The 56623-nt window shown below is 71.9% G+C and carries 45 protein-coding genes (2 of these 45 cut by a window edge); 20 read left to right on the forward strand and 25 right to left on the reverse strand.

Features of this window, described 5'->3' with window-relative positions:
• Positions 1-834 carry the 5' end (the start) of an NAD-binding lipoprotein gene (locus ACGFT2_RS07905; protein WP_393274628.1) on the reverse strand. 1356 nt of this gene lie to the left of the window's left edge, so only the first 834 of its 2190 coding nucleotides appear in the window; the start codon lies at positions 832-834; the stop codon falls past the left edge of the window.
• Positions 835-1183: 349 nt separating this feature from the next.
• Between ACGFT2_RS07905 and ACGFT2_RS07910 the strand changes: the two genes are divergently transcribed.
• The gene (locus ACGFT2_RS07910; RefSeq protein WP_393274629.1) at positions 1184-1720 is read left to right on the forward strand and encodes a cysteine hydrolase family protein; all 537 of its coding nucleotides are present in this window, start codon (positions 1184-1186) and stop codon (positions 1718-1720) included.
• A gap of 43 nt (positions 1721-1763) precedes the next feature.
• Here ACGFT2_RS07910 and ACGFT2_RS07915 read toward each other — a convergent pair whose 3' ends face one another.
• From ACGFT2_RS07915 to ACGFT2_RS07930, 4 genes are all read right to left on the reverse strand, one after another.
• Complete coding sequence (locus tag ACGFT2_RS07915) at positions 1764-4268, reverse strand: FUSC family protein (protein ID WP_393274631.1); 2505 nt, start codon at positions 4266-4268, stop codon at positions 1764-1766.
• 62 nt (positions 4269-4330) lie between these two features.
• A complete protein-coding gene (locus ACGFT2_RS07920) occupies positions 4331-5782 on the reverse strand; it encodes a purine-cytosine permease family protein (RefSeq protein ID WP_393274633.1) in 1452 nt (483 codons plus the stop codon).
• Positions 5783-5913: 131 nt separating this feature from the next.
• The gene (locus ACGFT2_RS07925; protein ID WP_393274634.1) at positions 5914-6207 is read right to left on the reverse strand and encodes a hypothetical protein; all 294 of its coding nucleotides are present in this window, start codon (positions 6205-6207) and stop codon (positions 5914-5916) included.
• A gap of 109 nt (positions 6208-6316) precedes the next feature.
• Positions 6317-11500 carry a hypothetical protein gene (locus tag ACGFT2_RS07930; protein ID WP_393274635.1) on the reverse strand — a complete coding sequence of 1728 codons (5184 nt, stop codon included), beginning with the start codon at positions 11498-11500 and terminating at the stop codon, positions 6317-6319.
• 480 nt (positions 11501-11980) lie between these two features.
• On the opposite strand from ACGFT2_RS07930, the gene ACGFT2_RS07935 reads away from it, so the two are divergent.
• Positions 11981-12634: a maleylpyruvate isomerase N-terminal domain-containing protein gene (locus ACGFT2_RS07935; RefSeq protein WP_393274637.1), complete on the forward strand. Its 654-nt coding sequence runs from the start codon at positions 11981-11983 to the stop codon at positions 12632-12634.
• A gap of 156 nt (positions 12635-12790) precedes the next feature.
• Here the strand turns inward: ACGFT2_RS07935 and ACGFT2_RS07940 are convergent, their stop codons facing one another.
• Entirely contained in the window at positions 12791-13741 is a 951-nt protein-coding gene (locus ACGFT2_RS07940; RefSeq protein ID WP_393274639.1) for an urea transporter, read from the reverse strand.
• A gap of 392 nt (positions 13742-14133) precedes the next feature.
• On the opposite strand from ACGFT2_RS07940, the gene ACGFT2_RS07945 reads away from it, so the two are divergent.
• The gene (locus tag ACGFT2_RS07945; RefSeq protein WP_393274943.1) at positions 14134-14970 is read left to right on the forward strand and encodes a class I SAM-dependent methyltransferase; all 837 of its coding nucleotides are present in this window, start codon (positions 14134-14136) and stop codon (positions 14968-14970) included.
• A 574-nt stretch (positions 14971-15544) separates the two neighbouring features.
• Here the strand turns inward: ACGFT2_RS07945 and ACGFT2_RS07950 are convergent.
• From ACGFT2_RS07950 to ACGFT2_RS07960, 3 genes are all read right to left on the reverse strand, one after another.
• The gene (locus tag ACGFT2_RS07950; RefSeq protein ID WP_393274641.1) at positions 15545-15700 is read right to left on the reverse strand and encodes a DUF6131 family protein; all 156 of its coding nucleotides are present in this window, start codon (positions 15698-15700) and stop codon (positions 15545-15547) included.
• 162 nt (positions 15701-15862) lie between these two features.
• Complete coding sequence (locus ACGFT2_RS07955; RefSeq protein WP_393274643.1) at positions 15863-16309, reverse strand: DNA-binding protein; 447 nt, start codon at positions 16307-16309, stop codon at positions 15863-15865.
• Positions 16310-16382: 73 nt separating this feature from the next.
• Complete coding sequence (locus ACGFT2_RS07960; protein ID WP_393274945.1) at positions 16383-17876, reverse strand: long-chain fatty acid--CoA ligase; 1494 nt, start codon at positions 17874-17876, stop codon at positions 16383-16385.
• A gap of 159 nt (positions 17877-18035) precedes the next feature.
• On the opposite strand from ACGFT2_RS07960, the gene ACGFT2_RS07965 reads away from it, so the two are divergent.
• The gene (locus ACGFT2_RS07965; protein ID WP_393274645.1) at positions 18036-19202 is read left to right on the forward strand and encodes a PucR family transcriptional regulator; all 1167 of its coding nucleotides are present in this window, start codon (positions 18036-18038) and stop codon (positions 19200-19202) included.
• A 420-nt stretch (positions 19203-19622) separates the two neighbouring features.
• Here ACGFT2_RS07965 and ACGFT2_RS07970 read toward each other — a convergent pair whose 3' ends face one another.
• Positions 19623-21821, reverse strand: a complete 2199-nt coding sequence (locus tag ACGFT2_RS07970; RefSeq protein WP_393274646.1) for an MMPL family transporter — start codon at positions 21819-21821, stop codon at positions 19623-19625.
• Positions 21822-22009: 188 nt separating this feature from the next.
• Here ACGFT2_RS07970 and ACGFT2_RS07975 point away from each other — a divergent pair, with 188 nt between their 5' ends.
• Positions 22010-22414, forward strand: a complete 405-nt coding sequence (locus tag ACGFT2_RS07975; protein WP_393274648.1) for an FMN-binding negative transcriptional regulator — start codon at positions 22010-22012, stop codon at positions 22412-22414.
• Here ACGFT2_RS07975 and ACGFT2_RS07980 read toward each other — a convergent pair.
• Entirely contained in the window at positions 22312-22935 is a 624-nt protein-coding gene (locus tag ACGFT2_RS07980) for a histidine phosphatase family protein (protein ID WP_393274649.1), read from the reverse strand. The genes ACGFT2_RS07975 and ACGFT2_RS07980 overlap by 103 nt on opposite strands.
• 406 nt (positions 22936-23341) lie before the next feature.
• Here ACGFT2_RS07980 and ACGFT2_RS07985 point away from each other — a divergent pair, with 406 nt between their 5' ends.
• Positions 23342-24079 (forward strand): hypothetical protein, encoded by a 738-nt coding sequence (locus ACGFT2_RS07985; RefSeq protein ID WP_393274650.1) that lies wholly within the window; start codon positions 23342-23344, stop codon positions 24077-24079.
• Between the two features lie 290 nt (positions 24080-24369).
• Here ACGFT2_RS07985 and ACGFT2_RS07990 read toward each other — a convergent pair whose 3' ends face one another.
• The gene (locus ACGFT2_RS07990) at positions 24370-25344 is read right to left on the reverse strand and encodes a tyrosine-protein phosphatase (protein ID WP_393274652.1); all 975 of its coding nucleotides are present in this window, start codon (positions 25342-25344) and stop codon (positions 24370-24372) included.
• Between ACGFT2_RS07990 and ACGFT2_RS07995 the strand changes: the two genes are divergently transcribed.
• Positions 25316-26299 carry a trypsin-like serine peptidase gene (locus ACGFT2_RS07995; RefSeq protein WP_393274654.1) on the forward strand — a complete coding sequence of 328 codons (984 nt, stop codon included), beginning with the start codon at positions 25316-25318 and terminating at the stop codon, positions 26297-26299. The two genes, ACGFT2_RS07990 and ACGFT2_RS07995, sit on opposite strands and share 29 nt — an antisense overlap.
• Positions 26300-26624: 325 nt before the next feature.
• Here the strand turns inward: ACGFT2_RS07995 and ACGFT2_RS08000 are convergent, their stop codons facing one another.
• Positions 26625-27584 carry a GlxA family transcriptional regulator gene (locus ACGFT2_RS08000; protein ID WP_393274656.1) on the reverse strand — a complete coding sequence of 320 codons (960 nt, stop codon included), beginning with the start codon at positions 27582-27584 and terminating at the stop codon, positions 26625-26627.
• A 141-nt stretch (positions 27585-27725) separates the two neighbouring features.
• Between ACGFT2_RS08000 and ACGFT2_RS08005 the strand changes: the two genes are divergently transcribed.
• The gene (locus ACGFT2_RS08005; RefSeq protein ID WP_393274657.1) at positions 27726-28025 is read left to right on the forward strand and encodes a putative quinol monooxygenase; all 300 of its coding nucleotides are present in this window, start codon (positions 27726-27728) and stop codon (positions 28023-28025) included.
• 100 nt (positions 28026-28125) lie between these two features.
• Positions 28126-28692 carry a PaaI family thioesterase gene (locus tag ACGFT2_RS08010; protein ID WP_393274659.1) on the forward strand — a complete coding sequence of 189 codons (567 nt, stop codon included), beginning with the start codon at positions 28126-28128 and terminating at the stop codon, positions 28690-28692.
• Between the two features lie 294 nt (positions 28693-28986).
• Here the strand turns inward: ACGFT2_RS08010 and ACGFT2_RS08015 are convergent, their stop codons facing one another.
• The gene (locus tag ACGFT2_RS08015; RefSeq protein ID WP_393274661.1) at positions 28987-29709 is read right to left on the reverse strand and encodes an FAD binding domain-containing protein; all 723 of its coding nucleotides are present in this window, start codon (positions 29707-29709) and stop codon (positions 28987-28989) included.
• A 212-nt stretch (positions 29710-29921) separates the two neighbouring features.
• On the opposite strand from ACGFT2_RS08015, the gene ACGFT2_RS08020 reads away from it, so the two are divergent.
• Entirely contained in the window at positions 29922-30671 is a 750-nt protein-coding gene (locus ACGFT2_RS08020) for an SDR family oxidoreductase (RefSeq protein WP_393274663.1), read from the forward strand.
• 235 nt (positions 30672-30906) lie between these two features.
• Here ACGFT2_RS08020 and ACGFT2_RS08025 read toward each other — a convergent pair whose 3' ends face one another.
• Positions 30907-31971 carry a YihY/virulence factor BrkB family protein gene (locus ACGFT2_RS08025; RefSeq protein ID WP_393274665.1) on the reverse strand — a complete coding sequence of 355 codons (1065 nt, stop codon included), beginning with the start codon at positions 31969-31971 and terminating at the stop codon, positions 30907-30909.
• Between the two features lie 84 nt (positions 31972-32055).
• On the opposite strand from ACGFT2_RS08025, the gene ACGFT2_RS08030 reads away from it, so the two are divergent.
• Positions 32056-32646, forward strand: a complete 591-nt coding sequence (locus ACGFT2_RS08030; RefSeq protein ID WP_393274667.1) for a YdeI family protein — start codon at positions 32056-32058, stop codon at positions 32644-32646.
• Positions 32647-33081: 435 nt separating this feature from the next.
• Entirely contained in the window at positions 33082-33558 is a 477-nt protein-coding gene (locus ACGFT2_RS08035) for a GreA/GreB family elongation factor (protein WP_393274668.1), read from the forward strand.
• A 51-nt stretch (positions 33559-33609) separates the two neighbouring features.
• On the opposite strand, the gene ACGFT2_RS08040 is transcribed toward ACGFT2_RS08035, so the two are convergent.
• The 5 genes from ACGFT2_RS08040 to ACGFT2_RS08060 form a co-directional block, all read right to left on the reverse strand.
• On the reverse strand, positions 33610-36153 hold the full coding sequence (locus ACGFT2_RS08040; protein ID WP_393274669.1) for an ATP-dependent Clp protease ATP-binding subunit: 2544 nt from the start codon (positions 36151-36153) through the stop codon (positions 33610-33612).
• Between the two features lie 106 nt (positions 36154-36259).
• Positions 36260-37195, reverse strand: coding sequence for a Dyp-type peroxidase (locus ACGFT2_RS08045; protein WP_393274671.1), 936 nt, complete (start codon positions 37193-37195; stop codon positions 36260-36262).
• Between the two features lie 224 nt (positions 37196-37419).
• The gene (locus ACGFT2_RS08050) at positions 37420-37797 is read right to left on the reverse strand and encodes an NUDIX hydrolase (protein WP_393274672.1); all 378 of its coding nucleotides are present in this window, start codon (positions 37795-37797) and stop codon (positions 37420-37422) included.
• 97 nt (positions 37798-37894) lie between these two features.
• Positions 37895-38776, reverse strand: coding sequence for a YegS/Rv2252/BmrU family lipid kinase (locus tag ACGFT2_RS08055; protein ID WP_393274674.1), 882 nt, complete (start codon positions 38774-38776; stop codon positions 37895-37897).
• Between the two features lie 33 nt (positions 38777-38809).
• Positions 38810-40402: an FAD-binding oxidoreductase gene (locus ACGFT2_RS08060; protein ID WP_393274676.1), complete on the reverse strand. Its 1593-nt coding sequence runs from the start codon at positions 40400-40402 to the stop codon at positions 38810-38812.
• Between the two features lie 119 nt (positions 40403-40521).
• Here ACGFT2_RS08060 and ACGFT2_RS08065 point away from each other — a divergent pair, with 119 nt between their 5' ends.
• Positions 40522-41121 (forward strand): TetR/AcrR family transcriptional regulator, encoded by a 600-nt coding sequence (locus ACGFT2_RS08065; RefSeq protein ID WP_393274677.1) that lies wholly within the window; start codon positions 40522-40524, stop codon positions 41119-41121.
• Complete coding sequence (locus tag ACGFT2_RS08070) at positions 41118-42701, forward strand: glycerol-3-phosphate dehydrogenase/oxidase (RefSeq protein ID WP_393274679.1); 1584 nt, start codon at positions 41118-41120, stop codon at positions 42699-42701. The genes ACGFT2_RS08065 and ACGFT2_RS08070 overlap by 4 nt, the downstream gene beginning before the upstream one ends.
• Before the next feature lie 31 nt (positions 42702-42732).
• Here ACGFT2_RS08070 and ACGFT2_RS08075 read toward each other — a convergent pair whose 3' ends face one another.
• From ACGFT2_RS08075 to ACGFT2_RS08090, 4 genes are all read right to left on the reverse strand, one after another.
• Positions 42733-44187: a WGR domain-containing protein gene (locus ACGFT2_RS08075; RefSeq protein ID WP_393274681.1), complete on the reverse strand. Its 1455-nt coding sequence runs from the start codon at positions 44185-44187 to the stop codon at positions 42733-42735.
• 127 nt (positions 44188-44314) lie between these two features.
• Positions 44315-45280: a pyridoxal-phosphate dependent enzyme gene (locus ACGFT2_RS08080; RefSeq protein ID WP_393274682.1), complete on the reverse strand. Its 966-nt coding sequence runs from the start codon at positions 45278-45280 to the stop codon at positions 44315-44317.
• Between the two features lie 82 nt (positions 45281-45362).
• A complete protein-coding gene (locus ACGFT2_RS08085; RefSeq protein WP_393274684.1) occupies positions 45363-46097 on the reverse strand; it encodes a transcriptional regulator in 735 nt (244 codons plus the stop codon).
• 216 nt (positions 46098-46313) lie between these two features.
• The gene (locus ACGFT2_RS08090) at positions 46314-47024 is read right to left on the reverse strand and encodes an SDR family oxidoreductase (RefSeq protein WP_393274947.1); all 711 of its coding nucleotides are present in this window, start codon (positions 47022-47024) and stop codon (positions 46314-46316) included.
• 890 nt (positions 47025-47914) lie between these two features.
• Here ACGFT2_RS08090 and ACGFT2_RS08095 point away from each other — a divergent pair.
• From ACGFT2_RS08095 to ACGFT2_RS08110, 4 genes are all read left to right on the forward strand, one after another.
• Positions 47915-48718, forward strand: a complete 804-nt coding sequence (locus ACGFT2_RS08095) for an SAM-dependent methyltransferase (RefSeq protein ID WP_393274686.1) — start codon at positions 47915-47917, stop codon at positions 48716-48718.
• Between the two features lie 414 nt (positions 48719-49132).
• Positions 49133-50464, forward strand: a complete 1332-nt coding sequence (locus tag ACGFT2_RS08100; protein ID WP_393274688.1) for a uracil-xanthine permease family protein — start codon at positions 49133-49135, stop codon at positions 50462-50464.
• A 40-nt stretch (positions 50465-50504) separates the two neighbouring features.
• Positions 50505-52247: an amidohydrolase family protein gene (locus ACGFT2_RS08105; RefSeq protein ID WP_393274690.1), complete on the forward strand. Its 1743-nt coding sequence runs from the start codon at positions 50505-50507 to the stop codon at positions 52245-52247.
• Positions 52244-52954 (forward strand): sulfite exporter TauE/SafE family protein, encoded by a 711-nt coding sequence (locus ACGFT2_RS08110; protein WP_393274692.1) that lies wholly within the window; start codon positions 52244-52246, stop codon positions 52952-52954. Before ACGFT2_RS08105 ends, ACGFT2_RS08110 begins: the two co-directional genes overlap by 4 nt.
• A 58-nt stretch (positions 52955-53012) precedes the next feature.
• Here ACGFT2_RS08110 and ACGFT2_RS08115 read toward each other — a convergent pair whose 3' ends face one another.
• Complete coding sequence (locus ACGFT2_RS08115) at positions 53013-54134, reverse strand: substrate-binding domain-containing protein (RefSeq protein WP_393274694.1); 1122 nt, start codon at positions 54132-54134, stop codon at positions 53013-53015.
• A gap of 359 nt (positions 54135-54493) precedes the next feature.
• Between ACGFT2_RS08115 and ACGFT2_RS08120 the strand changes: the two genes are divergently transcribed.
• A complete protein-coding gene (locus ACGFT2_RS08120) occupies positions 54494-55972 on the forward strand; it encodes a glutamate--cysteine ligase (protein WP_393274695.1) in 1479 nt (492 codons plus the stop codon).
• Between the two features lie 286 nt (positions 55973-56258).
• Positions 56259-56623 carry the 5' portion of a maleylpyruvate isomerase N-terminal domain-containing protein gene (locus ACGFT2_RS08125; RefSeq protein WP_393274696.1) on the forward strand. Its footprint extends 313 nt past the window's final position, so the window shows 365 of its 678 coding nt (coding positions 1-365); the start codon lies at positions 56259-56261; the stop codon falls past the right edge of the window.

Raw genomic sequence — 56623 nt, forward strand, 5'->3', positions numbered from 1 at the left:
CTGCACCAGCAGCTGTGCCGTCGTCAGGTCGGTCTCCAGCACCGTGCCCCGCTCGCCCACCGCCGGTTCGGCGACCGGCAGATAGCGCCCGTCCCGTACCGCGGCCACCACCGGCGGCCCGGCCTCCGCGCCGAACAGCGCCCTGAGGGCCAGCAGGGTACGCACGACCTCCAGGTCGGCTCCGGTGTCCTCGGCCGGCAGCACCAGGACCGAGCAGGCCTCGGCAGGAGTGACCAGCGCCAGGGCCCCTGGATCCGCCGGGGATCCGCTACGGCAGACCAGCCGGACCTTCCCCGTGGGGCCCAGCGCGGCCCGGAGCGCCTCCTCCATCTCGGTGGTGTCCCGGTCGGCGAGCACGGCGACCGCCCCCCGCCCACGCCCGCTTCGGGCGGTGACCAGTTCACCGACCACCGTGAACACCTGGTCCGACCAGCCGAGCACGACCGCGTGCCCCCGCTCCAGCACCGTCGAACGCCCCCGCCGCAGTTCCGCCAGCCGGTCGCCGAGCCCCGTGGTGATCACTCCGACCAGGGTCGACACACACAACAGGGCGATCAGGCCGAGAAGCACGGCCAGCAGCATCCGCAGCGGCGCCCCGGTCACCGCGCCCAGGCGCAGGGTCTCCGCACTGGTGCGCCAGACCGCCGTGAGCCGGCCGGACAGGGAGCGGGGCGCGGTGGGGTCCATCCACACCAGCAAGGTGCTGACGGGCACCACGATCGCGAGGCAGCACAGGGCCAGCCAGCCGAGCAGCGTGCCCGTGCTGCGGGCCAGTGTTCTGTCGAACAGATAGCGCGCCCGGTCCCGTAACGAAGCCTGCCGCCGCTCGGCCACATCCGCCCCCGATCTTCACCGCACGGGTCGTCGGAGACGTAGAGTGCTGGTTCGGCGGCCGCGACATGCCGTGCCCACCGGGTCATTCATCCTTTCGGGAGAATGCCTGACCGGTCGTCATACGGCGGGGCGGGAGCGGGTGACGTCCGCGGCGGGTGGCGGGCCGTCCGCGAGTCGGGCGTTCACCGGCGCGTCCGCGCGGGAGCTGCCGAAGAGGCCGTGGACCGCGTGCGGCCCGGGCCCCAGACGGTGTCGTGCGCGGCCCGGTCGGCCCGGTCGGCCGGGGCGGTCGTGCCGAAACCCCCTGGCAGGAGTTGCCCTCCCCCCGTTCGGTGGAACCCTGAACGGTATGGGCAAGACCGCGCTGATCGTCATCGACATGATCAATACGTACGACCACAAGGACGCCGATCTGCTGCTCCCGTCGGTGAGAGAGGTCGTACCGGTGGTGACCGGGCTCCTGCGGCGGGCGCGGGAGCACGACGTACCCGTCGTCTACGTCAACGACAATTTCGGCGAGTGGCGCTCGCATCACGGAGAGCTGCTGGAGCACGCTCTGGCGGGGCCTCACGCGGACCTCGTCGAACCTCTCCGGCCCGATGAGGGCTCGCTCTTCGTCCTCAAGGCCCGGCACTCGATCTTCTTCGAGACACCGCTGGCGTATCTGCTCCAGCAACAAGGCATCCAGCAGGTGGTGCTGTGCGGTCAGGTGACCGAGCAGTGCGTGCTCTACTCGGCCCTCGACGCCCACATCCGCCACCTCGACGTGATCGTCCCCAGAGACGCCGTGGCCCACATCCACGAGGACCTCGCTCAGGCGGCGCTGCGGATGATGGAGCGGAACATGGGTGCCCGGGTGTGTGCGAGCGACGACCTGTGGACGTGACCGTTCGCCGCGGACCCGCGCAGGCCGATCACTCGCCCACCGGTCACCCTCCGCCTCCGGGGCCGCGCTGCGGCTCCGGGCTCCCCTCCGGCTCCGGGCTCGCCTGTACCGCGGGGCTGCCGCGCGCGATCCGGGCCAGGTCGGACAGCAGAGCGTCCAGCCACGACATGGTCGCGTAGTACAGCCGCGGTGCGCCGGGCGGCTCGGCGGCGAATTCCGTGGGGGAGACATCGATCAGCGGCAACGACGCGGCCGGAGTGTCGTCCCCGGGGTCGAGTGCCGCGGATATCAGCAGCATCCGGGCGGCCACCCGCGCCCCCAGCGCGTCGAGGGACTCGGCCGCGGCGGCCCCGAGCCGTGACTGCGGCGGCGTCAGCAGCCGGTCGGCCCCCCACAGGGTGTGGTGCCCGGTGATCAGCGTCGCCTGCCAGTCGACGGCGGACGGTGCGGGTCCGCGTGCCGTGCCTCCGAACGGAACCGGCTCGCTCTGGAACTGCGCGTACGCGGACTCCGCGAGGACGACGACGTGCTGCAGGGACCGATGGCCGGCGACACCCGACAGTCCGGGCCCCGCACGGCCGACCACTTCAGCCCATACGGCCGCTCCGACACGGCCGGCCGCTCCCGCACGACCGCCCGCCGATGCGCCACCGCCCGCATCCGCACGGCCGGCCGCCGGTGCGCCGCCGCCCGCCACCGAGGCGCTGGTGGCCACCACGATCTCGGCGGCCCTGCGAAGGAGTTCCGCCGCCGTGCGGCGCAGTTCGTCGTGGGCCCCCCGGGGCCAGGCCAGCAGCCCGAAGACGACCCCGATGGCACTGCCGATCAGCACGTTCAGCACCCTGACCTCCGCCAGCTGCCACGTCGGAGGCGCGAGCTGGGCGAAGACCAGCGCCACGAGCACGGTGAACAGGCCCTGCGCCCAACCGACCCCCCGGACCGGCCCCACCGTGAAGGCGAACAGCATCCACACCGGCAGCACGGCGGCGTAGACCGCGGTGTGCGGGCCGGCCAGGATCAGTATCCCGGCGGTCAGCAGGGCGCCGGCGAGTGTGCCCGCAAGCGCCCGGCGGATGGTGCTCCACGTGTCGTCCATCGTGGTCCTGGTGAGGGTCAGGGTGGCGAGCGTGGCCCAGAAACCGTGCGGCAGCGTGTCCACCCCGGCCACGAGCCGGGCCGCCGTCAGGGCCAGCGCGAGGCGCACCGCGTTCTGGAAGAACACCGAGCGGCGCCCGGCGTGACCGCGCAGCCGGTGCCACCACAGGACCGGGGCACGGGCCGTGGCGTACCAGAAGCGGCCCGGCGCCACCTCCATCGGGGCGTGCCGGCCCCGTGCCGCCAGATCGGCTGCCGTGCCCATCGCCAGCGCGGCGTCGGCGATCTCCAGTACGGCGGCGTGGCGGCGCAGGACGGCGGGTGAGAAGCAGGCGGCCGGAGCGCTCCCGTCGGAGGCGCAGTGGACCGCCGGAGCGCCCCCGTGGGCCGAGCGGTGGGCGGCCGGAGCGCCCCCGTGGGCGGCCGGGGTGGTTTCTTCGGCCGCGCGGTGGGCGGCCGGGACGGTGCCGGCGGCGGGGTGGGCGGCCGGAGCGGTGCCGTCGGCCGCGGAGGTGGCGGTGGGGCCGGCGGACAGGGCTGACAGGTGCGCGCGCGCCGCGACGAGGTTCTCGTACGGCGTGACGGGGGACGGCCCCCCTCGCAGACAGGCCGCGGTGGCCTCGGCCAGCCGCGCGACCGCGCCCAGCACGGCGCTCACTTCGGGCCCGGGTCGCACCCCGGGCACGGCCGGCAGCAGCGCCAGCCGGGTGAGCAGGGTGCGGGTCGCGAGTCCGGTGTGGGCCAGGGCGCGCTCGCGCACCCCGGGCCCCGCCGGGCGATCGGCCTCGGGCACGGTCAGGGCCCGCAGCGCCTGGCCGGCCTGACCGGCGGCGCTCACGTCCGCGCCGGTCAGGGCGTACGGGGGTGCGGCGAGGAGCGTCGCGCAGTGGGCGGCGGTCCGCGCGGCGTCGGCGCCTCGCGCCCGGTACGACGGCGGGCAGGGCTCGGGGAAGATCAGGGCTTCGGCGGCCACGAACAGGGCCAGCCCGACCGTCGTCCCGATCAGCCGGTCGCCGAGCGAGCCGGGATCGTATGGCGGGAAGGACGGCAGCATGTAGAGCAGTTGCAGGCCCGGCGCCGTTCCCGCCGGACGCGGGCCGCCGACGGCGGAGAAGGCCAGCGCGAAGCCGACCAGCAGCATGCCGAGGACCGCGCTCCACGTCGCCACCGAGAGGTAGGTGCCGACGATCACCAGCAACCAGCAGACCGGCAGCGCGCGGGCCACCGTCGCGGCGCGCTGCCGTCCGGTGCCGGGGATCCTGGAGAGCCCGCCCAGCGCCACGACGGCGAACAGGGCGTAGGTCGCCGCGACGGGTCTGCCGAGGCCGTAACGGAAGAAGTAGAAACCGGCTGCGGCGACCAGCGTCACGCGTACCGCCCGGCGGCCCGCGGCGGCGTAGGCCGCCGGTATCCGGCGGGCTGGGGCACCCCACACCCCTACAGAATCACCCACCGCAGGGCACCCGGCACCTTACCGCCGCGAGCGGCACCTTCGGTGTGCCCGGCGGGCCCCCGTCACGGCTCCTGGTGCCGGTGTGCGGCGCTCTCCAGCTCCTGCTCCTCCGCCCGGGCCAGGCGTGCCTCGGCCTCCACGTCGATCGAACGGGTCAGCCACCAGTAGAGCGCCGCGGACACCGGCAGCCCGATGAACAGTGAGATGTCGGCTCCGCCGAGCGCCTCGGCGGCGGGGCCGACGTACAGGGTGCCGACGGAGAAGAACGGGATCATGACGACGAAGCCGACCAGGTAGGCGATGATGCCGTGCCAGCCCCAGCGGCCGTAGATGCCGTGCGGTTTGAAGATCTCGGCGATGGCGTAGTGCCCCTGGCGCACCACGTAGTAGTCCATGAGGTTCACCGCGGTCCACGGGATGAACAGATAGAGCACCAGCAACAGGAAGTTGTTGAAGTTCGTCAGGAAGTTCGAGGTGGCGGACAGGGCGCCGGCCAGCGAGAGCGCCGCGGTCAGGCCGATGGTCAGCAGCCGTACGCCCAGCGTCGGCCGTACCCGCCTGAACGAGTCGATGCCGCTGATGAGCGTCAGCGAACCGCCGTACATGTTGAGGGCGGTGACGGACACGAGGCCGAGGGCGGCGAAGAGCAGCACGATCGCGCCGAAGCCGCTGAACACCTTGTCGCCTGCGGCGTTGATCGACGGGATGGTGTCGAAGTCCTTGCCCGCCCAGCCGGCCAGCAGCGTGCCGAGCACCATCAGCCAGATGCCGCCGAGGGCGGAGCCGAAGTAGGTCCAGTAGAAGGTCTTGCGCACGGTGACATCGGGCGGGAGGTAGCGCGAGTAGTCCGAGACGTAGATGGCCCAGCTGATCTGGTAGCCGGCGACCACGCCGAACTGGGCGAGGAACGGCGTCCACTTGAAGCCGCCCAGGTCGAAGGAGCCGGCGTGATAGTGCAGGGTGACGAGGACACCGACGGTGAAGATCCCGAAGACGATCAGGAAGGTGTAGGTCAGCAGCCGCTCGGCCTTGTGGATGACGTCGTATCCCACCAGCGCGATGACGAGCGCGACGGCGGTGACGACGACCACCCACAGTTTGACGCTGCCGTGCAGCGTGGTGTGCAGGGATTCGGCGGCCAGGACGCTGTTGAAGACGTTGAACCCCGCGTACTGCACGTAGGCGAAGAGCCACACCAGCAGGGCGCCGACGTAGCCGAACTGCGGCCGCGACTGGATCATCTGCGGCAGACCCAGCTGGGGGCCCTGGGCCGAGTGGAAGGCCATGAAGAAGGTGCCGACGACCGTGCCGGAGACGATGGCCAGCAGCGACCAGACGAGGTTGCCGCCCTCGGTGATGCTGATCAGCCCCACCGCCAGGGTCGCGATCTGGGCGTTCGACATGAACCACAGAGGACCCAGGTGCCAGAGCTTGCCGTGCCGCTCGTCCAGGGGGACGTAGTCGATCGACCGGACCTCGAGGCGTGACACCCGTGATTCCGCTGAAGTGCTCATGACGCCTCCCGACGCCGAAGGACCACCGCTCGGAGACATTCTTCTCCCAGGCGGACGCGGTGACGAGTGCAGAGATCCGATGACGCGTGCGGCAGGCCGAGCGCGGTTCCTCTCGGACCGGCCCGGCCCGGTCAGGCGCTGGCGTGGCGCCGCCAGGCCGGCCTGCGCGGAGCGGCATGGTGCCGGGGCTCGCTCCGGCGAGCAGCCGGCCGGCGCCGCAGCCACAGGGACGTCATGGACAGCAGGGCGACGAAGACCGCCAGGAACACCACCGACACCCACATCTGCCGGCTTCCCGCGTCGTCCAGGGCGGCCAGGGAGGCCGAAGCGGACCACAGGACGGCTCCTCCGGCGTAGAACTTGCGCATCCTGCGCATCTGCCGCAGGGCTCGTACGGACTCAGCGTGCTCGGTTTCCGATGCCATGCCGACGCAGGTACCCCGAAACGCGTCCGTCATCATGCCTGAATCCGCCGGTCCGGCCGCCGGGGCCGGGGCCCCGGCGGCCGGACGTCGCCTGGTCTGGTCGCCTGGTCTACTTCACGGTGATCTGAACGGTTGTCTCCGCGTACATGGGTGGTGTGAAGCGGTCGCGCGTCTGCACCTTCACCGTGTAGTCGTGGTCGGCGTCGTTCGGGAACGTGCCGGATATGTGGCCGTTCTCGACGTTGACGCCTGCGGGGAGGACCGGGTCCACCAGGGTGGTGACGAGCGAGCCCTGGAAGATCGAGTCTCCGCCGGAGAACACGGCGACATCGAACTTCTCTCCGCGCGTCACCGATATGTTCCTGGCCGTCTCGACGGGCTGCGGCCGGTGGACGTGCGCGTCGCTTGCCGCGGCTCCCTGGAGGATCAGCGAGGCTCCCGCCATGACTCCGTCGCAGACCGACACCAGAGCCCATACGCCTTTCGGTACCGCCTTGTGCAGGGTGATGTTGCGGATGACCTGACACGCCCTGGGCGCGGCGTCGAGCACGGATTCGGCCATGGCCATCGCGTAGAGCGCGGGCGGCAGTTCGGGATCGGTGTTCCTGGCAGTCTCGGTGCCGCCGACGTTGCAGGTGAGAACCCCCAGGCCGAAGGCCAGCTGGATGATCGAGCCGGGTACGAGGCTCGCCGCCGCCTTCTCCCTCGCCTTCACCGGGTCTTCGTCGGCGTCGTACCCGAGGTTCTTGAGCAGGGACGAAACCTTGCCCGTGTTGTCCCAGAGCAGGGACACCACCGCCGTGACGATATCGAGGACGAAGGCGACCGACTTGACCGTGCACCCGGCGATCCCCCAGCCGTCCCAGGGCTTCCTCGGAGCGGTGACGGAGGGAATGCTCAGGGCGTAGGCCCAGGCCGTACCGACGATCTCACAGACGTTCAGGATCTCCTCGGCTATGGCCTTCTTGTTCCAGGAGGGAATCCAGTTCGTCGGACCTTTGAGGAGATCGGTGAGTCCCACGACGACGGCGAGCATGACGCCGGCCGGGATGGCACTGCACTGGAATTCCACCAGCCGCATGTTCTCGGCCGGGTCCTGCGGGTCCGGCTCGCCCGTGGTGGCCTCGTCGAAGGAGGGGATGGGGATCGTCACGAACCTTCCCCCCGGGAAGGGCGGGTTGTCGACGCCGTTGACGAGCTTGTACAGCGTGGTGACGAAGAACGCCATGATGAGGCTGGCGAGACCGAGGATGCTGGGCTTCTCGCGCTCCTCCGGCTTGACGCCGGCAGCCGTCTGCACCCAGGTGTAGAGCGTCTCGACGAATCCCATGTCCTCCAGCGGCTGGACGAGGAGCGCGACGACTTCCTCGACGACCTTGACCGTGAAGTCGACGAACTTCTTGACGAGCTTCCCCGCCGCCACGAGGAAGTCGTCCACGAACTCCTGCACGGCCCGCAGGAGGTTCACCACCTTGGCGCTGCTCGTGGTGCCCGCGTCACCGGGGTCGAGGAAGTCGGTGAGGGCGTCCCAGATGGTGCCCAGGTCGCTCAGCAGGTCCGTCCAGGCCTGGTCCCCGGCGAGATCGCTCACGAACTTCTTGAAGTCGCCGAGGAGCGGACCGTCGCCGATGTCGAGTACGTCCGCGAAGGAGGACGGGAGGTCGTTCGCGCCCAGCGCCTTGTTCTGCATCCAGTTGGCCTGGGGTGTGCTCAGATCGCCCTTCGCGACCGATCCCCCGGATTCCGTGGGAATGTCACCTGATTTGTTCGGGAAGTCGCCGACCCGGGTGTCGGAGTACTGGGCGCAGATGAGGTCGAAGTACTGCTTGACCACCGGCCGTTGGTCCTGGAACCACTGTTCGGAGCGCATGCCGAAGTTGGAGATCATGGTTTTGGACAGGGGCAGGACCGTGTCCGTCACGCACGACTGGATGGCCTTCTTCGTGTCCCAGATGTCCGTCATGTCGAAGAGCGACTTGAGCCAGTCGATCACCCGCATGATGGCGTCGGCGATCATCTGGAAGACGGCCTCGACTGCCTGGATCGCCTGCTCGATGGCCTCGATGATCATTTCGCCGAGGGAGACGACGGCATCGCCGATCCAGACCGCGATCTCGACGATGGCGGAGACGAGGACCTCGGCGACCTTGGTGGCACCGGTCTTGATTCCCTCCCACACGTCGGACGCCCAGCTGGTGAAGTCGTCCCACCAGCCGCCGTAGGCGGGGTGGCCGTTGCGGTAGCCGCGGTAGGCGTCGATCTCGTCCTGGTTCCGGAAGGCCTGGAAGGCGGGCCGGTCCGGGTCCCAGAGCTGGATGACGTACCCGACGACGGGCTCGGCGGATTCGCCGTCGAAGGTGAGTCTGAGCTCCTCGTTTCCGGCGGCCTGTGCGTACATGTTGGTGCAGTGGTCCACCACCACCTGCGGAGTCAGTCCGCGCTCTTCCAGAGCCGGCCAGTCGGCGAGGTCGCCGGCCCCCAGCTTCATGTCGTTCGGGGTGACCTTCGCGTCCTTGAGGAGGCCGGCCGAGAACTTCCCCTTCTGGGAGGGCAGTGTGCTTTCGCCGGCGAGGAAGGAGTTCGCCTGGGCGGCGAAGTCGATGGCAGCGCCCTGTTGCAGGTTGTCGGCGTTCAGGTGCACGACGGGCGGGTTGAGGCCTCGTGCGGCGATGGAGACCACGAGCTTGCCGGAGGGGTTGGTGGTGACGGCGATGGACCGGCCCGGACCCACCTGGTAGGACACCTCGTCGATCTGCACTTCCACCAGCGAGTCCGCGGACACGCTCACGCGATGCCCGTTCATGGGTTTGCCTTCGGTGGACAGCAGTGTCGCTTCGGCGACGTAGTGCGAGACGACGAAGGGGTCCTGGTTCGTGCGGGGCGGGATGCGCACCTTGTCGGTCTGCCACTGCGACGTGGTGACGTCCTGGGTGCACACGCAGTAGGCCTCGGCAGGGCTCATACCGCTCATCTTGATCAGCTCGGACGGCTTGAAGTCGGGATACGGGTCCAACTGGAAGTCGATGATGTCGGCGTGCAGTCCGACCGTGACGAACGTCGAGGGTCCGGGCGGCGCTTGGTAGACGGGAGCCATGTGTCCGCCTCGCTGCCCCATGACGGAGACCTTGCCGGCGCCGGGGCGGTAGGCGATCAGATATGCCAGGCTTCCGGTGCCGCCGTAGTCGTAGGGGGTCACCGTGTCCGCCGGCGAGGCGAAGTCGTATCCGCCGATGCCGTAGCGGTTCCAGATGCCGCGGGTGTATTCCGTGGGGGCCGTCCTGTCCCGCTTGAGGATCCAGACGGTCTGATCGCCGTACTTGTGCACGTCGCCCGGGCGGTAGGCCAAGATGTGGTCGTTCTTTCCCAGGCCCGAGAAGTCGAACGGCACGAGCCGGTCGTTGGGACGGATGAGGTCGTAGCCGCCGAGGCCATGGGTGTCGCTCTCGACTTCGGCGACGAACACGCCGTTCTTGTCGGCGGTGAGGATGTAGGCCATCCCCGCGCCGGGGCGGTAGGCCAGCAGGTGCGTGTTGCTGCCGGAACTGTTGTAGTCGAGGCCGACGACGATGTCCGCGGGGTTGTTCAGGCTGAAACCGCCCAGTCCCGTGGCCGACGTCACCGCGGGGTGGAAGGTGCCGTCCTTCCGGGGTGCCAGCACCCAGGCCGTGCCGGTGCCGGGCCGGTAGGCCAGGAGGTGGTCGTTCTTCCCGGAGCCGGTGTAGTCGAACGGCACGAGCCGGTCGGCGGCGTCGGCCAGGTCGTACTTGCGCCCCGGTTCACCGATGCCTCCCGAGGCCGCGGAGACCACCGACGTGAACCCGCCTGCCCCGGCCTGCTTCCTGAAGATGGCGAACTTCCCCGCCCCCGGCCGGTAGGCGAGAAGACAGTGGGCGCTTCCCGTCCCGGTGTAGTCGTACGCCACCACCTGGTCCCGGGGGGAGGAGAAGTCGTATCCCGGGAGTCCCGATTCCGAATGGTAGACACGGTCGAACCCGCCGGGTGACGACGTGCGGCCCACGACCCACACCACCCGCGCACCTGGACGGTAGGCCAGCAGGCAGTCGGCCTTGCCGTGACCCGTGTAGTCGAAGGCCACCAGGCGGTCCTGCGGGGCCATGAGGTCGTAGCCGCCGATCCCCGACGGCGCGGAGGCCACCTTCGCCGACGTCCACGCCGGCTGCACCACGCGTGCTCTGTCCGGGCCCACCCCCCGGTCGATGGTCTGCCACGTGGACTGGTGGAGAACCTGGAGGTTTCCCGCTGCACCCCCCTGGTCCGAGGACGTGCCGAACACGTGGAGCAGGCCGTCGGCGTCCTGCCACACGCGCGCCCGTGCCGCGGTGTCGAATCCCGTCCCCACGACCGGGTCCAGCATGAGGTGATGGCCGGGGGCCATGAACGACCCGGTCACCAGATAGAGGCCGTCGAGATAGGCGAACCCGACATCCCCTTGCGGATTGTCCTGGTTCAGATTCGGGACGTAGTAGGTTCCGCAGAACTGGTCGACGGTTCTGCTGACTTCGAAAGGACCTCGGAACTGTCCGGCCGATTCCTCGTACCGCAACAGCTGCTTCCCGTTCAGGAAGTAGTAGACGTACACATTCCTTTGGCCGGTAGCCGGATAGTAGGGGAGGAATCCGCCGCCGACGATCGGGAATCCGGGAGCGAACATGGTGGTGGCGTGCAGGGCCCAGGCGGTACCATTGCCGCTGAACGCCGGCAACTGCGGGAGCAGGACGAAGAACGAGGCGCCGCCCGATATGTCGAGCGTCGATCCGAGAACCAGCGGCCCGCTGTCCGGAGAGTACGACACGCACAGTGAACGGGCATAGTAGCCTTCTATGTTGAACTCGACCCTGTTCGCCCACGAGCACTGAGCCGTGCCGGCCGTCTCGCCGTCGAGTGTCAGCACCATTCCGAAGGGGGTCGCGGCGCCGTCCCGGGGAGAGCAGATGGCCCACACCTCGCCGGACGGATGGACGACGGCCAGCACTTCGGCGACCAGCGGCGTTCCCTCGACGTCCTGTTGCGCCCAGCCGGTGTCGGACGACTCCGTCCGCTGCAGATAGGTCAGCCTGCCCGCCGGGGTGATGACCAGTGCTTCCTCCCGCCCCTGCTTGAAGGGATTGGCGAACAGGGCTTCCTGGTTGATGCCGTCACCGGCCGACACGCCGATGGCGCGGACCGCGTCCTGCATCATCTGCGTCGTCACCGAGAACGATCCCGGTGTGATCGGAGCGGCGGTGTCTTCATCCGCGGCACTCGGGTGACGGCGGAAAGTCTCGATGCTCATGGCGAACTCCAGGGAAACGCACGCGATGACTCACGGAATGGGCCCGGAAAAGGGCAGTGTCGCGCCAGGGCGACAACTCACGGGAAAGCTCGCTCAATTGACGAGCTGACAGGCGCTGCCGGTGATGCACCAGGCGGCCATACGGTCACATTACGCCGACTGGACGAACTGTCAACTGCGTCCGTGGGCTTACTTATCGTGAAGCTGAACGGAGCGCTTTTGAAATCGTTCATTCCGCATCTCCGGGCAGTTCGGTGCGGACGTCACCACGACCCCGCTGAGACAATGGCATGCACATGCAGGCTGTGTCACAACGGATCCGTATTACGTGCGAGTTGACGTGGCGTGATTGCCGACGACCATGAGGCGCCCAAGGGGGGCGGGTGGGAGTGGACGCGTAGCGGCAGGCGGGTGGGCGCGCGGGCGCGGGTGCCGGTAGGTACTTGTGGGCCGTTCCGGTCCGGCATTACGGTGCCGCAAGTGGACCTCTTCTCACACTCGTGGTCGGCGTTGCTCGGAGCGGTCGCCGCGACCCCGGACGAGGACTTCGAACGACCGTCCGGGTGCAGCGGCTGGCTCGTGCGGGACCTGGTGTGTCACCTCGTGGTCGACGCCCAGGACGTCCTGATCACCTTGGTCACGCCGGCCGAGGGCCGCCCGACGGTCGACGCGGTCACCTACTGGCGACTCGTCGGTCCCCCGGCCGGCGAGGACCCGCTCGACGCGTTGATCCCCCGGCTCGCCGCCGCGTACGGCGAGCCGCGGTTGCTCAAGTTCCATCTGGACGACGTCGGTTCCGCCGCGGGCCGTGCCGCCGAACTCGCCGACCGCACCCGATGTGTGCGCACCCGCGACGAGGTGCTGACCGCCGGCGACTATCTGTCCGCGTACGTCCTCGAATGGACGTTGCACCACTTGGACCTGGTCGCGCACCTGCCGTCGGCGGCCGGGCCGCCCGCCGAGACCCTCGGGGCGGCCCGCGCCGCGCTGGAGGAGATCGCCGGGACGCCCTTCCCCGCCGTGTTCTCCGACGGCGACGCGCTGCTGATCGGCACCGGGCGTCGCGCACCGACCGACGCGCAGCGAGCCGCCCTGGGCGATCTCGCGGCGAAGCTCCCGCTCGTCCTCGGCTGAGCGGTCCCGCCGGGAGGGACATGCCCGCTCCCGGACAGGCCGAGCCACCCCCTCAAGCGGCCGGACCGCGCCTTTCACGGTCAGGGGCCGGGCTGATCAGGCGGACCCCGGGCCGGTCATGCGGGGAGCGGGGCTATCACGCCTACCCCGAGCCGGTCACGCGGGGGGCGGGCCGATGACGCCGGGCTTCGGGCCGATGACGCCGGGCTTCGGGCCGGTCATGCGGGGGAAGGAGCGGGCGGCCGTCAGGAAGCCGAGCGTCGTCAGCACGAACGGCCAGGTGAACGCGTGACCGCCGGACGGGGCGAGCAGGGCGGCGACGGCCGGCGTGAGGAGGGTCGCCGTCGCGGCGCCGAGGAGTGCGTACAGCAGCGTCGCCGGAGTGGCGGCGAGGAAGACACCGCACAACGCCATCGCCACGAGCACCGCGTTGCAGCCCATCGTGCCGTCGGCGATCCGCGCGGCCGGCGCTCCGAGCGCCCAGGCCGTCAGGACGCCCGTCGCGCTCCCGGCGCAGGCCACTAGACCGGCCGCCCGGCCGGCCAGGAATACACCGGCGAGCAGCAGGGCCCCCGCGTACCACTCGTCCAGGAAGAAGACCTGGGACACATTGCGGAAGAACGCGCCGCACACGTCGCCCAGGCGGAGGGTGGTGGGGCCGCCGGCCGCGCGGGGCAGCGCGGCGATGCCGCCTCCGTGCGGCCACAGCCGCCGTAAGGCCGGCGCGGCGACGGTGACCGCGCTCGCCAGCAAGCAGTACGGCATGGTCAGCGGCGGCAGGCTCCATGTACCCAGCAGCCGGACCACCGCTGCGGTGACGACGGTGACCACGACGCAGACCGCGGCGGCGAGCAGCGCCGTGGCCGGTCTGCCCGCCTCCAGGAAGACCGCGAGACCGATGGCGGCCAGACAGGAGTTGAAGCCCTCCAGTCCACCCTCCACCCGGTCACGGGACACGCCCAGCAGCCACGCGGTGCCGGTACCGAGGACGGCGCCGCCCAGGCCGTAGGCGCCGTACCGCCAGTCCGCCGTCAGCAGCGCGAGGGCGAAGACGGCGCCCGTCCAGGTGCTGTCGAGGAACATCACCTGGGCGAGCCCACGCAGCACGGGCGGACCGGACCTGAGATCACGTCCGGGTGTCCAGCGCCGAACCCCGAACGCCTGCCGCCGCCGGGGCCCCTCCCCCGGCCGCCCGGCACTCCGCGGCACTCTCACTTTCGTCGGACGTCTCACCCTCGAACCCCCACCGACGTATTCCGCTTGGCGGCATTGTTTTTCCGTCATACGATATCGAATTGCGGGGGTCCACTTCGCGTGGTCGCGCGGACAGGGTGACCGTTGGTCTTCGCCCGGGGTGGTTCCCCGTGATCGCAGGCGGTCGGTGCGTGCGTGACCGGCCGGCCGGCCGGGTAGGCCTGCTCCCCTCGCCGGACGCCTCGGAATCGATCATCTAGGCTGGCGCGGTGGCTGGTGAGCAGGAGCGGGTGCGGCCGTCGGGGGTGTGGGCCACGGCGGTGGGGGTGGCCAGGGTGCGGGCGCTGGAGACCGAGCGGGAGGACGCGCTGTTCCGCGACCCACTGGCACAGGCCTTCGCCGCCGCCGGCGGCCTGTGGCCCTCCTCGCCACCGCCCGACGACGAGGCCGCGCGACGCCGCCGGCTGGCCGTGTCGTTCTCCATCGTCATCAGGACGAGGTTCCTCGACGAGCTGTTGCGGCAGGCCTCCGCTTCGGGGGTCCGGCAGGTCGTGCTGCTCGGCGCGGGCATGGACAGCCGGGCCTTCCGGATGGACTGGCCCGGCGGCACCCGGCTTTTCGAGGTCGACACCGCCGCGCCACTGGACTTCAAGGCTTCGGTGCTGCGCCGGGAGCGGGCCGTCGCACGCTGCGAGCGGATCACCGTCGCGGTGGATCTGCGTGAGGACTGGCCAGGCGCGCTGGCCGCCGCAGGGCACGATTCGGCGGTGCCGACCGTGTGGATCGCCGAAGGGCTGCTGATCTATCTGCCCGAGGAGGCGGTGGAGTTGCTGCTGGACCGGATCGGCGCGCGGTCGGCGGCAGGCAGTCGGATGGGGCTGACGCTGGGTTCGCGCGGCGTGATCGAGCGCCTCGGCACGGACGTCGCGCCGGGATCGGCGGCGTCCATGTGGGTCTCGGAGATGCCCGAGGACCCGGTGGGCTGGCTGGCCGGGCACGGCTGGGAGGCCGTCAGCCACACCCTGCGCGAGCGTGCGGCCGCCTACGGCCGCCCGATCAGCACCCCGCCGCGGCGCGAGGAGCGGCCCGGCGGACTGATCTCGGCGGTCCGCCGGCAGCACGCCTCCCGGTTCCCCGGATGATCGATTCCGTCGGGGCCTGACGAGTGGAGCCGTTCGTCCGCGCAGGATTCGAGCTCCTGCACACACGGTTCGTGCCGGCGTAACCGAGAGTCAGGCCACCGTCGGCCGGCGAGCCGCAGCCGGTCCTCGTCAAAAGGGTGGGCCAGCCAGGAGTCCGGACAAGGTCGAGCAGTTCCCGGCCGGCCTGTCGCACGCGGCTCGTATGCACTCCTGCCGGCGCCTCGACGCGCACATCCTCTACGGCCGCACCGTCAGGACCGGGGACCGCAGGCGTGGGGGGGGGGGGGGGGGGGGGGGGGGGGGGGGGGGGGGGGGGGGGGGGGGGGGGGGGGCCGGGCGCGCGCGCCCGCCCCCCCCCCCCCCGCCCCCCCCCCCCCCCGCGCGGGGGCGGGGCGCGCGGGGCGGCCCCCCCCCCCCCCCCCCCCCCCCCCCCCCCCCACTGGTCCACGCCTGAGGGCCGCGCCCGAGCCGTCGCATCACCGTCCGCCGGAACGAAGAAGGGCGGGCGCCGGACGCTCCCTTCTCCATCGTGTACCCGGGCGGTGCCGGATCTCCGCCGAAGCGGTGGGTCCGCTCACCAATAGTGCCGCCGGCCGGCGACCGCGTGCCCCATGGAACCCATGATCCACAGGACAGCACCTACCACCAGCAGAATGATGCCGATGGTCCACAGGATCGATATACCTGTGAGGAAACCGATGACGAGCAGGATGATGCCGAGGGCGATCATGACGTGCCTCCTGCGGAGTGACAGTTCTTCTTCCCTCCGTGTGCCCCGAACCGGTGGTTACGTGCATCCGAAGCGGCAAAAGCTTTTCGGCGGCGGCTCCGGCCCCCCGCCAAGACGCCGGCACCCGGCGTGCCGAGGCGGGCGGCGTGCCGAGGCGGGCGGCTACTCCTCTGCCTGTTCCCTGTCTGCGGCACGGCCGGCCAGGCGTTCGTAGCGCTGCCGCGCGGCCTGCGGGGTGCCGAGGCCGAGCCCGAAGGCGATCTCCTGCCACGTCATGCCGCGGCCGCGCGCCATCCGCAGCAGGGTGGTCTCCAGCTCGTCCATCTCCCCGCGGACCAGCGGCACGAGACTCAGGGCGGCCGTGACGTCCGCCTGGTCCACCTCCGCCTCGCCGTCCTCGAGTCGGGCCGCCCCGCTCAGCAGGAACGCCACGAGCCGTACCGCCTCGTGGGGCCCGAGCACCGAGGGGTGGACCTGCCGGCGTCGCTGGTCGTCCGTGGCCGCGTGCCGCTCGGCGATGCGGAACAGGGAGGCGTACACCCGGTGGGCTCGCGCCTCCTCCGGCCGCGGCGGCGTGAAGGGGTCCGTCCGGTCAGGCTTCGATGACATGCCTCGAGGATGCCGGAACACACGAATCAGCGTCAATGAAATGTTGTGAACAACTTGTTCAACAACTCGGCACTCAGGACATCGGCGCGGTGATCTCGCGTTTGAGGATCTTGCCGCTCGGACCGATCGGCAGGGTGTCCGTCAGCCAGATCCGCCGCGGGTACTTGTACGCGGCCACCCGGTCCCGGACGAACCGCCGGAGTTCCTCGGTGTCCGCGTGGGCGTCCGGCCGCAGGACGACCGCGGCCGCCACCTCCTCGCCGAGCCGCTCGTCCGGCAGGCCCAGGACCGCCGCGAGGGCGACGGCCGGGTGCTCGTGCAGTACCTCCTCGACCTCGCGCGGGTACACGTTGTAGCCGCCGCGGATGATCAGGTCCTTCTTCCGGTCGACGATGTACAGATAGCCGTCCTCGTCCCGGCGGGCCAGATCGCCGGTGCGCAGCCAGCCGTCGGGAACGGCGGCGGTGGTGTCCTCGGGACGGTTCCAGTAGCCCTTCATCACGTTCGGTCCGCGCACGGCCAGTTCACCGACCTCCCCCGGTGCCACGTCCCGGCCCGTGTCGTCCAGCAACCGCACCTCCACGTCGCGGATGGGCGTGCCGACGGAACCGGCCTTGCGGGGACGGTCGGGGTGGTTGAAGGACACGACCGGGCTCGTCTCCGACATGCCGAAGCCCTCCAGCACCATGCAGCCGAAGCGCCGTTCGAAGCCGTGCAGCACCTCCACCGGCAGGGAGGCGCCGCCCGAGATGCACATGCGCAGGCTGGAGGTGTCGGCGGACGCGGCCGGCCGGTGCTGGAGCAGTGCGGCGTACATGGTCGGCACGCCTTCGAAGACCGTCGCACGATCGCGGGCGATGGCGTCCAGCACCGTCTGCGGCTCGAAGCGCGGCACGAGGGTGAGCGAAGCCCCGCTGCGCACGGCGACGTTCATCGTGCAGGTCTGGCCGAAGATGTGGAACAGCGGCAGGCAGCCGACGATCACGTCCTCGGACGTCATCCGCTGGACGTCGAGGACGTTGACCTCGGTGTTGTGCCGGATTCCGGCGTGGGTGAGGGCGGCACCCTTGGGGCGTCCGGTGGTTCCCGAGGTGTAGAGCAGCACGGCGATGTCGTCGCCGGCGGTGACCGCCATCTCGCGGCGCGGTTCCAGCGGCGCGAGTTCGGCGGCGAGGGCGGCCGGGTCGACCGCCAGGTGCCGCACCCCTGCGGCGGCGGCGCCCGCCGCGCCTTCACCGGGCGCGAGGTGCCACTCGAAGAGCAGTACGGCGCCGGAGTCCCGCAGGTGGTACTCGGTCTCACGTTCCTTCAGCAGCGGGTTCATCGGTACGACGATGCCGCCGGCGCGCAGGACGGCGTAGTACAGGACCACGAACTCGGGCACGTTGGGGAGCATCAGGGCGACCCGGTCGCCGGCGCGTACGCCCTCGGTGTGCAGCAGGGCCGCTGCCTGGGCGCTGAGCCGGTCCAGTTCGGCGTAGGTGACGGCCGCCGTGTCCAGCCGCAGCGCCGGGCGCCCGGGCAGTCGCCGTGCCGTGTCCACCAGGAATTCCGCCAGGTTGGCCATCATGCCTCCTTGCATGCGTGCTCTCGGCGTTCACGAGGTCCCGTCGTCAACACTCCCGGCATGGTGGCCCGCAGGTGCGCGGGCGTCCATGGTGGAGCGGACAGCCCGGGCGCCCGGGCGTTGTTCCGGGACCCAATCGAGCGGCCGTACGCTGCGGCTATGGGTCTGTCGAGTGTGGGTGCCGCGCTGCGTACGCGTGTTCCGGAGCTGGGTGAGCTGATGGCCGGGCGCATACGGGCGGAGGTCGAGTCGTACGCCGATGACGCGCTCATCCCCTGCTCGTCGCTCAGGGAGTCCTGTGAGGGCAACGCCGACCTGCTCCTCGCGCGGTTCGCGTTCGGAGCCGGGCCGGACGTGGGGGCCGCGCAGCAGACGGGGCGCCTGCGCGCGGAGCAGGGGGTGCCCCTCGCGGACACCCTGCACGCCTACCGGGTCGGTTTCGAGTTCCTCTGGTCGGAGCTGGTCGACGAGGCACGCAGGCATCCGGACGTGACGGACACGGAGCTGGTGGCCGGGTCGTCGGAGATCTGGGCGCTGTTCGGCCGCTACGCGGAGGCAGTGGCGGCCGCCTACCGGGAGGCCAGCGCGGAGCTGGCCCTGCAGCGCGAGGCGCGCCGCTCGGCGCTGGCCGAGGCGCTCTTCACCGGAGCCCTCGCCGACCGTACGACGCCGTGGGAGGCGGCCGGGCAGCTCGGTCTGCCGGAGCGTGGCCCGTACGCGGTCGTGGCCGCGTCGGTGCCCGATCCCGGTCAGGAGCCGCTGCCCGGCATCGAGGCGGCACTGCGCCGGTCCGGGGTGCCGTCGGTCTGGCGGCTGCTGCCCGACCAGCAGATCGGTCTGGTCGCCCTCGCACACCGGGACGCGGAGTCGGTCAGCCTGCGGGAGCTGCGCCGCCGGCGGGCACGGGTCGGTGTCAGCCCCACGTTCGACACGCTGCGGGAGACACCGCAGGCGCTGCGGTTCGCCCGGCTGGCCCTGACCGGACTGCCCGGTGCCGGGCCGGGGGTCACCCGGTTCGACGACAGTCCGCTGGCCATGCTGACCGCGGCGGCCCCGGCGGAGGCGAGCCGTCTGGTCGAGGTGTCCCTCGGGCCGCTCCTGGCGCTGCCGGAGGTGGAGCGCGGACGGTTGCTGCGCACGCTCGGCCACTGGTTCGGCTCGGGTGGTGTGACGGCCGCGGCCGCCGAACGGCTCTTCGTGCATCCGAACACCGTGCGCTACCGTCTGCGTCGCATCGAGGAGTTGACGGGGCGGTCGCTGTCCGACCCGCTCGCGGTGTGCGACCTGGGCGCCGCGCTGTACGCCCTGCGCCTGCTGCCGTTCTGAGGGACGACCGCAACGGCGGTGCGCGGATTCCCGCGACGCGCGGACGGCCGAAGCGGAGTGCGCGGGGTACGCTCGCCGGTCCGGGGCAGTCCGGCGAAGTCCGGCGCGCTTCAGGGCGCTTCAGGGCGGTGCGCGGTGGGCTGAGCCGCGTGTGCGAACCATGGGGGCAGGCGGGCGTTCCGCCGGGGCGTTCCAGGCCGGCCGAACAGCCGGGCGGTACGGCCCGGTTGGAAACGCCACTGGATACGCCCGGCGGAATCGGCGCGCGGTGGAAACTGCGCGGCGAAGGCGTCGTTCGTCGCGGGGCCGTTGGTCGAGGCGTCGTCCGCCGCGGGGCCGTTCGTCGCGGGGCCGTTCGTCGCAGGGCCGTCCGGCCGGGCCCGTAGGCAGGGTTCGGCCGAACGGCCCCGCGCACCGCCGCTAGCTGCGGCGCCCTGCGGGATCGTGGGCGGCCGGGTCGAGACCGTCGCCCCCGAGAGCCGGCTCGGCACCCCCGGCGGCGCCGGCACGGGGACCGTCCGCCGGCGTCCGGACCCGGTCACCGTGCCCCGGCCACCATGCCGCGTGGCCGATCAGCGCGGTGAGGCTGGGGGTGAAGAACATCGCCATGACGAACGCTGCTACGGCGATGCCGAAGGAGACCGCGAAACCCATCTCCGTCAGCAGCGCGTTGCCCGCGAGCATCATCGTGGCGAAGGTCGCCGCCAGGATGAAGCCGGCCGCCGCCACGGTCGGCCCGGCGTGCCGCAGCGCCATGCCGGCCGCTTCGCGGGGATCGCGGCCCTCCCGGGCCTCCTCGCGGAGCCTGGCGATCATCAGGATGTTGTAGTCGGTGCCGATGGCCACCACGAAGAGATACATGATCACCGGCAGCATGAACATCAGGCCCGAATGCCCCTGGGCCTCCTGGAAGATCCACACGGTGGCGCCGAGGGTGGCACCGAAGCCGAGGCCGACCGAGGCGATGAGGTACCAGGGGGCGACCACGCTGCGCAGGAGCAGTCCCAGGATGACCATGATCAGCAGGGCCGCGACGGGGAAGACCGTCCGGTAGTCGTGGTTGACCGCGGTGTCGATGTCCTTGAAGATCGAGGACATGCCGCCGACGAGGGCCTCGGTGCCGTCGGGGGCGCTGGAGTGGGCGACGTCGCGCACCCGCGCCACCGCGTCGATCGCGCGGTCCGTCGACGCCTCGTACTTGAGCGTGACCGTGAAGTCCGCGGTGGTGCCCTTCTCGTTCACCTGGGCCATGCGGGCGTTCGCCACCCCGTCCACGGCGCCCAGCTTCTTCGCATAGGCGCCGAAGGCGGCCTTGTCCAACGGCTTGCCGTCGGTGCTGGACAGATAGACGTCGGTGGGCGCCGCGGCGCCCGCCGAGTACGCCTTCTGCATCTCGTCCTGGACGACCATGGACTCCTTCGTCTTGGGCATGGAACCCGAGGCGAGATCGAAGGTGGCGTTGAAGCCCAGGGTGCCGAGCGACAGCACGACCAGGACGAGACCGGACAGGACGGCGGTCAGCGCCGGGCGGCGCTGCACCCCGCGGCCGAGGGCGGCGAAGCGGGCGTTCTCCGGTTCCTTCTGCCAGGACTTGGAGGGCCAGAACACCTTGGGCCCGATGAGGGAGACCACGGCCGGGATCAGGGTCAGGCCCGCGACCAGGGTGACGGCCACGGCGATGGCGAGCGCCGGACCCATCTGCTTGAGGAAGCCGAGCGTGGACAGCACCAGCGCGAGGAAGGCGATGATGACCGCGCCCGCGGCCGAGGCGATGGCCTCGCCGACCCGGCCGACCGCGTTCACCATGGCCTGCTTCGGCTCGTCACCGGCGCGCAGCCGTTCGCGGTAGCGGAACATCAGGAAGAGGAAGTAGTCCGTGCCCACGCCGAACAGTACGACGATGAGGATCGACGAGATCGAGCTGTTGGCCTGCAGGTCGAACAGTTTCGTGGCGTACGCGATGAGCCCGTTGGCGATGGCCGACACCAGGCCGATCAGGATCAGCGGCAGCACGGCCAGGATCGGCGCCCGGAAGATGATCAGCAGCGTCACCAGGATGATGAGGAAAGTGCCGATACCGATCAGCGCCTGACCTCGCTTGGACGAGTCCTCCTGGTCGAGGGCCTGCGCCGCGGATCCGCCCAGCTTGACGTCCAGATGTGTGCCCCTGGCCAGCTCCTTCACGTCCGCGCGCAGCACCTTCGCCGCGTCGACCTGTTTGGGCTGGCCGGCGTTCCTGCTGTCCATCTGCACCAGCGTCAGGGCGTACCTGCCGTCCTCGGACGGCTGGCCGGGGACGACCTTCTGCACCTGGTCGATGTGTTTCCGCCCCAGCGCGGAGGTGATCCGGGCGATGTCCTGCTTGTCGGCGCCGGTCAGTTTGCCGCCGTCGGTGCGCGCGTACAGCGCGATCGCGGAGGGGGTGAAGGCGCTGGGGAAAGCCTTCTCCTGGAGCTCCGCAGCTTTGATGGACTCATAGCTTCTGGGCAGGAAACTGCTCTCGTCACTGTTCGAGGGCAGACCCGGAGCGGTGGCCACGATCGCCACGGCGGCGATGAGCCAGGCCACGATCGTCCACACGGGATGTCGTACGACGGTGCTGCCTGTTCGTCGGAACATGCGGAAGGTCCTCCTGGACAGGAAGATCACCGCAGCCCGGGGAGCGGACCCTGGCATCGGCGACCCGACCGGCACGGCTCGAACGGGCCGGTCTCACGGTTTACTTGAACCCACATCGTAGTGACCCGGTGTCAAGGCCGGCCGTTCAGATGCGCGAATCCTGCCTCGTGCCCGATCACCGGCGGAAGATGCCGCCGGGCCCGGCCCGCCCTGCCGGCATCGGTCACCGCGCCGAGGGGAGCCAGCCGGTAGGAGCCGGACGCGGCAGCGTCTTGCGCACACCCGTCGAACCGGGTGAACATGCCTCCCTGAGCGGGCACATGGCCCGGCCGGCGAAACCAGTGCCGCGAGCCGGCACAGGCGAGGCCGTGGTCATCGTCCGTGGCCCCGGGGCGTACATCCTCCGTCGTCAGAACGCGACGAAGGCCGAGCACCACCGTGTGGTGCCGGGATCGTCCGGCTCCCGGGTCTCATGCCCTCTCGTGCGGTCTCATGCCGTCAGCTCGGGCGGAAAACCGGTCCAGCGCAGCTCGGCGGGAAGGTGTGCCATGTCGTTGTGGAAGAGCACGGAGGCCGCGCGGTCGGGCGCGTAGCGGATGACCGTCAGTGCGGCATTGCCCTGGTTGAGTCCCATCCAGCGCCAGGCCGGTGCGTCCATGGCATCCCTGACGAGCCATGCGACGAGGAAGTTGTGCGTCACCACCAGCTCGTGCCGGGGTTCGTCACCCGTGACCGGGCCCGTGAAGCGGTCGAGCGCCTCCCGGGCCAGGCCCGGTCCCTTCTCGCGTTCCCCGGCCGGGAACCGGGCAAGCCTGTCCAGCATGGTGTCGGCGAACTCCGCGGGCAGTTCTTCTTTCGCCGGAAGGTGGGGCAGGTAGTCCCCGGCCGCCTCCGAGCACTGCAGGGGTACGCCGTCCAGCCGGTCGCCGATCAGCCGCGCGGTCTGCTCCGCACGCGGCAACGGGCCGTGGTGGATGACCGAGAGTGGGCTGCGTCGTAGCCGTTCACCCAGGAGTTCCGCCTGACGGCGGCCGGTGTCCGTCAGACGGCTCTCGTCGGACGAGGCCTCGCCGTGCCGTGCCAGGTAGAGGTAGCGAGCTGCCGTTCCGGCCATGGGTTCCTCCGTCGACGTTCTTCACGATCTTGCGGTCGACCGGACAGACGCCGCCGCGGTGGACCTGGTTCCCACCACGGACCGCCCTCGCACGGAGTGGACGGCCGTGTCACGGGCTCCGGACTCCGGGTATGCCACATGTGTTCGGCGCGGGTGTCCGGCGTTCACTCCGACCGCTGCGCCGGGACACACATACAAGTCACTGTTCGAGGCATGTTCCCAGCAGGACCGGGGTGAAAGTCCGGTGAACTGAACCAGGACGAGGGTTCTGTGGGGTGAACCATGAGGAAACAGGCCCACCGGCCCGTATGATCCGGGTACCGGACATCCCGCAGTACCTCACTCCCGCTCCCCGTGTGCCGCAATGGGCCGATGGAAGCGCACCATGGTTACGAATGGAGGACACATGCCTGAAAGCACCGTCCCCGCCACCGAGTTGACCTCGCAGTACGTCAACCAAGTGACCGGCGACCTCGAGCAGAACGTCAAGGAACAGGAACGCGTCACGGCGGAGATCGCGGGTCTGCAGGAACAGTTGGCCACCCTGCAGCGCGACCACGCCATCCTGGTGAGCATGCGGCAGGCACTCGGCGTCGCTGCCACGGTCGGCACCGTCGCCGAGCCCGAGAGCCCGGTCGTGCCCTCGCCGCGGAAGAAGTCCGCACCTGAACCCGGCAAGCGCCGAGCGGGCCGGGCGGCGACGGCCGAGAAGCCCGGGGCCAGGAAGTCCGGGCCCTCGAAGGCGGAGACCGTGAAGGCGGAGACCGTGAAGGCGGAGGTCAAGAAGGCCGAGCCTGCGAAGGCCGAGGCCAAGAAGGGGCCGGCGAAGAAGGCGGTGGCCAAGCCCGCGGCCAAGAAGGCGGCTCCCAGGGCGGCTCAGCCCACGCTCGTCGAACTCGTCCGCGGTCACCTCGGGGAACAGAGCGAGCCCCGCTCGGCGGCGGAGGTCGCGGAGGCGCTGATCCAGGCCCATCCCGACCGGGAGATCCAGACCAAGGTCGTACGCACCACCTTGGAGAACCTGGTCGCCAGGAACGCCGCGCAGCGCTCCAAGCAGGGAACCTCCGTCTTCTACACGGTCCCCACCTCCAAGGAATCGACGACTGCCGGCGCGGACCAGGCAGAGCCCGCGGCCGCCGGTTAGGGGCGGACTCCCGTCCCCAGCCCGCGGACACCGGCGGGCGGGACGCAGCCGCCGACGGTCCGGGCGGGTCAGGCCGCGCGGGAGTGGTCCCCGTCGGTGTCGTGCGGTGCGCGGCCCACGGCCGGTGCGGTGCCGCCGTCGAGTCCGGCGTCGGCCGGCACCGCCGCCGTGCGCAACCTGCGCCGTTCACGCGGTGAGTGGCCGTAGGTTCGCTCTTGCCGGGCACCGGAGGGTGGCGGGGCACCGGAGAGGGTGACGGCGCCGGCGAGGGTGGCGGGGCGCCCGCGAGGTCAGCCCACGAGGCGGGCTCGCAGTCTGGCCAGGGTGAGGACGTCGAGACCGAGTCCGTCGGTCAGGAAGCGCCCGAAGCTTCCGTAGTCCCGTACGGCCTGGTCCCGGAAGGCCGCGAGGTAGTCGCCGCGCACCTCCTGAAGGGGGATCAGCAGATCCGGGTCCTGCATGTAGCCGGCCGTCTCGAGCTGATCGCGCAGCGCCTTGTCCGACGGGGCCCGCAGTCCGGCGGAGAGCAGATAGTCGTTCTCGGACGTCGACGCGGGAACACCGACGGCACGCAGGATGGTGTCGGCGAGGACGCCGGTGCGGTCCTTGCCCGCCGAGCAGTGGAACAGCACCGCCTTCGTGGCGTTCGCCACGGCGTGGATCGCGGCGCCGAGTGCGGCCCGGTTGCCGGGGTCGGTGACGAACCCCCGGTAGAGGGCTTCCTGGAAGCAGGGCGGGAAGCTAGCGCGTGGATCTTGAGAGCGGAAGACGGATACGCGGCAGCCGCACGGAAGCGCCGGCGCGGCTGCCGGTGGGCGCGTGGTGAACACAAGAGCTCTCTCCCCGGCGGCAGTTGACAACCGGGTGGGCGGGCCGGAGTCGGCGAACACCGACGTGGGCCGGAGTCGGCTGACCCCGACGTGGGCCGGATCCGGTGACCCCGACGTGGGCCGGATCCGGTGACCCCGGCGTGGGCCGGATCCGGTGACCACCGCTGTCGGCCGGAGCCGGTGACCAATTGACCCGCGTCGGCTGAGGCCGAGGCGCCGGCGCATCACTCCGCCCCCGGCATCGGCCCGCCCGTTCCCGGCCGAACACGGAATGACTTGACGAGCCCCTGACAATACCGCGCTCGCCGTGGCACGCTGCCTGACGCACGTCGTCCGTCCGCACCGCTCTTCATTCCCCGACCCTGCCCGGATCCGACCGGTCCGGGCACGGCAGAAGGAGACCTGCGTGAGACGCCATCGCACTGCCGCGGGCATTCTCTTGGCCGTAGGAGCCCTGTTCACGGGCAGTCTTGCCGGTGCCGGCACCGCCACCGCGGGGCCCGCCGAGGCCGGTTCCGGTCCGTCGGCGGCTGTCCGGACCGCCCCGGCCGCAGAACAGCACAGGGCCCGCACCTTCTGGACCCCCGAGCGCATGCGCAGCGCCACCCCCCTCGATCTGCGGTTGACCCCGCGGGCCGCCAAAACCCTGAAGACCCCCGCGACCACGGGACGGGCGTCGGCCGTCGCGCCCACCGCGGCCGTCGCCTCCTTCCCGCAGGCCGGCGGCCCGTGGACCGGGGGCGGCAGCGTCGTCACGACCTCGGGACGGGTGTTCTTCACCTTCCAGGGGCGGACCGCCTCCTGTACCGGGAACGCGGTGACCAGCCAGAACGCGAGCACCGTCATCACCGCGGGTCACTGCGTGAAATACCAGGGCAGCTGGCACACCAACTGGGTCTTCGTCCCCGGCTACGACAACGGCAACGCCCCGTACGGCCAGTGGAGCGCGGCCAAGACGCTCACGACCCCGCAATGGGAGGCGAGCGAGGACATGAACTACGACGTCGGTGCCGCTGTGGTCGCCCCCCTGGGCGGCCGGACGCTCACCTCGGTCGTCGGCGCGCAGGGCCTGCAGTTCAACGGCGGCTACAACAAGCAGATGTACTCCTTCGGCTTCCCCGCCGCGTCGCCGTACGACGGCACGAAGCTGATCTACTGCAGCGGCGACAGCTCGAAGGACTTCCTCTTCACCCAGGACCACGGTCTCGGCTGCAACATGACGGGCGGCTCCAGCGGTGGCCCGTGGCTCACCGGATTCAGCGAGGCCACCGGCAGCGGTCTGCAGGCCTCCGTGAACAGCTTCGGCTACGTGTTCCTGCCGAACCGGATGTTCGGCCCGTACTTCGGTGACGTCGTCAAGGCCCTGTACGACAAGGCCCAGGCTTCCTAGCCGAGCACCCGGGGGCCGTCCCACGTGTTGGGGCGGCCTCCCTTCGGACGGTTCGGGTCAGGCAGGCCCGCGGTTCGGGTCAGGCAGGCCCGCGGTTCGAGTCAGGCAGGCCCGCGGTTCGCGTCAAGCGGGCCCGCGGTTCGGGTCAGGCAGGCCCGCGGTTCGAGTCAGGCAGGCCCGGCGGTGGGAGGCCCGACCGTACCGTCAGCCGCTTCGGCGCCTCCCCCACGGCCGTCACCACCCGCGCGGGGACCCACGGTGCCTTCGGGACGGCATGCGCCGACCCACACCACCGCCCACGTCAACGCCCACGTCAACGCGCGCGTCATCGCCCGCGCAGGACCCTCGCCGTCTCTCCCGTGCGCTCGCGCAGCAGGATCCGCAGCGTGTTCGCGTGCTCGTAGCCGACCTTGCGTGCGATGACCTCCAGCGGGAGATCGGTCGTCCGCAGCAGATGCGAGGCACGCTCCACGCGCAGGTCCCGCACGAAGCCGACGGGCGACGTGCCCAGCGTGCGGCGGACGGCCCGCTGCAGGGTGCGCTCGCTGATCCCGATGGCCCGCGCCCCCTCGGCGATGGAGATCGGCTGGTCCAGGTGCAACCGGGCCCACCGCTCGAATGCCGCCAGCACCGGGTCGCTCTGTGCGAGTGCCGCCGAGATGGTGTACGCCGCCTGGGACGGCCGCTCGTCGACGACGAGATAGCGGGCGACCAGCTCGGCCAGGACAGGGCTGGTCATCCGCACGATCGCGAGGGCCAGGTCCACGTGACCGAAGGCGGCGCCGGCGGTGGTCACACCGTCGGAGCTGGTGACCATGCGCGTCTCGTCCAGCGACACCGCCGGGTAGCGCTTGCGGAAGTACGGCGCCAGCCACCAGCTCGTCGTGGCGTGCAGGCCGTCGAGGATTCCGGACTCGGCCAGCAGGAAGGTGCCGGTGCAGGCGGAGGCCACGGGCGTACGGCGTTCGCGCGTCGCGGCGACGAGACGCCGCACGGGCGCGGCGGCCGGGCCCGACGCATGGGCGAGCAGGGCGTCGGGCCGCCGCTCGGCCAGAGCGGGCACCAGCAGCAGGTCCGCGTCGTGCGCCGTGCCGACCGGGACGGTCTCGACCACGTGGCCGGCACCCGTACGGATCCGCCTGCGGAAACCGATCGTGGTGACCCGCAGAGCCGGTGGCGGCTCGGGCAGTTCCTCCCGCAGGGCGTTCGCACCGTCCAGCACGTCGAGGAGGGCGGCAAGCCCGGAGTCGAAGACGCCGTCGTAGGCCAGCACAGCTATGTCCATGACGGAAACGATATCGAACGCGTCGTTCCCGACACTGGGTGGGCCGGCTCCGGCGGCCTAGATTCACAGGTGTCCGGACGAGATCCGGTGCCGGTCACCGGCACCGCACCTTTCACGACTCACACATCACAGGAGTGCACCATGACCAAGCTCGGATTGCTGGCACGCATCGAGGCCAAGCCCGAGTACGCCGACGCGGTGGACGCACTGCTGCGTGACGCGTTGCAGCTCGCGCAGCAGGAGGACCACACCGTCACCTGGTTCGCGTTCCGGCAGGGCCCCACGACCTTCGGCGTCTTCGACACCTTCGACGACGAGCAGGGCCGCCAGGGTCACCTCCAGGGCAAGATCGCCGCCGCGCTCATGGACGCCGCCGGCACCATGCTCAGCGAGGCGCCGGACATCCGTCCCGTCGACGTCCTGGCCGTCAAGCTTCCCTGACCCGGGAGGGCAGCCGGGCGGCGGGCCCACCGGCTCGCCGCCCGGTGTCCCGGAACCGACACCGACACCGACACCGATCTCCAGCAGAACGGAGAGCACCATGGCGCAGTCCGCCACACGGAACCGCAGCACCACCGGCGACGCCGGACCCAGGACGACCGACCCTGCCGGGACCCGTTCGCGTACCCATGTCTGGGAGCCCCCGCGGGCCTATGCGGCGGCCGGCGAGCACAGGGGTCTGGAACTGGCCCGGATGAGCCTCGACGGGCTCCTGCCGGAAGCCCCGATATGCGGCACCCTCGGCTTCCGGCTGGTGGAGGTGGAGCAGGGACGAGCCGTGTTCGAGGGCGACCCCGGGGAGCACCTCTTCAATCCGATGGGCACGGTCCACGGGGGGTTCATGGCCACTCTGCTCGACTCCGCCCTCGGTACGGCCGTGCTGACCGCGCTGCCGGCCGGCCGCGGGTACACCACCATCCAGCTCGCGGTGAACATGATCAGGCCGGTCTTCGCGACGACGCCGACGCTGCGCTGCGCGGGCACGACCGTCCACGTCGGCCGGTCGACGGCCACCGCGGAGGCCCGCATCGTCGGGGCGGCCGACGGCAGGCTGTATGCGCACGGGACGACGACCTGCGCGGTCTTCGCCCTGCCAAGTGGTGCGTGAATTGCGGCCCGCACGTGGCAGACCGGTGCGTGAGCCATGGCCCGCGCCCTGCCGAGTGGTGCGTGAACCACGGCCCGCGCAGGGCAGACCGGTGCGTGAGCCATGGCCTGCGCACTGCCGAGTGGTGCGTGAACCACGGCCCGCGCATGGCAGACCGGTGCGTGAGCCATGGCCTGCGCACTGCCTGAAGGTCGCGAGTCCCGGACCCGGTCATGTCCGCGGGGGCTACGGGGCGGCGCACCGGCGAGCAGGCCGGCCGCCTCTCGACTCGGGCCGGCCGGCCGCCCCGCCGGATCAACGCCCGGCGCGCGCTTCGACGAGTGCGGTGACCTGCGGCCCGACGGTCTCCCATGCGGCGGCCGGCAGATCGCCGAGCGCCGTGTGGCGCAACGCGTGCAGGGACTGTTCGGCGTCGGTGTCGCAGGTGGTGCCACCGCAGAACACGTCGTAGCCGTCCCGCACGGCGACCTGCAGACGCTCGCCCGCCTCGTCGTCGGCGTGCAGGGCCGAGGCGACGACGAGCGGCGGCGGTCCGCCCGCCTCGGCCGGGAGTTTGCGGTACGCGGAGGCGATCGGCGTACGCCAGTGGAGACTGAGCAGCACGGGACGCTTGGCCACCACCTCGGCCAGGTCCGTCTCGTGGACGCCGCCGGACTCCAGCACGGTCGCCCGGGCGTGCAGGACCAGCGCCGCGGGCAGCAGACAGCGCAGCGTGCTGCCCACGAGGTTGCCACCGACCGTCGCCGTCCGCCGCACGGCGCCGGTGCCCACCGTGGCGGCCGCCAGGCGCAGTACGTCGGGTACCCGGTCGTCGATCCGGCTCAGTACGACGGCGGCCCCCAGGGTCTGCCGCCCGATGACGTTGGCTTCCGGCAACTCGCGGAAGGAGACGGCCCGTTCCGGGAAGCCGTCGCGTTGCCAGGTGGCCCACACGAGGGTCGCCCCGCCGACCGGAACGGCCCCCTCGGTCAGACACTCCCGCGCTTCGGACACTGACGTGGGCAGACGCAAAAGCACAGCGCCGGACCTGCCTTCCTGAGGAGTTGGGCCAAGGGCGGACGGCGCGTCGGCCACCGTCTCGCCGACAGACGCAGTCTTCTCGCACAGACGGGGGCGCGTCCAGGGCTCACACGAAAGCGCCATGCGCCCCCGGCCGCGTGCTCGCGACGGTCGAGGTCGGCGTCCGTTCGCCGCCGGCGTCGCACGTGGCCGCCCGCTGGAATAGGTGCATGAACGCACAGGCAACCCTTGACGGGAAGACGGCACTGGTGACCGGCGGCAGCCGTGGGATCGGCGCGGCGACGGCCCTGCGCCTGGCGCGGGAGGGTGCGGACGTGGCCCTGACCTATGTACGAGGCAAGGACGCGGCCGAGGAGGTCGTACGGGCGGTGGAGGCGCTGGGGCGGCGGGCCGTGGCCGTCCGCGCGGACTCGGCGGACGCCGTGGAGGCGGCGGGCGCGGTGGGCCGCGCGGCCCAGGAGTTCGGCACGCTGGACATCCTGGTGAACAACGCGGCCGCCGGTCTGATGGGCCCGCTGGGCGGCGTCTCCCTCGCCGACGTCGACCGTCTCCTCGCCGTGAACGTCCGCGGGGTGTTCCTGGCCGCGCAGGCCGCCGCCGCGGTCATGGGACCCGGCGGCCGGATCGTCACCGTCGGCAGTTGTGTCACCCAGCGGGTACCGGGTCCCGGTGCCGCCCTGTACGCGATGAGCAAGTCGGCCTTGATCGGGCTGACGAAGGCGCTGGCACGGGAGCTGGGCGGGCGTGGGATCACGGCGAACGTCGTGCACCCCGGGCCGATCGACACGGACATGAACCCCGCGGACGGCCCCCACGCGGCGGAACAGGCCGCCATGACCGCTCTGGGGCGCTACGGCACGGCCGCGGAGGTGGCATCCGTGGTGACCTACCTCGCGGGACCGGAGGCGCGGTATGTGACGGGCGCGGAGTTCTCGGTGGACGGAGGGTACGCGGCATGACAACGCGGTGCGTGCGGGGCGCAGGCCGGCACGCACCGCACCTCACGAACGGTGCTGGCCGGCTCCTGCGCTCGGCACGCACCGCACCTCACGAACGGTGCTGGCCGGCTCCTGCGCTCGGCACGCACCGCACCTCATGAACGGTGCGTGCCGGCTCCTGCGCTCGGCTCGGCACGCACCGCACCTCATGACCGGCCGGTGCCCGTGGCCGCGCCGGCCGGGCGCGCGCGGGGATTCACATCCCGTCCAGCCGGCGTACGTCCTCCTCGTCCCACGTCCTGGTGTCGCGGGGCTGGGTGTAGGGCTCGGCCTCGGGTGGATGCCCGCCGGCGATGGCCCGCTGGCGCATGGTCTCCGCGTCGAACTCCAGGCCCAGCAGGATCGCCAGGTTGGTGATCCACAGCCAGACCAGGAACACGATGACGCCGGCCATGGTGCCGTAGGTCTTGTTGTAGGAGGCGAAGTTGGCGACGTAGAACGCGAAGCCCCCTGAGGCGATCATCCAGATCAGCAGGGCGAGGACACTGCCCGGGGTGATCCACTTGAAGCCCTTGACCTTGGCGTTCGGCGTGGCCCAGTACAGGATCGCGATCATCACGGTGATGAGGAGGACCAGGACCGGCCACTTCGCGATCGACCACACGGTCAGCGCCGAGTCGCCGATCCCGAGGGCCTCGCCGGCGCGGCGGGCCAGACCTCCGGTGAAGACCACGATGAGCGCGCTGGCCACGGCGAGCACCATCAGCACCACCGTGACGCCGAGGCGCACGGGGAGGATCTTCCACATCGGGCGGCCCTCCGGCATGTCGTAGACGGCGTTGGCGGCACGGATGAAGGCGGCCACGTACCCGGAGGCCGACCACACCGCCAGCACGATGCCGAGCAGGGCCATGAGAGAGCCGACGCCCGCGCTGTTCTGTAGCTGCTCCACGGCGCGGGTGATGATGTCGCGCGCCGATCCCGGAGCCAGCTGCCGGACGTTGTCGAGCAGCTTGTCGGTGGTGGACCTGCCGGCCATGGACAGCATGGAGACCAGCACCAGCAGTGCCGGGAACAGGGCGAGCACCCCGTAGTAGGTGAGCGCCGCGGCCCGGTCGGTCAGCTCGTCGTCCTGGAACTCGCGCAGCGAACCCTTGAGCACCGCTACCCACGCCCGCCCGGGCAGCTTCGCGGGGGTGTCCGGCGCCGCACGCTCGACCTGCCGGTCGGGGCCGGCGTCCTCCGGAGCCGGCACGCGTGCCGCCGGGTCCGCGTCGCCGTCTCGGTGTTCTCGATGCCCTGGAAGATGCAGCTTCGCCATACCGACCCGAGTATCCGGACCGCGCCGCCTCAAGCCCCGGTCCGGCGGTTGACCCGGTCCGGGGGGTGGGTTTTCATGAGGGCCATGTCGGAGGACACACGGAAAGCGGCGGACCCGGTCATCTTCTGCACCACGCGGGACGCCTGGGAGAAGTGGCTCGAGGAGAACCACGCGGACGTGCCGGGGGTCTGGTTCCGGATCCCCCGGAAGGGCTCGGGACTCGACGGCGTCGACTACGCGCAGGCGCTGGAGTCGGCGCTCTGCTACGGCTGGATCGACGGCCGGAAGAAGAAGCTGGACGACCGGTACTGGCTGCAGCGCTTCACCCCGCGACGTCCGGGCAGCAAGTGGTCGAAGGTGAACCGCGAGAAGGCCACCGATCTGATCGGGCGGGGCCTGATGCGCCCCGCCGGTCTGCGCGAGGTGGAGCAGGCCAGGGCGGACGGCCGGTGGGAGGCCGCGTACACGGCGCAGAGCGAGGCGACGGTACCCGGCGACCTGCGGGCCGCGCTGGACGCGGCACCGCAGGCCCGCGACTTCTTCGACACCCTGGACAGCCGCAACCGCTATGCGGTCCTCCACCGGATCGAGGACGCCGGGAAGCCGGAGACCCGGGCGGCCCGCATCGAGAAGTTCGTGGCCATGCTCGCCGAGCGGAAGAAGCTCCACCCCTGAGGTCCTCCCCTCGCCCTGGGGCGCGGGTAGGGCTCCGGCGGCCGCTCAGGACTGGGGACGGCGACCGTGATTCGCGGCGTGCTTGCGGCGGGACTTCTTCTTGCGACGTCGCTTCGAGGACATGGGAACCTCCCGCGGGATCGGTAGACGGACATCCGGATCGGCGATTCGTCCGGATGTCCGGGAGACTGCGGCACGAACACCGTATCCCCGGACGTTCGGCACCTCTACCGGAGACGGCCGAACGCGCGTGTGCCCAGCCCTGGGGTCCGGCTCGCACGAACGCGCGTGTGCCCAGCCTCGCGGTCCGGCTCACACGAACGCGCGTGTGCGTGGCCCCGCGGTCCGGCTCGCACGACCCCACCTTGTTGACATGATGCGGAATGCCGGATTTGATCCTCATGAGTTCGTCCCGTCTCCTGCGGAGGAGCAGACATGACCGGTGATCCCCAGCCGATCAGCGCCGAGGCGCGTCGCGCGCTGGAACAGGAGCTCGCCGACCTGCGCGACGAGCGCCGGCTGGTCGCCGGAACCCTGCAGGACACCACCGAGGCGGGCGACGAGGCGGACCAGGCCGACGAGTTGCGGCGTGCCGATCAGCTGGCTCGCCTGGACCGCCGGATCCAGGACATCACCGACCGGCTGCGGCAGGCGGAGCGCGCCGGACCGGTCGCCACCGACGTGGTCGGCGTGGGCAGCACGGTCAGGGTCCGCTTCCCCGACGGCACGCAGGAGACGCTCCAGGTCGGCGAGGCCGCCGAGGCGCTGGACCAGACGCTGGTGACCGCCGACAGCCCGCTCGGCCACGCCCTGCTCGGGCGCCGCCCGGGCGACTCCGTGCACTACGACACACCGGACGGACACGCCTCGGCGGTCGTGGTGTCGATCGGGGCCGCCACCGAGGACGGGTGAACGCCCCTGCGGTGGAGCGCAGTTGACCGCGGCCGGTCGAGGTCCGCCCTCTCACCTCTCCGTCTGCGCCTGGGCGGCCCCGGACGCGTCGCCGGGCTCGGGCGGTTCGCCGGGGCCGCCCTTGCGTACGAGGCAGTGCAGCGAGTCGCCCACCACGTCGGCGACGATCGTGTCCCCCGGGTCCGCCTCGCCGCCGAGGAGCAGGCTGGCGATGCGGTTGTCGAGTTCCGCCTGGATCGTGCGGCGCAGTGGCCGGGCACCGAACTCGGGCTGGTGCCCGTGTGCGATGAGGAGCTTCTTGGCGGCCTCCGTGACCTCGAGGTGCATTCCCTGGGCGTGCACCTTGTGCTTGCTCCGGTCCAGCAGGTGGTCGACGATCCGGCCCAGGTCGTCCTCGGTCAGGGCGTGGAAGATGATGATGTCGTCGATGCGGTTGAGGAACTCCGGCAGGAACCGGGACCGCAGCTCCTGCATCAGCGCGTCCTTGAGGTCGGACACATCGCCCTTGTGGTCGAGGATGCGGTGCGCGCCGATGTTGGACGTCATGATGACGACGCAGTGCCGGAAGTCGACCGTGCGGCCCTGGGCGTCGGTCAGACGGCCGTCGTCGAGGATCTGCAGCAGTGTGTTGAAGATGTCGGGGTGGGCCTTCTCCACCTCGTCGAACAGCACCACGCTGTAGGGCTGGCGGCGCACCTTCTCGGTGAGCTGGCCCGCTTCCTCGTAGCCGACGTACCCGGGAGGGGCGCCGACGAGCCGGGCGACGGTGTGCTTCTCCTGGAACTCGCTCATGTCGAAGCGGATCATGCGGTCCTCCTCGCCGAAGAGGAGGGCGGCGAGGGTCTTGGCGAGTTCGGTCTTGCCGACGCCCGTCGGGCCGAGGAAGAGGAAGGATCCCACAGGCCGGTTCGGGTCGCCCATCCCCGCCCGGTTGCGGCGTACGGCCTGGGAGACCGCGGTGACGGCCTCGTCCTGGCCGACGATCCTCGCGTGCATGTCCTCCTCGAGCCGGAGGAGCTTCTCCTTCTCGCTGGCCGTGAGTTGGGAGACCGGGATGCCGGTGCGGCGGGAGACGACGTCCGCGATGTCGGCGGCCGTGACGGAGACGACGCCCTCGCGGCGCTCCTCGATGCCGGCGAGTTCGCCCTCCAACTGGGCGATCTCCCGCTTCAGTTCCGATGCCTTCTCGAAGTCCTCGGCGGACACGGCCTGTTCGAGTTCCCGCCGGCGCTTGGCGATGTGGTCCTCGCGGCCGACGATCTCGGTGGAGCGGCCGGCGCTGCGCAGCCGCACCCGGGCGCCCGCCTGGTCCATCACGTCGATGGCCTTGTCGGGCAGGAACCGGTCGGTGATGTACCGGTCGGACAGTTCGGCGGCGGCCGCCAGCGCGGCGTCGTCGAAGCGGACCTGGTGGTGTGCCTCGTAGGCGTCGCGCAGGCCCTCCAGGATCTGCACCGTCTCCTCGACGGTGGGCTCCGGGACCAGCACGGGCTGGAACCGGCGCTCCAGGGCGGCGTCCTTCTCGACGTACTTGCGGTACTCGTCGATGGTCGTGGCGCCCACGACATGGAGTTCCCCGCGCGCGAGTGCGGGCTTGAGCATGTTGCCCGCGTCCATGGCGCCCTCGCCCGTCGCTCCGGCGCCGACGACGGTGTGCAGTTCGTCGATGAACAGGATGATCTGGCCGCTGGCCGCCTGGACGTCCTCGATGACCTTCTTCAGCCGCTCCTCGAACTGTCCGCGGTACTGCGCCCCCGCCACCATGCCCGACATGTCGAGGACGACGACCCGCTTGTCCTTCAGGCTCTCGGGCACCTCGCCCGCCACGATGCGCTGGGCCAGTCCCTCGACGATGGCGGTCTTCCCGACGCCCGGTTCGCCGATGAGCACGGGGTTGTTCTTGGAGCGCCGGGAGAGGATCTCGACGGTCTGCTCGATCTCCTCGGACCGCCCCACCACCGGGTCGAGTCTGCCCGCCTTCGCCTCCTCGGTGAGATCCCGCCCGAACTCGTCCAGAGTCGTGGCCGGCGGCTTGCGCTCCGCCGCGGGTGCGTCGCCACGGGCCGTCTGTTCGGTCAGGCCGGCGAAGCGCTGTGTGTCGACTCCCTCGGCCTTCAGCAGCCGGACGGCTCCCGTGTCGCTGTCGCCCAGCAGCGCGCCCAGGATGTGCTCGGGGCCGATGTAGGACACACCGGCCGCCTGGGACTGCGCGAAGGCCGCACCGAGGGTGCGCTTGGCCGCCGGAGTCAGGCCGGGCTGCGCGGACGGTTCGCCGGACTCGCGCGGCAGGACCTTGACGATCTCGGAGGCGAGCGAGTCGGGGTTCACGCCCACCTGCGTGAGCAGCCTGCGGGAGGGGTCGACCTGGGTGGCGGCCCAGAGCAGGTGTTCGGTGTCGAGATCGGTCGTTCCGTCCTCGACGGCCCGCCGGGCGGCCAGATCGAGCAGTTCCCGCGAGGAGTCCGTCAGCAGCCGTCCGATGGGCACACGCTGCACCGCGGGTGGCGAGGATGCCGGTGACATGCCGAAGAAGCGATTGAAAAGCTCATTGAACGGATCCTGGGAACCGTACGGAGCACCGAACGACATCGACATGACAGCTCCTGTGCGAGGGGGTCCGCGAGGGGGTCCGTTCCTCACTGAACCTTGGTGCGCAGCGCCTCGCAAGCGGAGGCCGGGGGCCCTGTCCGGGCCGCGCGGCTCACGGCCGGGGCGCGTCGGGAAGGTCGTCGAGGAAGGTGACGGTGGGCACGTGGAAGAGACAGCCCGTGACCGGGACGGAGAAGTCGAGTATGCGGTCGTGCGGGGCGGGCCGCCGGCCGAGGAACATGTTCCGCAGCATCTCCTCCGTGACGTCCGGGGTGCGGGCGTAACCGATGAAGTAGGTGCCGAACTCGCCGTGCGCGATGTTCCCGAACGGCATGTTCTCGCGCACGATCTTGCGTTCGTTCCCGTGCTCGTCGGTGATGGTGTTGAGCGCGACGTGCGAGTCGCCGGGCTTCACTTCGTCGGGGAGTTCGATGTTGGCCTGCTTCGTGCGTCCGATGACCTTCTCCTGTGCGTCGGAGGACAAGGCGTTCCAGGCCGCCATGTCGTGCAGGTACTTCTGGACGATCACATAGCTTCCCCCGCGGAACCGTGGGTCCTCGTCGCCGATGAACACCGCGTCGTCGGCGAGCCGTCCCTCCGGGTTCTCGCTGCCGTCCACGAACCCGAGCAGGTCACGCTCGTCGAAGAACTTGAAGCCGTGCACCTCGTCGACCACGGTGGCCGCTCCGTCGAGTCGCTCGCCCAGCAGCCGGGCCAGTTCGAAGCAGAGGTCCATGCGGTGGGAGCGGACGTGGAACAGGAGGTCGCCCGGTGTGCTCGGGGCTCGGTGCCGCGGACCGGCGAGGTCCGCGAAGGGGTGCAGGTCCCGGGGGCGCGGCCCGCCGAAGAGCCGGTCCCACACCGCGGAGCCGATGCCGACGACACAGCTCAGCGCCTCGGCGGGGGCGCGGAAGGCGACCGAGCGGCGCAGCCCCGAGACGTCTTCGAGCAGGTCCCGGACCGTGTCCTCTCCGCCCTCCGCGATGGTGGCGACGAGGAACAGTGCGGCTCTGGCCGGCGGGACGACGACGGGCTGCGGCTCGGCCATGGGGGTGTGCCTCCTCATGGGGGTCCCGGAACCGGGATTGCGGGCGCGGGGCTCCGAGAGCGGACCTCTCGGAGACCGTCCCTTCCGAACCAGCATGGCCCCGTGCGACCGGCTCGGCAGGTCGGGCGCCCGAGGCCGGCGCGAGGCGCTCGAGGAGCCGGCGGGCACGCCGCCGGAGGCGGCGGAGAGCCGCCCGGTGGCCGTCGCGCAGGGGGCAGGTGCTCTCACACCGGGGTGTGGCCTTGTAGGTATGTGCGGACGGCCGCCGGCAGCGCGGCGTCGGCGGTCTCCGCGATCGGCGCCCAGTGCAACTGCTCCGGGGCCAGGCGTGCTCCGTCCGACGGTGCCTCGCTGAGGAGTTGGCACACCACCGCGGCCGCTCCGCCGCGCTGTTCGCCGTTCTGCGGTGCCAGCGTCTGCGTGCCGTCGACGAGGTATCCGGTGAGCTCGTGGACGACGCGCGCGGCGGTGGCCGTCGCCGACTCGGCCGGCTGCGGTCCGCCCGACGGAAGCTGCCAGCCGCCGTCGCCCCGCACCAGCAGCAGCCGTCCGTCGTACAGAACGACCGCCCGCACCACGCCCACGGCGTGCTCCAGCGTCATGACCGCCCGTCCCTCCCTGATCGGCCGACCGGTTCTCTTCCCCTACCCATGGGCGGGCGGTGACGCACCTCCGGCACGCGCCGGGGGTCCGCGGTGGTCAGTACAGCACGGGCAGGTCGGCCGGCCGTACCCGCAGTGTGACCGGCAAGGTGGCCTCCACCTCGCCGTCGGCGCCGTAGGGGACGGGCCGGTCGGCCTCGATGCGCAGTTCCCTGCCGCGCAGGACGCGCACCTCGGGACGCCGGACGTGGGCGCCCGTCTTGAGTTCGTTCATGAGCGCGAAGAACAGGCGGCGTGGTGCCTCGCGGATCATCACGATGTCGAGCAGCCCGTCGTCGACCCGTGCGCCGGGGGCGATCAGGCGTCCGGAGCCGTAGTAGGGGGAGTTGGCGGCGACGACGGTGTAGCCGCGGTGGGTGTGCACCTCGCCGTCGACGGTCACGCGGTAGTCGGCCGGCCGCCAGGCGGTGACGGCACGCAGGCCGCCCGCGTAGTAGGAGGCGGCGCCGCGCAGCAACCGGGCCTGGTTGGCGTGCCGGTTGGCCTCCGCGTCGACCCCGGCGTAGACGCTGCCCAGGACCACGGTGCGCCGGTGGACGGCCGACTCCACCTCGATGGTGTCGACCGCCCTGGGCTCGGCGTGCAGCAGGATGCGGGCGAGGGCGGCGGGGTCGGACGGCAGGTCCAGGGCGCGGGCGAAGTCGTTGCCGCGGCCGGCGGGTACGAGGCCGAGGACCGTGCCGGTGCCGCTGAGCGCGCCGCCGATACCGCCGGCGATGCCGTCGCCGCCGACGGCCAGGACGATCCGGCCCCGCTCACCTGCCGCGAGCGCGATGTCCTGGGCGTGGGTGAGGCTGTGGCTGTACTCCGTCTCCAGCTCGGCCCCGGCCTCGCGGAGCAGACGGGCCAGCTGGAGCAGGGTCGCCGCCCCGGTGGAGCCGCCCGCGGTGGGGTTGACGACGGCGGTGAACTGTCGCATCGGTGTGCCTCCGAGGCAGGCGGGTCGGGTGGGTCAGTCGGTGGGCAGCAGGACGCCGGGATTGAGCAGGCCGTCCGGGTCCAGGCGGCGTTTGACGGCGCGCAGCGCGGAGATGCCGAGCGGGCCGGCTTCGCGGACGTACCAGTCGCGGTGGTCGGTGCCGACCCCGTGGTGGTGGGAGATGGTACCGCCGGCCGCGAGCACGGCTTCGTTGGCCGCCTGCTTGGCGGGCGTCCAGTGGGCCACCGGGTCCTCGCCCTGGGCGCTGACGACGGTGAAGTACAGCGAGGCGCCGTTCTCGTACACGTGGGAGATGTGGCACATCACCAGCGGCGGGGTGCCGGCCTCGGTGAGGGTGTCGGTGAGCGCGGTGCGCACGGCCGTGTACAGCTCGGGGATGCGGGACCAGAAGGCCGCGGTCTCCAGGGTTTCGGCGAACGCGCCCACGTCGAGCAGGGCGTCGCGCAGGTACGGCGCGGAGTAGCGGCCGTGGGCCCAGCGTTCCCCCGGTTCGGTGCCGACGAGGGTGCCGCCGCGGGCGGACAGGACGGCCGCGGCCTGCTCGCGGCGCTGTGCGGTGTCCTCGGCGGTGCCCTCGTAGCCGGCGATCGCCAGGCAGCCGGCGCCGCCCTGCGCCAACTCGGCGCCGATCGACTCGGGCTGAGCCAGGCCGATGAGCGTCTCGGTCTCGTCGGACAGGCGCAGGACGGTCGGCCGGGGCCCGTCCTGGGCGAGTGCGCGCAGTGCGGCGGCGCCCTCCTCGAACGAGCCGAACCGCCAGCCTTCGTACACCCGCACCTGCGGCACCGGGCGGATCCGCACGGTCACGGAGGTGATGACGCCGAAGGCGCCCTCCGAGCCGAGGATGAGCTGGCGCAGGTCGGGTCCGGCGGCCGAGCGCGGGGCGCGGCCGGTCTCGATGGTGCCCTCGGGGGTGGCGAGGGTGAGGCCGAGCACCATCTCGTCGAAGCGGCCGTATCCGGCCGAGGCCTGGCCGCTGGAACGGGCGGCGGCGAAGCCCCCGATGGTGGCCCACTCGAAGGACTGCGGGAAGTGGCCGAGGGTGAAGCCGTGTTCGGCGAGGAGGGACTCGGCCTCGGGGGCGCGCAGGCCGGGCTGGAGCACGGCGGTGCGCGAGACGGGGTCCAGGTCGAGCAGGCCGCTCATGCGGCGCAGGTCGAGGGCGACGAAGGAGCTGCGCTGGGGGGCGAGTCCGCCCACGACCGACGTGCCGCCGCCGAAGGGGACCACGGCCAGGCCGTGTGTGCCGCACACACGCAGCACGGCGAGGACCTCGTCGTGGGTGGCGGGCAGGACGACGGCCTGGGGCACGTCCGAGACGTCGCCGGCGCGCAGGCGCAGCAGGTCCGGGGTGGACTTGCCGCGGGTGTGCCGGATGCGGCTCTCACCGTCCGTGCGGATGTGCTGCTCGCCGCCGACGGCCTCGGCCAGCGCCTTGAGCGCGGCGGGGTCGGCCGTCGGGGCGGGCGGCCGGATGTCCTCGAGGGCGAGCGGGGTCCCGGTGCGCGGCTTGACGCCCAGCAGGTCGCGCAGCAGTTCCGCCACCGTGCCGGGCAGCGGTGCCGCCTTGGCGGGGTCGCCCCAGCCGTTCCACAGCATGTCCATTGAACGGTCGTCCTCACAGGTCGGTGTGGTCGGTTCGCGCGGCGGCTCCGCGGCCGTGCCCCGGGGTCGGATGCGGTTCGCGGCTTCCGCCCGGCGCCCGGCGCGTTACACTGTGACACATGACGCCTATTCGTCACAACGGTTCGGACAGCGATCATGTGCTCGACGCGGTACGCGACTGCGTCATGGCCGTCGGGGTGCGCCGCACCACCCTCGCCGACGTGGCCCGCCGCGCCGGCGTCTCCCGGATGACGCTGTACCGGCGCTGGCCGGACCTGCGGACCCTGGTCGGTGACCTGATGACCCGCGAGTGGATCGACGTGGCCTCCCGCGCGATCCCCGAGGCCGCACCCGGCACCAGCGCCCGTACCCGGATGGTCGACGGCCTCGCGGCGGGGGTCGAGGCGTTCCGCGCGCACCCGCTCTTCCGCAAGATCGTCGACGTCGACCCGGAACTGCTGCTCCCCTACGTCCTCGACCGGCGCGGCGCGAGCCAGGAGGCGCTGCTGGCGCTGCTGGCCGATGCGCTGCGCGAGGGCCACGCGGACGGGTCGGTACGCCCCGGCCACACCGAACGGCAGGCCCGCGCCCTGCTGCTGACCGTGCAGTCCTTCGCCCTGTCCCTGCGCACGATGACCGACGAGGACGATCCGGAGCTGGACTCCCCCGCTCTCCTCGGCGAGTTGCGCACCCTTCTGGAGAGGATCCTGACGCCATGAGCCACATCGAGGCCGCACCCGGATCGTCCCTCCACGGGGCCAGGCGTGCCCGGGAACTGGCCGAGGCCGCCGACGGCCGGGTCGCCGACGTCCTGGTCGTCGGGCTGGGCGCCACCGGGGCCGGAGCCGCCCTGGACGCGGCGGCCCGCGGGCTGGACGTCGTCGCCGTGGACGCCCACGACCTTGCCTTCGGCACCTCCCGCTGGAGCTCGAAGCTCATCCACGGCGGGCTGCGCTACCTGGCGTCGGCGCAGTTCGACGTGGCGCACGAGAGCGCGGTCGAGCGTGGGGTGCTGATGACGCGTACGGCACCGCACCTGGTGACCGCCCAGCCGTTCGTACTGCCGCTGACCCCCTTGGTGTCCAGGGCCCAGGCCTCGCTGGCGTGGGCCGGGTTCCGGGCCGGCGACATGCTGCGGATGGCGGCCCGGACCCCGCGCCAGGTGCTGCCCGCGCCGCGCCGGCTGTCGGCGACGGAGGCGCGGCACCTGGCGCCCGCGGTGCGCGCGGCGGGACTGCGCGGCGGGCTGCTGTCCTGGGACGGCAAGGTGACCGACGACGCCCGTCTGGTGACCGCCCTCGCCCGGACGGCCGCGGCGCACGGCGCGCGGGTGCTGACCCGGGTCCGGGTGCTGGAGCTGACCGGGACCGGCGCCCGTGTCCGCGACGAGGTGACCGGCGAGGAGGGCGAGATCAGGGCCCGGGCCGTGATCAACGCCGCGGGGGTGTGGGCGGGCGGCCTCGTCGACGACATCCGGATCCGGCCCTCGCGCGGCACCCATCTGGTGCTGCGCTCGGAGCGGCTCGGTGCCCTGCCCGCCGGTCTGCACATACCGATCCCCGGGGAGACCAACCGCTTCGTCCTGGTGCTGCCGCAGGGCGACGGGCGGGTATACGTCGGCCTCACCGACGAACCGGTCGAGGGCGCGATACCCGACGTGCCGGAGGTTCCCGAGACCGACATCGGTTTCCTGCTGGACGTGCTCGGCTCGGTCCTCGACGTGCCGGTGACCCGGGACGAGGTGGTCGGCGCCTTCGCCGGGCTGCGGCCGCTGCTGGACACGTCCGCGCACGAGGGCACCTCGGGCACGGGGCCCCGGACCTCCGACATCTCCCGCCGGCACGCGGTGCTCACCTCGCCCGACGGTGTCACGACGGTCGTCGGAGGCAAGCTCACCACCTACCGGCGGATGGCACAGGACGCGGTCGACGCGGCGGCCGAGGGGCGGGGCCTGCGCGCCGCCCCCTCCCCCACCGCCGCGCTGCCACTGGTCGGCGCCGCCGCACCGGAGAGGCTGCGCACGCTGCCCGCCCCGCACCGGCTGATCCGCCGCTACGGCACCGAGGCCACGGCGGTCCACGCGCTCGCCGCGCAGGACCCCGGGCTGGCGCGGCCGGTACTGCCGGGCCATCCGGTCACCCGGGCCGAACTGTTGTGGGCGGTGCTGCACGAGGGCGCCCTGGACGAGTCGGACCTCCTGGACCGGCGCACCCGCATCGGCCTGGTCCCGCACGACCGGACCGAGGTGCTCGCCACGGCGCGGGAGGTGCTGGCACAGGCGACGGCCGCACAGCCCTGAGACCGGGGCGGACACCGGCTCACCGAGCGCGTCACAGCAGGCGGCGGATGTCACCGCGGACGCGGTAGAAGCCGCCTGCCGCCGGGTGCAGGGCGTCCACGACATAGCGTGCGCCCGGCTCGCGTATCGCGCGCGGGAACTGGACGTTCCAGGAGGACTCGTAGCCGTCGGAGACCACGTGCACCCGCAGGCGGCCGGCCGGCTCCCGGACGCACTCGACCACGACCGCGCCGGCCGGAGGCCGGGCGACGGTGGCCACCGCGGAGACGGCCGTGGCAGGCGCGTAGGCCGGCAGGGCGGCGGCGAGCTTCACGTCCCGCACGACCGGCACCGTGCCCTGCTGGGCCGCCGAAACGGCCGCCTCACTCGCGTCCACGCACACCAGTGAGCCGTCCGTGGTCACCAGGTACAGGCGCTCGTCGCGGTACTGCATCGAGAGCGCCGAGCCCCCACCCGTGCCGAGTTTCCACAGGCGCCTGCCGTCCCGGTCGAAGCAGTAGACGGACGAGGCCGCGTCACCCGCGAAGACGAACCGCCCACCAGGTGACGTGGCGCACGAGTACACCGCGCTGTCGCAGGCATACGTCGCCTCGATCACCCCGGTCGCCTTCGACAGCCGCTGCACCGTGTGGCGCGCGGTGCCCGCGTACACCGCGGTGTCCTCCTGCCAGCCGAAGAGCACACCGCCACGGGTGGACGTGTGCCACAACTCGCCCCCGCCGTCCGGGGCGTAGGCGGTGACGCCCGCCTGGTGGCCGTGGTAGACGGCCCGGTCGTCGGCGCGCACCATCCAGGCGTGCTCGCCCCGGCTGCGGCGGGCCCACTGGTACTCGTCCTCGTGGTCGATGACGGTGAGCCGGCCGTCGCGGTCCGAGACGTTCAGGACGCCCTCGTGGATGTCGAGCCAGAAGATGTCGACGTCGGCGGCTATGTCGTACGCGGCGAAGGGCAGCTTGGAGGAGAGGTCGTAGACCTTGCCGTCGTCACAGCCGGCGTAGATCCAGAAGTCGTCGGCGACCAGGCACTTCACTCCGTCCGGCAGGCTGAACCGGGCCAGCACGGCCCCCTCGTGGTCCAGGGTGTAGACGTCACCCGCCTGGTTCCCCACCCAGCAGCGCTCGTCGTCGACATGGACGCCGAACGCGGCGGAGCCGGTGCGGAACCGCCACAGCACCGGTGCGACGGCCCGCGCGGTGGACGGCGCGGAGCTGACCTGACGGCGGGTCACCGCGCGCGGGGCCCGCTGTCCCCGGACGGCCGGGGCGTATCCTCTGCGCACCTTCTCCGCCACCTTCTTCGCCGCAGCGGCCCGCGCCTTCTCCACGGTCGGGAACGTCGTCGTCTGGGTCTGCCCCGTCGCGCCGATCCGTCCGTACCGCACCGTCACCACCTGGCCGTCGACGGTGATCTCGTAGAACTTGTGGGCGCCCCCGCCCTCTTGCGACAGCTCCAGATACGTCGTCGACACCGCGGACGCCGTGGACATGGCAGACCCCTCCCCAGGACGGACCCACGGCGGTTCCCGCAGGTCCTCACTGCTCGAACCGTAGGGGGAGCCACTGACAACGGCCCCTGCGGAAATGCCGGCCCCGGCCCGGGCTCCCGGCGGCCGGTCAGCCGCCGACGAGCCGGGCGAACCGCTCGCTGTCGATGTTGCCGCCGGAGGCGATGACGCCGATGCGGGCCGGCAGGTCGAGGCGGCCGGTCAGGAGCGCGGCGAGACTCGTGGCGCCGCTCGGCTCGAGGACGATCTTCAGGCGCTCGAAGGCGAAGCGCATGGCACCGATGATCTCCGCGTCGCTGACGAGGGTGACGGCGTCCACCAGGCGCTGGTTGATGGCGAAGGTGATCTCGCCGGGGGTGGGCAGGGCCTGCCCGTCGGCGATGGTGCGCGGAACCGGCACGGTGACGCGCGCACCGCTCTCCAGGGAGCGCTTGGTGTCGTCACCGGCTTCGGGCTCCACGCCGATGACCCGGATGCCGGGCCGCAGCGCCTTGGCCGCGACGGCGCTGCCCGCGATGAGCCCGCCACCGCCGACGGGTACGACGAGCGCGTCCAGCGTGCCTGCCTCCGCGAGGAGTTCGAGCGCTGCGGTGCCCTGGCCGGCGATGACGTGGGGATGGTCGTAGGGCGGGATGAGGGCCAGGCCGCGGTCCTCCGCCAGCGCCTCGGCGAGCGCGGTGCGGTCCTGGGTGTATCGGTCGTAGGTGACGATCTCGGCCCCGTACCCGGCGGTGGCCTCCCGCTTGGAACGAGGGGCGTCCTCGGGCATCAGGATGACCGCGGTGGTGCCGAGTTCGCGGGCGGCCAGCGCGGTGGCCTGGGCGTGGTTGCCGGACGAGTAGGCGGCGATGCCCTTGGCGAGCCGTTCCGGGGAGAGCCGGGCGGCCGCGTTGTAGGCGCCGCGAATCTTGAAGGCGCCGACGCGCTGGAAGTTCTCGCATTTGACGAACACCTCCGCGCCGACCCGGGCGTTCAGGGTGCGGGAGGTGAGGACCGGGGTGCGACGGGCGACGCCTTCGAGGCGCGCGGCGGCCTCACGGACGTCGTCGAACGTTACGGGCAGGGCGGCGGCCATGATGCTGTCCTCTTTCGGTCTCCGGTCCGGCTCTCGGGCTCCGGCACTCCGGCTCCTTCTCTCGGGCTTCTGCTCTCGGGCTTCAGCTCTCCGGGGCTCGGGGGGCTCCGGAGCCCCGGCTCTCCGGTGTTTCGCTGCTCCGCTTCGCGTAGTTGTAGACCGTCGCCCGGGAGACGCCGAGCAGGTCCGCGATGGTGCGCGCCGCTTCGCGTGAGTCGAAGTAGCCGTCCTGGTGCAGTCGCCGGACGAGCGCCTTCTTGTCCTCCCGGCTCAGTGAACGGGGAGTGGCGGCCCGCCGGGCGGACAACTCCTCGACCACCTGGCGCAGTTCCCGGGCGGTGCGGTCCCGCAGCGTCTCCAGGGGCCGGTCGCGGTGCTCGGCCTCCGTGGCCACGAGGTTCGACAGGGTGAGCGTGACGGGGGACAGCACGGAGATGTCGAGGTTCAGGCAGAGCGCCGCTATGTACTCCCCGGCGGCGTTCTTGATCCCGATGGACGTGCTCTTCGCCGGGCGGCCGTCGGGGAATCGGTTGGGATAGTTCTGGATGACACCGGGGTAGGCGGGATCGGCGATCCGGGCGAGGCCCAACTCGGTGGCCGGGTCACCGATCTGACGGCCCGACAGGTTGTTCTCGATCGCCCTGACCGCATGCTCCGGATGCCGCAGGTCGTGCAGCACGACCTCACACACCCCCGGGAACATGCGCCCCAGGGCGACGGTGATCTTCTCCGCCTCCCGGACCAGGTGTTCGTCGTCACCCGTGGAGGCGGTACCACCCTGCCGACCCGGCCCCGCGCCGGTCCCCGGATCCCCCACATCGCCCCCTTGGACTGATCTTCCAGCTCTGGACGACAAGGCTAGGACACCGGCCATCCGGCCCACAAGGAGCGGACCGACCGATCCCCCGCAACACCGTCCGGTTCCGTGCGAACGCCGCGGACGTGAGCGAAGCCACGGACGTGACGGATGCGACGGAGGTGACGGACGTGACGGAGGTGACGGACGCGACGGACGCGACGGACGCCGCTGACGTCAGTTCGCGTTCTCCAGCTGCGGATAGAGCACCGCGAGGTCTCCCGAGAGCCCCGCCTTCACGCGCCGCGAGAGGTCGTCCGCCAGCACCTCGTACGCCCCGGCCTCGACCCCGTCGAGTGCGAGGGCGGCCACATCGCGCGGTGCGGACTTGGGCGCGTCGACGGCGGAGGCCATGTCGGTGTCGATGTATCCGACGTGCAGCCCGGTGACGCCGACACCACGCGGACGCAGCTCCAGGCGCAAGGTGTTGGTCTGCGACCAGAAGGCCGCCTTGGTGGCGCTGTAGGAGCCGGCGACACCGACCCAGGAGAGCACGGAGTGCACGTTGAGGAGGTGCCCGCCGCCGTTGCGCTCGATGACCGGCACGAAGGCCCGGGTGACGAGCAGCGGCCCGAAGAAGTTGGTCTCGAACTCCCGGCGGACGTCCTCGACCGGGGAGTCCAGGAAGGAGGTCGCCCCGAGCGAGACGCCGGCGTTGTTGATCAGGACGGTGACGTCCTGCGCCTGCGCCGCCGCGGCCGCGACCGATCGAGGGTCGGTGACCTCCAGGGCGAGAGGCACGGCGTCGGGATGCGTCACCGTGCGCGGGTCGCGGGCCGTCGCGTACACCTTCGCGGCACCTCGCGCGTACAGCTCCTCCACCAGCGCCTTGCCCAGGCCCCTGCTGCCACCGGTGACCAGAACGACGGAGTCCTTGATCGAAGTCATGTCCATCTCCAGACGGTAAACCGATCGGTTTCCCCCAGCGTAAACCGATCGGTTTCCCGCGGCAAGGTGAATCGGGGCCGCAAGCCGGAGCAGAGCGAGAGGAGGGAGACGGGGGCCCCGGACGAAGGTGCGGAGGGTGACCGAGCCGCGGAGGGACCGGGGCGGGGAACTGCCGGAGCGCATGGATTGACGTTCCCCGCCCCGATGGTCGGCCCGCCGCCGGGTCGTCGATGACCAGGCGGCGGACCGGTCCAGGGGCCACGGCCTCGGTACGGCCATCAGGTCGCGCAGTCGTCGAAGATCTGCCGGACCGGGCGTTCCGCACTCCGAGCCGTCGCGTTGTTCAGGTGGTCCAGTCCCTCGGGACGGGTGGGCGACGTGCGCACACCGGTCCCCTTCAGACCTTCCGCCATCGGCCCCGCCCGGGCCAACACAAGCGGGCCGACCGGGTGAGACGGGCTCCGGTACACCCCGAGGCCGTCGCGGTCCACCGGACGGGGCGGGAGGCACCCCCGCCCCGTCCCCACGCGACTCCACCGGCCGGCACACGGGGCGTTCCCGCGGCATGTCCATCCGTCCACCTGCCGTCCCGCGACGCCCCCTCCCCCGTACGCATCCGTCCACTGCCCTCCCGCGAGGCCTTCTCGCCCCCTGCCCGGCCGTACACCAGCCGCCACGCGAGGCCTCCTCCCCCGCACCGATCCGCCCACCAGCCGCCACGCCGGTGGGATCCCGGCCCGGTGCCCACGCCGTCCACCACGACCGACGCGTCCCGGCGGCGCCGCACCCGTGACGGGGAACCACCGGCGCCGCAGCGGGAGTTGATGTGGGAAACTTCGGCCAGCCGTTGACGGAGCCGGGGCCGTCACGGTCGCCGAGAGGAGCGCAGCGTGACACAGGACGGCGTGCAGGCCGTGCGCATCGACACCAGCAGGCCGCATCCCGCGCGGATCTACGACTATCTGCTGGGCGGCAAGGACAACTACGAGGTGGACCAGCGGGCGGCCGACGAGCTGGCCGCCGCGGCACCCGAGGTGCGGATCGGGGTGCGGGCGAACCGCGCCTTCCTGCACCGCGCCGTCCGGCACGTCGTCGGCAACGGCATCCGGCAGATCCTGGACATCGGCACGGGGCTGCCCACGTCGCCGAACGTGCACGAGGTCGCGCAGGCGGCGGCCCCGGACGTGCGCGTCGCCTACGTCGACAACGATCCGATCGTGGCCGCGCACGGCAACGCGCTGCTGAGCCGTTCCGGCACGACCAGCATCGTGCTCGGCGATCTGCGCGATTCGCGGTCGCTCCTGGACCACGCCGACGTCCGAAAGATCATCGACTTCGATCAGCCGGTCGCCCTGCTCCTCGTGGCCGTCCTCCACTTCCTCACGGACGCCGAGCGGCCCGCCGAGGTCGTCGCCACGCTGCGCGACGCCCTGCCGGCCGGCAGCTGTCTCGTGCTGTCGCACGCCACGGGCGACTTCGCCGACCGCCGCGCCGCACAGGCCGTCTACGACAGGGCCACCGCCTCCCTGAACCTCCGCTCCCGCGCCGAGATCGAGCGGTTCTTCGACGGTTTCGACCTGATGGACCCGGGCGTGACCCAGGTCCCGTTCTGGCGTCCGGACACCACACCGCCGCCCCGGTCCGCGGAGATCGGCTTCTACGGCGGCGTGGCGGTCAAGCCGGCCCGGACCTGACCGAACCGGTGCGTGGCGCGCCCGGCCTGGAGCAGGGCGCGGCGCACCCGCCTCTTGACCGACCCCCCGTCGGCACCCCCATACTGACGGCCAAATCGATTTGGCCAAATCGATTTGGCCGCCGTCCCCGGCCGGATCGTCGAGGCCTGAGCCGAGCGAGCCGAACGGAGCCCGCACGTGTCCAGTCCCGTACATCCCGTCGACCCCTCCTCCTCGCCCCCCACCGCGGAACCGCCCCCCACCCTGGACCCGAGTCAGACCCTGGACCCGAGTCAGACCCCGGAACCCAGTCAGGCCCCGGACCCGAGTCAGACCCCGGAACCCAGTCAGGCCCCGGACCCGAAGCAGGCCCTGTGCCCGGATCCGAGTCCGGCCTCGTCATCGGTGCCCGTCGGCTCCGGTCCGGTGCATCCCGTGGACGAGTCCCGCCCCCTCGGCCGGATCCTGCTCTTCGGCGTCCAGCACGTGCTCGTCATGGCGGCGACCCCGATCTCCGCGATCTTCCTGATGAGCGCCACGCTGCGCCTGAGCCCGGAGACCACCGTCGACCTGCTCTCGGCGGCCCTGCTGCTGTCCGGGATCGGGTCGCTGGTGCAGTCGCTCGGACCGTGGAAGTTCGGGCCGCGCCTGCCGTTCGTGATGCTGCCCGGCGGCGCGCCACTGATCCTGTTCATGTCGGTCGCGGAGCAGCACGGACTGCGTACGGCCACCGGCGCGGTGATCCTCACCGCCGTCTTCACCTTCCTGGCGCTGCCGTTGTTCGCGCGGCTGCTGAGGTTCTTCCCGCCGCTGGTCATCGGCACGATGATCGTGATCGTCGGGGTCAATCTCGTGAAGGTCGGCGCGCTGCTGGTCACCGGGCAGCCCGGCATGCCCGGCTTCGGCGATCCCGGCCGGCTCGGGCTGGCCTTCGCCACCATCGGCCTGATCGTCCTGTTCACCCGGCTGCTGCGCGGGGTGCTGCGGCAACTCGCCGTACTGCTCGGCCTGGTCGCGGGCACGGCCCTCGCCTTCGCCCTCGGCCAGGTGCACCTGGACGCGATGGTCTCCGGCCGGCTGATCGGCCTGCCGAGGCCGCTGCCGTTCGGCACGCCCGTCTTCGACCTGCTCGCCGCGCTGCCGCTGATGCTGTACAGCCTGGCGTCCATGGCGGAGGCCACCGGGCAGACCGTCATCAACGCGGAGGCGGTCGGCAAGGACATCGACGTACGATCCGCCGTGCCGCGCACCGTGCGCGGAGACGCGCTGACCTCCCTGCTGGGCGGCTGCTTCGGGCTGCCGCTGATGGTCACCAGCGGGGAGAACATCGGCATCGTCCGGGTCACCGGTGTGCGCAGCCGGTACGTCACGGCCGCCGCGGGCGTCGTACTCGTCGTCCTCGGCTTCCTCACCCCCGTCGCGCGGGCGATCAGCGTGATGCCCTCCGCCGTGGTCGGCGGCGCCGCGATGGTCGTCTTCGCGGTGATCACCGTCCTGGGCGTGCAGATGCTGCACCGGGCCCGGCTGGAGGACCACACCTCCATGATCATCTGCGCGGTCGCGCTGGCGCTCGGGCTGCTGCCGATCCTGGTTCCGGGGGTGTACGCCGGCTTCCCGTCCGGCGTCCGGATCCTGCTCGAGAGCGGGGTCGCCGTGGGCGCCCTCGTCGCCGCCGGACTCAATGTGCTGTTCCACCACGTAGGGCACCGGGCCGCGGACACCGCCGCCCGGGCCGCCGAGGCGCCCGGCCCGGCCGCCCATGTGTGAGCAGGCCGCCCACCACCCTTCCCGCAACCCACGGAGAACCATGACCGACCTCGCCCCGGACCGGCTCCGCGACGACACGCTGCTGCTGGTACCCGACGTGACCCTGACTCCCGACGGCCCGCTGGACCTGCACGCGGTGGTGGTGCGCGACGGCCGCTTCCACGACGTCGGCCCGGTCGAGCGGATCGTCCGCGCCCACCCGTCGCTGACACCCGTACGACTGCGCGGGCACGTGCTCATGCCGGGCTTCGTCGACACCCACCACCATCTGACGCAGAGCCTGGGCGGTGCCCTCGCGTTCGGGGAACCGTCGGAGATCTTCCGCCGGGTGTGGGTACCGCTGGAGCGGGCGCTGGACGAGGAGTCGGCGTACGTCGCCGCGAAACTGGCCGCGCTGGAGTCGCTGCGGGGCGGCTTCACGACCGTCGCCGAGTCGGGGACCCGGGCCATGGTGGACGCGGAGGTGGTGGCGTCGGCCGCGCGGGACGCCGGTGTCCGCTGCGTGCTGGGGCTGGTCTGCAACGACGCCTGGGACGGCACCGGTGAGGACGCCGACCCGCGGGCCGTGCTCGCCGGCGCCGAGCGGCATCTGGCGCGCTACGGCAGCGACGACCTCGTACACCCGTCGCTCGCCGTGTCCGTCCCGGAGGCCGCCACGGCGCGCACCCTGGCCGCCACGGCGGCGCTGGCCGCCGAGGCGGGAGCCGTCGTGCAGATCCACGTGAACGAGCACCTCGTCGCGGTCGAGCGCTCGCTCGTCCGGCACGGGGCGCGCCCGCTGGAACATCTTCACCAGGTCGGCGCGCTGGGTCCGCAGTTGCTGGCGGCGCACGCGACACTGCTCACCCCCGGCGAGATCACGCTGCTCGCCGACAGCGGCGCGGCGGTGAGCTACAACCCGGTCGCCAGCGCCTGGAAGGGCAATGCGGTCGCTCCCGCGACCACTTTCGCCGAGCGCGGGATCCGGTTCGGGCTGGGTACGGACGGCACCCGCGGAGACGGCTTCCGGCTCGCGGACGCGGCGGAGTTCGCACAGCGGCTCACCTACGGTCTGGCCAGCGGCGACTCGTCCTGCGGGGCGGGCTGGACGTGGCTGGAGCGGGCCACCGCGGGCGGTGCGGACGCGGCCGGGCTCGGCCGGCTCACGGGACGCGTCGCTGCGGGCGCCGCCGCGGACTTCCTGCTGGTGGATCTGCGCGGCCCGGAGATGCAGCCGTCCTGGGACCTCCCCTGGGAGCTGGTGCGGCGCGGCAACCGGGACCAGCTCACGGCCGTGTTCGTCGAAGGCCGGCTGCGGTTGTGGCGGGGGTGGCCGCCGGACTGGGACGGGCCAGCCCTCGTACGGCGGGCCGCTGAGCTGGGTCCGCGGGTGGTACGGCGGGCCCAGGTGACCCGCGCCCATCCGACGTCGGTGCTGGCGCGTGAGCGGGCCGGGGCGACCGGGCCGGCGGGGACACGCGACCGGACCGCCACGCCGGTTCCGAAGGCGCCGCGTGCACAGGCCACGGCCCCTGGAAAAGCCCCGGTCCCCACACCGGGCACGGTCCCCGCACCGGTCACGGCCCCCGCACCGGTCACGTCCCCCACATCGGCCGTGGGACCGACTGCGGCCACGGTCCCTGCCTCGGCCACGGAGCCGGCTCCGGCGCGGCGGACACCGCGAGCACAGCAGGCACAGGCACAGCTGGCACAGGCACAGCAGGCACAGGCACAGCAGGCACAGCGGGCACAGGCACAGCAGGTAGAGGCACAGCAGGCACAGCGGGAAGGCTGTCGGCGATGAGCGGAGGCACGCTTGCCGTGCTGGCGTTGACCGTGGCGGCGGCCGCGTTCGTGCAGGGCGCCAGCGGGCTGGGGTTCGCGCTGATCGTGGCGCCGGTCGCGGGACTGATCGATCCCGGGCTGCTGCCGGTGTTCGTGCTGACGGCGATGATCCCGCTCAACGTGTACGTCGCCTGGCGCGAACGCCACAGCCTGGATCTGCGCGGCGCCCGGTGGATCACGGCGGCGAGGCTCGTGGCGACACCCGCGGGGCTGGCGCTGCTGTGGGTGATCCCCGAGGGCGATCTGGGGACCGTCGTCGGCGCGGCGACGGTCGTGGCCGCCGTGGTCAGCCTCGTCACGCCCTCCTTCGCGCCCGGGCCCGGCGCCTACCTGGGGGCGGGGGTCGTCACCGGTCTGACCGAGACGGCGACCGGGGTGGGCGGCCCGCCGCTCGCCCTCGTGTACCAGCACCGGCCGCCCGGTGAACTGCGGGCGACGGTCGCCGTGTGCTTCCTCGTCGGTGAAGTGGCCTCCCTCTGCCTGCTGTTCGTCACCGGGCGGGGACGTGCGGCGGACATGGGCTGGGCGGTGATGCTGCTGCCCGCGCTCGCGGCGGGCGCCGGGCTGAGCCGTCTGGTGCACCAGCGTGTCGACGCCAAGAAGCTGCGCGCCTTCGTCCTCGCCTTCGCCCTGGTGTCGGGGGTGGTGCTGATGGCGGGGAGCTGAGCAGGGCCCGGCGTACCGCGACCGGCTCCGGGGAAGCGCCGGGCCGGGGCGGTGCGCGTCAGTCCGTGCGCCGTCCCCGCCCGGCATCCGCCGCCGGGGCCTCGGGCTCGCAGGCCGTCGCCGTGCGCGCGGAGCGCAGGGACGAGGCACGCGGGACGAGCCGGGGTTCAGGGGCGGGCACCCCCCGCCCGACGCCGGGCGACTCGCCCTCCCCCGCGGCCGGTCGGGCGCCCAGCCGGGCCAGCAGCAGTTCCACCGCGTCCGCGGCGGCCCGGTCCAGACGCAGGTCCACCGCGGTGAGCGGCGGTTCGCAGGTACGGGCGCGCAGCCCGTCGTACCGGGTGACGACCATGACGTCGTCGGGGACACGGCGGCCCGCCTCGCGCAGCGCCCGCAGGGCCCCGACGGCGAAGGCGTCGACGAGGACGCACAGTGCGTCGATGCCGGGGTGCTCGGTGAGCAGCGCGGCGCACCGGTCGTACCCGGCCTGCTCGCCGCCGTCCTCCGGCGCGGTGGCGACGATGGGCTGCCAGCCGTGCGTGGCCGCCGCCCGTTCATAGGCCGCGCGTGCGTCGACCGAGGAGTGCCGGGTGCCGGCGCCGACGATGAGCGCGGGACGCCGGGCGCCCTGCGTGCGCAGGTGGTCCAGGAGCAGATCGACGACAGCGCCACCGTGCAGGTCGACGTAGGGCGACCCGTCCTCGGGCCCGGTGGGCCGGCCGAGGGCGACGTACGGCAGCCCGCGCTCGCGCAGTTGGCCCACCGCCGCGTCGTCCGCCGACGGCTCCACGACGATGGCCCCGTCGACGTCGACGGAGTACAGGGCGGATCCGGACTGCACGGGCGGGATCAGCACCAGGGCGTACTCGTGGACCAGGGCCCGCTCGGCGGCCGCGGCGGCCACCTCCATGTAGAAGCCGAGCCGCGAGGGGCCACCGGCCACCGCGAACGGCATGGAGGAGACGAGCGCGATCGCCCTGGCCTGCCCCCGGCGCAGCCGCTGGGCGCGCAGATTGGGGCGGTATCCCAGCTCCGCGGCGACCTTCTTGATGCGCTCGCGGGTGCGGGGATCGACCTTGCCGATGCCGTTCAGGGCGTGGGACACCGTGGTGCGCGACACCGACGCCGCCGCGGCGACGTCGGCGATCGTGGGCCGGCGGGCGCCCTGGGACGTGGTCATGGGGCCATCCTCCCTCATCCGTGGACCAGGAAACCCGGGATTCGTTCCGGCGCGGGACGAGCGGTCTCGGCGGCGGAGGCGCGGTCCACCGTGAGGATCACCCGGCGGGGACGGTCTCCGCTTGGTGGGGTTCGGAGGATCACCGAGATGGGACGGTCTCCGCTTGGTGGGGTTCGGAGGACCACCGCGATGGGACGGTCTCCGCTTGGTGGGGTTCGGAGGATCACCGGGCGGGGACGGTCTCCGCTTGGTGGGGTGCGGAGGATCACCGGGATGGGACGGTCTCCGCTTGGTGGGGTGCGCGCGATGGTGCGACGCTGGGTGGAGAGGTGTCCGGCGAGGGGATCCCTGGAGGTCGGATGGGACGGGACGTCCCGGCGCTCGTCTTCACCCGCGAGGACCGCCGCCGGTACCGGGTCAAGATGCAGGGGTGCCTCGACGCGCTGGCGCAGATGCTGCGCGAGGCGCGGTTCGAGTCCGAGCGGCCGCAGGTCGGCCTGGAGATCGAACTGAACCTGGTCGACGGCGACGCCGAGCCGGCGATGCGCAACAGCGATGTGCTGGAGGCGATCTCGGATCCCGCGTGGTCCACCGAGCTGGGCCGGTTCAACCTGGAGATCAACGTCCCGCCCCGGCGCCTGACGGCGGGCGGCCCCGACGCCTGGGAGTCGGAGATCCGCGCCGCGCTCAACCACGCCGACGAACGGGCCCGTTCGGTGGGTGCCCGGCTGATCACGGTCGGGATCCTGCCCACGCTGCGGCAGCACGACATCGGCGAGGGGGCGCTGTCGGAGAATCCGCGCTACCGGCTCCTCAACGACCAGGTGTTCGCGGCCCGGGGCGAGGACCTGCGTATCGAGGTGGACGGCGTGGACCGGCTGCGGACGTACGCGGACACGATCACTCCGGAGGCCGCGTGCACCAGCACGCAGTTCCATCTGCAGGTGTCGCCGGAGGAGTTCGCCGCGTACTGGAACGCGGCGCAGGCGATCGCCGGTGTGCAGGTGGCCCTGGCGGCGAACGCGCCGTTCCTGTTCGGCAAGGAGCTGTGGCACGAGACCCGCATCCCGCTGTTCGAGCAGGCCACCGACACACGCCCGGAGGAGATCAAGGTGCAGGGGGTGCGGCCCCGGGTGTGGTTCGGCGAGCGATGGATCAACAGTGTCTTCGACCTGTTCGAGGAGAACCTGCGCTACTTCCCGGCTCTCCTGCCGCTGTGCGACGACCAGGACCCGGTGGAGACCCTGGACCGCGGCGACACCCCCGAACTGGGTGAACTCACCCTGCACAACGGCACCATCTACCGCTGGAACCGCCCGGTCTACGCCGTCACCCACGACCTACCGCACATCCGGGTGGAGAACCGGGTGCTGCCCGCCGGTCCGACCGTCGCCGACACCCTCGCCAACGGAGCCTTCTACTACGGGCTCACCCGGGCGCTGGTGGAGGAGGAACGGCCGGTGTGGTCGCGGATGTCCTTCGCGGCCGCCGAGGACAATCTGCACACCGCGGCCCGGTACGGCATCGAGGCGCTGCTGTACTGGCCGGGGATGGGTGAGGTGCCGGTACCGGAGCTGGTCCTGCGGCGGTTGCTGCCGCTCGCGCACCGCGGCCTGGAACACTCCGGCATGGACGCGGCGTGGCGGGAGCCGCTGCTGGGGATCATCGAGCAGCGGTGTGTGACGGCGCGCAACGGAGCCGTCTGGCAGAAGGAGATGTTCCACCGTCTCGAATCGTCCGTGCACGCCGGCCGCCATGAGGCACTGCGTCGGATGACAGAGCTGTACATCGACTTCATGCACCTCAACGCGCCGGTGCACACCTGGCCGGTCGACTGAGCCGGCTCGGGTCGGCGTCTGCGCCACGCCGGCACACGGCCCGGCGTCGGGCAGGTGGGTCTTCGCCCACTCGGCCAGTTCCCTCAAGGCCGGCTCCCGCGCGGCTCCGGCTCGAGGGTGGTGCGGGACCCGGCCGCCCGGCCGTCGTCCCCGGGGGGTGCGTACGATGCGAGACGGCTCGACCGACGCGCCCGGACCGCCCTGGAGGAGAACCTCGCCGCGCTGGAGCGCACCATCCGGCGCGGGACGCGGCACCGTCCGGCTTGGACACTGCACAGGGGGGACCATGACGACACAGGGGACGGCGGCGGCGCGGACGCTGCGCGCCGCCTACGAGGCCGCCTCGGCGGTCGTGGCGGACCTCGGCGACGAGGAGTCGTGGCGGCCGACCGGCTGCACGGGCTGGGCGGTCCGCGATCTCGTCTTCCACTGTCTGCAGGACGCCCAGCGCGGCCTGGTGGCCCTGCACACGCCTTCGGACGCGCCCGTCGACCGGGACGCGGTGACGTACTGGCAGGACTGGCGGCCGGATTCCGCCGGGGCGGCGAACGGCCGTCGCTGGGTGCGGGTGAACGCGAGCATGTTCCTCGACTTCGGCCAGCTGCGGGAGCTGTACCTGGAGACGCTGGCGGCGGTCGTACACGCGGCGCG

Source organism: Streptomyces sp. NPDC048514 (assembly GCF_043199955.1).
GTDB lineage: Bacteria > Actinomycetota > Actinomycetes > Streptomycetales > Streptomycetaceae > Streptomyces.

Excerpts from the sequence above, each read along its gene's own strand:
- ACGFT2_RS07910 (WP_393274629.1), top strand. The coding sequence starts at position 1,184 with ATGGGCAAGACCGCGCTGATCGTCATCGACATGATCAATACGTACGAC.
- ACGFT2_RS08070 (WP_393274679.1), top strand. The coding sequence starts at position 41,118 with ATGAGCCACATCGAGGCCGCACCCGGATCGTCCCTCCACGGGGCCAGG.
- ACGFT2_RS07985 (WP_393274650.1), top strand. The coding sequence starts at position 23,342 with ATGCCTGAAAGCACCGTCCCCGCCACCGAGTTGACCTCGCAGTACGTC.
- ACGFT2_RS07970 (WP_393274646.1), bottom strand. The coding sequence starts at position 21,821 with ATGTTCCGACGAACAGGCAGCACCGTCGTACGACATCCCGTGTGGACG.
- ACGFT2_RS07950 (WP_393274641.1), bottom strand. The coding sequence starts at position 15,700 with ATGATCGCCCTCGGCATCATCCTGCTCGTCATCGGTTTCCTCACAGGT.
- ACGFT2_RS08080 (WP_393274682.1), bottom strand. The coding sequence starts at position 45,280 with ATGGCCGCCGCCCTGCCCGTAACGTTCGACGACGTCCGTGAGGCCGCC.
- ACGFT2_RS07990 (WP_393274652.1), bottom strand. The coding sequence starts at position 25,344 with ATGCCCGCGGCAGTGCGATGGCGTCTCACGCAGGTCTCCTTCTGCCGT.
- ACGFT2_RS08090 (WP_393274947.1), bottom strand. The coding sequence starts at position 47,024 with ATGACTTCGATCAAGGACTCCGTCGTTCTGGTCACCGGTGGCAGCAGG.
- ACGFT2_RS07930 (WP_393274635.1), bottom strand. The coding sequence starts at position 11,500 with ATGAGCATCGAGACTTTCCGCCGTCACCCGAGTGCCGCGGATGAAGAC.
- ACGFT2_RS08010 (WP_393274659.1), top strand. The coding sequence starts at position 28,126 with ATGGCGCAGTCCGCCACACGGAACCGCAGCACCACCGGCGACGCCGGA.
- ACGFT2_RS08120 (WP_393274695.1), top strand. The coding sequence starts at position 54,494 with ATGGGACGGGACGTCCCGGCGCTCGTCTTCACCCGCGAGGACCGCCGC.
- ACGFT2_RS07960 (WP_393274945.1), bottom strand. The coding sequence starts at position 17,876 with ATGGCCAACCTGGCGGAATTCCTGGTGGACACGGCACGGCGACTGCCC.
- ACGFT2_RS08055 (WP_393274674.1), bottom strand. The coding sequence starts at position 38,776 with ATGCGACAGTTCACCGCCGTCGTCAACCCCACCGCGGGCGGCTCCACC.
- ACGFT2_RS08045 (WP_393274671.1), bottom strand. The coding sequence starts at position 37,195 with ATGGCCGAGCCGCAGCCCGTCGTCGTCCCGCCGGCCAGAGCCGCACTG.
- ACGFT2_RS08050 (WP_393274672.1), bottom strand. The coding sequence starts at position 37,797 with ATGACGCTGGAGCACGCCGTGGGCGTGGTGCGGGCGGTCGTTCTGTAC.
- ACGFT2_RS08040 (WP_393274669.1), bottom strand. The coding sequence starts at position 36,153 with ATGTCGATGTCGTTCGGTGCTCCGTACGGTTCCCAGGATCCGTTCAAT.
- ACGFT2_RS08025 (WP_393274665.1), bottom strand. The coding sequence starts at position 31,971 with ATGGCGAAGCTGCATCTTCCAGGGCATCGAGAACACCGAGACGGCGAC.
- ACGFT2_RS08110 (WP_393274692.1), top strand. The coding sequence starts at position 52,244 with ATGAGCGGAGGCACGCTTGCCGTGCTGGCGTTGACCGTGGCGGCGGCC.
- ACGFT2_RS08115 (WP_393274694.1), bottom strand. The coding sequence starts at position 54,134 with ATGACCACGTCCCAGGGCGCCCGCCGGCCCACGATCGCCGACGTCGCC.
- ACGFT2_RS07925 (WP_393274634.1), bottom strand. The coding sequence starts at position 6,207 with ATGGCATCGGAAACCGAGCACGCTGAGTCCGTACGAGCCCTGCGGCAG.
- ACGFT2_RS07965 (WP_393274645.1), top strand. The coding sequence starts at position 18,036 with ATGGGTCTGTCGAGTGTGGGTGCCGCGCTGCGTACGCGTGTTCCGGAG.
- ACGFT2_RS08035 (WP_393274668.1), top strand. The coding sequence starts at position 33,082 with ATGACCGGTGATCCCCAGCCGATCAGCGCCGAGGCGCGTCGCGCGCTG.
- ACGFT2_RS08005 (WP_393274657.1), top strand. The coding sequence starts at position 27,726 with ATGACCAAGCTCGGATTGCTGGCACGCATCGAGGCCAAGCCCGAGTAC.
- ACGFT2_RS08075 (WP_393274681.1), bottom strand. The coding sequence starts at position 44,187 with ATGTCCACGGCGTCCGCGGTGTCGACGACGTATCTGGAGCTGTCGCAA.
- ACGFT2_RS08020 (WP_393274663.1), top strand. The coding sequence starts at position 29,922 with ATGAACGCACAGGCAACCCTTGACGGGAAGACGGCACTGGTGACCGGC.
- ACGFT2_RS07920 (WP_393274633.1), bottom strand. The coding sequence starts at position 5,782 with ATGAGCACTTCAGCGGAATCACGGGTGTCACGCCTCGAGGTCCGGTCG.
- ACGFT2_RS08030 (WP_393274667.1), top strand. The coding sequence starts at position 32,056 with ATGTCGGAGGACACACGGAAAGCGGCGGACCCGGTCATCTTCTGCACC.
- ACGFT2_RS08000 (WP_393274656.1), bottom strand. The coding sequence starts at position 27,584 with ATGGACATAGCTGTGCTGGCCTACGACGGCGTCTTCGACTCCGGGCTT.
- ACGFT2_RS08060 (WP_393274676.1), bottom strand. The coding sequence starts at position 40,402 with ATGGACATGCTGTGGAACGGCTGGGGCGACCCCGCCAAGGCGGCACCG.
- ACGFT2_RS07955 (WP_393274643.1), bottom strand. The coding sequence starts at position 16,309 with ATGTCATCGAAGCCTGACCGGACGGACCCCTTCACGCCGCCGCGGCCG.
- ACGFT2_RS07975 (WP_393274648.1), top strand. The coding sequence starts at position 22,010 with ATGCCGCCGGGCCCGGCCCGCCCTGCCGGCATCGGTCACCGCGCCGAG.
- ACGFT2_RS08065 (WP_393274677.1), top strand. The coding sequence starts at position 40,522 with ATGACGCCTATTCGTCACAACGGTTCGGACAGCGATCATGTGCTCGAC.
- ACGFT2_RS07980 (WP_393274649.1), bottom strand. The coding sequence starts at position 22,935 with ATGGCCGGAACGGCAGCTCGCTACCTCTACCTGGCACGGCACGGCGAG.
- ACGFT2_RS08105 (WP_393274690.1), top strand. The coding sequence starts at position 50,505 with ATGACCGACCTCGCCCCGGACCGGCTCCGCGACGACACGCTGCTGCTG.